The sequence below is a fragment of the Rhizobium sp. BK591 genome, from assembly GCF_014195045.1.
Lineage (GTDB): Bacteria > Pseudomonadota > Alphaproteobacteria > Rhizobiales > Rhizobiaceae > Rhizobium > Rhizobium anhuiense.
In genome coordinates, this window is record NZ_JACIAZ010000004.1 from 725,864 (window position 1) to 777,163 (window position 51,300).

Here is a 51,300-nt window from a genome sequence, read left to right on the forward strand (position 1 = left end):
CATCAGATCGCGTACACTCGCCGCCTGGGAGCTGGCCTGGGCCAATGGACAGGAGACGCTTCACCGCGGCCATGTGGTGGTTGTCGACGAAGCCGGCATGGTGTCGTCGCAGCAGATGGCCCGCGTGCTGAAGCTCGTCGAGGAAGCGGGAGCGAAACTCGTGCTGGTCGGCGATGCGATGCAATTGCAGCCGATCCAGGCGGGGGCGGCGTTCCGGGCGATTACCGAGCGGATCGGTTTTGCCGAACTTGGCGGCGTGCGCCGCCAGCGCGAGCCGTGGTCGCGCGAGGCGTCGCGGCATTTTGCGCGTGGCGAGATTGGGAAAGGTCTTGATGCCTATGCGCAGCAGGGTCATCTGGTCGAGGCAGACACGCGGGACGACGTCATCGGCCGCATTGTCAGCGACTGGACGGCGGCGCGCAAACAGGCGGTCCAGGACTCAACAGCTGCCGGCAATGATGGCCGTCTTCGCGGTGATGAGCTTCTCGTGCTCGCCCACACCAATCAGGACGTCAAACGTCTGAACGAGGAACTGCGATCTGTGATGGCAGGCGAGGGGGCGCTGGGTGAGAGCCGCGCATTCCAGACCGAACGCGGCGCGCGGGAATTCGCCACCGGCGACCGCATCATCTTTCTGGCAAATGCCCGCTTCGTCGAAGCGCGCGCAATGCGTCTCGGTCCGCAATACGTCAAGAACGGCATGCTGGGGACGGTCGTATCCACCGGCGAAAAGCGGGGCGAGGTCTTGCTTTCGGTGCGTCTCGACAATGGCTGCGATGTCGTCATCAGCGAGAACAGTTATCGCAATGTCGATCACGGCTACGCCGCGACCATCCACAAATCTCAAGGCTCGACCGTCGACCGGACCTTCGTTCTTGCCACCGGCATGATGGACCAGCACCTGACCTATGTGTCGATGACCCGGCATCGCCATCGTGCCGATCTCTATGCCGCGAAGGAAGATTTTGAAGCAAAGCCCGAATGGGGCCGCAAGCTGCGTGCCGATCATGCTGCCGGTGTCACCGGCGAACTCGTGGAAACCGGACAAGCCAAGTTCCGGCCGAATGACGAGGATGCCGACGATAGCCCCTATGCCGATGTGAAGACGGATGACGGAGCCGTCCATCGTCTTTGGGGCGTGAGCCTGCCGAAGGCGTTGGAGGATGCCGGTGTCTTAGAGGGCGACACGGTGACCCTGCGCAAGGACGGGGTGGAGCGGGTCAAAGTCCAGGTTCCCATCATCGACGAGCAGACCGGGCAGAAGCACTTCGAGGAAAGAGAAGTCGACCGCAACGTCTGGACCGCCAAACGGGTCGAAACCGCCGAAGCGCGCCGGGAGCGTATCGAGCAGGAAAGCCATCGGCCGGAACTGTTCAAACAACTCGTTGAACGCCTGTCGCGCTCCGGCGCCAAGACGACGACGCTCGATTTCGAAAGCGAGGCCGGGTACCGGGCACATGCCGACGATTTTGCCCGCCGCCGCGGCCTCGATCATCTCTCTCTCGTCGCAGCCGGGATGGAGGAGGACGTCTCGCGGCGGCTCGCGTGGATTGCCGATAAGCGCCGGCAGGTGGCAAAGCTCTGGGAAAGGGCGAGCGTTGCGCTGGGATTTGCGATCGAGCGGGAACGACGTGTCTCGTACAATGAGGAGCGCACTGAGACACACACCGTCTCGGAGACAGATGTTGGCCGCGGCCGATATCTGATGCCGCCCGACACTGCTTTTGCCAGAAGCGTGGAGGAGGATGCGCGGCAGGCGCAGCTTTCCTCGCCGGCCTGGAAGGAGCGGGAAGCAATCCTGCGGCCGCTGCTGGAGAAGATCTATCGTGAGCCGGAGGCGGCACTGGTCGCCCTGAACGCCCTGGCATCGGATACGAGCAACGAACCCCGCAGGCTCGCCGACGATCTTGCTATTGCACCGGATCGGATCGGCCGCCTGCGGGGTTCCGACCTTATGATAGACGGTTGCGCCGCACGTGACGAGCGCAGCATTGCGACCGCGGCATTGACGGAACTGCTGCCGCTCGCCCGCGCCCACGCCACAGAGTTCCGCAGAAACGCCGAGCGGTTCGAAAGCCGCGAGCACCAGCGCCGCGCGCATATGTCATTGTCGATCCCAGCGCTCTCCAGAAAGGCGGTGGCACGTCTCGTCGAGATCGAGGCGGTGCGCAAGCAGGGAGGGGACGATGCCTACAAGACGGCCTTTGCATTCGCCGCCGAAGACCCCTCGATCGTGCAGGAGATCAAGGCCGTCAGCGAGGCGCTCAGCGCCCGCTTCGGTTGGAGCGCCTTCACATCCAAGGCCGATACGGTTGCCGAACGCAACATCGTCGAGCGTATGCCGGAAGACTTCACAGGCACCAGGGGCGAGAAGCTGACCCGGCTGTTCGAGGCCGTGAAGCGTTTTGCCGAGGAGCAGCATCTCGCCGAACGGCGGGATCGTTCGAAGATCGTCGCCAGCGCCAGTGCCGATCCGCAGAAGGAGAATATCCCCATGCTTGCCGCCGTCACCGAGTTCAAGACTCCGATCGAGGAAGAGGCGAGATCGCGTGCTCTGGCCGGCCCTCTCTATCGCCAGCAGCGAGCAGCGCTAGCCGACGTGGCGTCAACGATCTGGCGCGATCCGGCTGGCGCTGTCGAGAAGATCGAAGAGCTGCTTGTCAAAGGTTTTGCCGCCGACCGCATCTCTGCTGCAGTGACCAATGACCCGGCCGCCTATGGTGCGCTGCGTGGCTCCGATCGCCTGATGGATCGGATGCTGGCCGCCGGCCGGGAGCGCAGAGACGCTGCGCAGGCCGTGCCCGAAGCCGCCGCTTGGCTACGATCGCTCGGTGCGGCCTATGCCGGCGCCCTCGATGCCGAGCGCCAGGCGATCGCCGAAGAGCGACGGCGCATGGCGGTTGCCATTCCCGGCCTGTCGAAGGCGGCGGAAGAAGCGCTCATGTGGCTGACTGCCGAGGCGAAGAACGACGGCCGCAAGCGGAATGCATCGGCTGCTGTTCTTGATCCCAGCATTCGCCGAGAGTTCGCTGCCATTAGCGCGGCGCTCGACGAGCGCTTCGGCCGCAATGCCATCGTCCGAGGAGAGAGGGATCTCATCAACCGTGTGCCGCCGACGCAGCGCCACGCCTTCGAGGCGATGCAGGACAGGCTGAAGGTCCTGCAGCAGACCGTTCGCAGGGAGAGCAGCGAGAAGATCATGTCGGAACGCCGCCAGCGGGCTGTCAACCGCGGCCGCGGCGTTGATATGAATGGCTAAACAAAACAACAGAGGCCATTATTCGTTGATCTGATTCCAAGAAGAGATCGGTCTTGGCCGGGATTGTTCCGTTGTATTGCCCTGAGAGGGAAACGGACTACAAAGAAGGCATCGCAAGCCAGGCGAGCAAAACGCACTAATCAGACGCCTAGCAGATGGGGGCGTGCCGGCGAAAGTTTCAAACGACTAGTCCCGATTGGAGCCGGCATGTCGCTGCTGGAAATGAAGGAGACCGTCGCCGACCTGAACAAGCCAAACCCCTCTGGTGAGTTCCGGCCTTGCATTCGTTGAAGGAGATTCCTACGCTCGAAAGTCCCCTTAGTGCCAAACGTAGTTGACCATCAGGCTCCGCGGCGAGCTCGGTGAGACTGGCAATCGCAGGATCTCACCGATGAATTCGGGAGGCGAAACCTAAGCAAGATTCCGTTTTGATGGAACCCACGTCGTCCTGAGCGGTTCTCTAAGTTGACGGGAGAATATGCATGTCGAAAACCCTTCTCTACGGTGCGACCAAGATCGACGAGACCAACAGCGCTTATGCGCCGGCCGAAAGCCTCGCGGCGTTCCAGTGGAAGAACCGCGTTTTCGTTGTTTTCGCCGACAGGGACAATTCCCGCGCCGCCCGCCAGGAGAACCAGTTGTTGGCCGATCGCTCGGCCCTCGATGAGCGTGACCTGGTGGTGCTGAAGATTTCCGGCGTGGGCGTTCGGCCACTCTTCGGTGCCGCCGACGGCCTCGACGGTGAAGCGATCCGCCGCGATCTCCAGGCGCCCGATCTGGGCGAGTTCGCGGCCTTCCTTGTTGGAAAGGACGGCACGGTGAAGCTGAAGGCCAGCGAGCCGATCACCGATGGCGAGCTCTTCGCCATTATCGACAGCATGCCGATGCGCGCTGCCGAATCGCTGAAGCCGGACAGATAGTCCCGAACATCGCGTCAAACCACGATCATGAAAGGGAGGCGGTCATGTCCGTGCCCAACGAACCCATTCCCGACCAGCCGCCGATGCCGGCACCCGGCTGGAAGCCGGTGCCTCCGATCACGGAACCGGAGCCGGACAGGCTGCCCGACGAGGTGCCGGTTCCGAACCCCGACGAGAACGACGAGCCGGCCAAACACGTGCGGGACGTTTAAAGAAAAATATGCCGCTCGGCGCTGACGAGTTCCTGCAGGAAATCGGCAACGCTCCTGACGCGCACGAGATCGCGCGCCGTTTCGTGGTAGGTCGTCCAGTAGGCCCGCCGGATCGAAATTTCAGGCAGGATGCGCTGGAGTTCCGGATACTGCCGGGCGATATAATCGTGCAGAATGCCGATGCCGGCGCCCGATCGCACCGCCTCCGTCTGCCCGATCGCCGTCGATATCTCGAAGCTCGCATCCCAGCTGCGCATCACCTCGCCGGAGAAATTCAGCGAGGCGGTGAAGATCAGGTCTTCGACATAGCCGATGCGCGGATGCGCCTTCAGCGCCTCGATATCGCCGGGCGTGCCCTGGGCGGCGAGGTAGTCGCGTGAGGCATAGAGGCCGAGCGTGTAGTCGGTGAGTTTGGAAGAGACGAGCCGGCCTTGTACCGGCCGCTCCAGCGTGATGGCGATATCGGCCTCGCGCTGCGACAGCGAGAAAGAGCGCGGCACGGGTACGAGCTGGATCTTCAGTTCCGGATGGCGCTCGATCAGTCTGCCTATGCGCGGCGCCAGGAAGGATACACCGAACCCATCGGGCGCGCCGACGCGCACGGTCCCGGCAATAGCCGTATCGGTGTGGCCGAGGCTGGCCTGTACTGCGAGCATTTCGGTTTCCATCCGCTCTGCGGATGCCAGGAACACTTCGCCTTCGGCCGTCAGCTCGCAGCCATTCGTGCGGCGGATGAAAAGCCGTGTCTTCAGCGCCTCTTCCAGCGACGTCAGCCGGCGCGAGAGCGTGGCGTGATTGAGCCCCAGCCGCTTCGAGGCGGCAAGGATCTGCCCGGTGCGGGCGACGGCCAGGAAAATACGAACATCGTCCCAGTTCATGGCTTGGCACGCATGGCGATCGGATCGACCTCGATCAGCGCCAGCGATGTCACCATGCCCGCCGTCTGGTTCTTGTATTTCAGGAAATGCGGTGCCTGCAGATGGGCCTCATATGCCGCCTGGTCGGTGTAGACCTCCAGAATACGGATGCGGTTTGGGTGGTCCCTGATGGAAACGGCGCAGAGGGAAAGGACGCCGTCTTCCAGCGCCACCGATGCCTCGATTTCCTCCGCGAGCAATGCGCTATAGGTTTCCAGCGTCTCCGGAGCGATCTCCAGCTCCGCCATTCTGACGACGGGTTTCCGGCTCAACGGTTTGACCTCCCCTTGGGATTTGACTTGTCGACGTGCCGTGCCAAGTTTGTAAGCAGCAGGCCCGATGCAACGACAGGACTACAATCTACGCACAACAGTTCCTTATATCAGCGCATTGATTTGTGCAAATTGAAGTGCGATTGTCGGTCATCCAAAAACAGGAGGAACACCCATGCATGAGATCGGTCATTTCATCGGCGGCAAGCATGTTGCCGGCACCAGCGGCCGCGTGAGCAACGTCTACAATCCGGCAACCGGCGAGGTGCAGGCGACGGTCGCGCTTGCAAGCGTCGAGGAACTGCGCGCCGCAGTCGAAAACGCCAAGGCCGCGCAGCCGAAATGGGCTGCCACCAATCCGCAGCGCCGCGCCCGCGTCTTCTTCAAGTTCGTCGAACTCCTGAACAAGCACATGGATGAACTTGCCGAATTGATTTCCAAGGAACACGGCAAGACGATCGAGGATGCCAAGGGCGACGTCATCCGCGGCCTCGAAGTCTGCGAATTCGTCTGCGGCATTCCGCATCTCGCCAAGGGTGAATTCACCGAGGGCGCCGGCCCGGCGATCGACATGTATTCGATCCGTCAGCCGGTCGGCATCGGCGCCGGCATCACCCCTTTCAACTTCCCCGGCATGATCCCGATGTGGATGTTTGCGCCGGCGATCGCCTGCGGCAACGCCTTCATCCTGAAGCCTTCCGAGCGTGATCCCTCCCTGCCGATCCGTCTCGCAGAACTGATGATCGAGGCCGGTCTGCCCGCCGGCATTCTCAACGTCGTCAACGGCGACAAGGGTGCCGTCGATGCGATCCTCACCGATCCCGATATCGGCGCCGTCTCTTTCGTCGGCTCGACGCCGATCGCCCGCTACGTCTATGGCACGGCGGCGATGAACGGCAAGCGCGCCCAGTGCTTCGGCGGCGCCAAGAACCACATGATCATCATGCCGGATGCCGATATGGACCAGGCCGTCAACGCGCTGATGGGCGCAGGCTACGGTTCGGCCGGCGAGCGCTGCATGGCGATCTCGGTTGCCGTTCCGGTCGGCGAAGAGACCGCCAACCGCCTCGTCGAGAAGCTGACGCCGAAGATCGAATCGCTGCGCATCGGCCCCTACACCGATGACAAGGCCGACATGGGCCCGCTCGTCACCAAGGATGCCTATAACCGCGTCCGCGGCCTCATCGACCGCGGCATCGAGGAAGGCGCCAAGCTTGTCGTCGACGGCCGCGATTTCAAGCTCCAGGGCTATGAAGACGGCTATTTCGTCGGCGGCTGCCTGTTCGATCATGTCACGCCCGAGATGGACATCTACAAGACCGAGATCTTCGGACCCGTCCTTTCCGTCGTCCGCGCCGCGAACTACGAGGATGCGCTGTCGCTGCCGATGAAGCACGAATATGGCAACGGCGTCGCCATCTACACCCGCGACGGTGATGCCGCCCGCGATTTCGCCTCGCGCATCAATATCGGCATGATCGGCATCAACGTTCCGATCCCGGTTCCGCTCGCCTATCACTCGTTCGGCGGCTGGAAGGCTTCGAGCTTCGGCGACCTCAACCAGCACGGCACGGATTCGATCAAGTTCTGGACGAAGACCAAGACGGTCACCGCCCGCTGGCCCTCGGGCATCAAGAGCGGCGCCGAGTTCGTCATGCCGACGATGAAGTGATCTTCACGACATTCCCATCTGCAATCTGCAATTCGGGGGCCTTAGGGCCCCCGAACTTTTCGATTCTAAGTTGTTGATTTTCGGCGGCGTTGCTTTCAGATGAACTGCCGGTCATGCGATTCCCGTCATGGGGCCGAATTGACGTCGCGGCAAATGGCCTCATAAGCTGAATGGGAATTTCATATTTTGGAATTGTTCAAAACTACCAAACCGCCTATATAGGTCTGAACAGGCACGAGTCAGGAGAATGGCATGCGGTTGACGAAGCAGACCAACTATGCGGTTCGCATGTTGATGTATTGTGCTGCCAACGACGGGCACTTGAGCCGGATTCCGGAAATCGCCAAGGCCTATGGTGTTTCCGAGCTCTTTCTTTTCAAGATTCTCCAGCCGCTCAACAAGGCGGGTCTGGTCGAGACCGTGCGCGGTCGCAACGGCGGCGTGCGCTTGGGCAAGCCGGCGGCCGACATCACCCTCTTCGACGTGGTTCGGGTCACGGAAGACAGTTTCGCCATGGCCGAATGCTTCGAGGATGACGGTGAGGTCGAATGCCCGCTGGTCGACAGCTGCGGCCTGAATTCGGCGCTGCGCAAGGCGCTCAACGCCTTCTTCGCCGTGCTTTCGGAATATTCCATTGACGACCTCGTCAAGGCCCGTCCGCAGATCAATTTCCTTCTCGGAATCACCGGTGAGCAGCAATATCGCAAACCCGCGATCGTTGTCCCCGCCGCCTGAACTATCCCTTGTGCGTCCGAAAGGACGCACGGCGCTCTAAGCGCAGATCATGCTTCTGAACCGCGGTTGCTCCAGCAGCCGCGGTTTTTGTTTTTGCGGCGTCTCCCGGTCTCGGAAATGCGAGGGGATGGCGTCCGCGTGTCGCGATGGCGGCGCTTTTATACCAAATGCGACAAAATTCCGGTCTTTTTTGTCCGAAAATTTCCAAATGCGGCTGATTTTTGACTGAAAATTTCTAAAATTGTCCAGCTGGAAAATTTTTCTCCGTAGCCCGTTGCTTTCAGTAGATAAATATCGTTCCATCAACCGTCGATCGTGATGCCATTCTACGATCTCCAAACATCAAAAAAGAACAACCGGGAAACAATACTATGAAAAAGATCTCTGTCCTCCTGGCAGCGACGGCCCTGATTTCCGTCATGGCGACGTCGGCCTGGTCCAAGACCCTTGTCTATTGCTCCGAGGGCTCGCCGGAAGGCTTCGACCCGAGCCTCTACACGGCAGGCACGACCTTCGACGCGTCGTCGCGCACGGTCTATAGCCGTCTCGTCGAATTCAAGCATGGCGGCACCGAGATCGAGCCGGGCCTGGCCGACAGCTGGAGCGTTTCGGCCGACGGCAAGGAATACACCTTCAAGTTGCATCCTGGCGTCAAGTACCAGACCACCGACTTCTTCACGCCGACGCGTGACTTCAATGCTGACGATGTCATCTTCTCGTTCGAGCGCCAGCTCAAGGCTGACAATCCCTGGAACAAGTATGTCGAGGGCGGCTCTTACGAATATGCTGCCGGCATGGGCTTCCCGGAGCTGATCAAGTCGGTCGAGAAGGTCGATGACCTCACCGTCAAGTTCACGCTCAACCATCCCGAAGCGCCGTTCCTCGCCGACCTCGCCATGGACTTCGCCTCGATCGTCTCCAAGGAATATGCCGACAAACTCGCCGCCGACGGCAAAATGGCGCAGATGAACCAGCAGCCGCTCGGCACCGGCCCGTTCACCTTCGTCGCCTACCAGCCGGATGCCGTCATCCGCTACAAGGCCAACGAGACCTATTTCAAGGGCAAGGAAAAGATCGACGATCTGGTTTTCGCGATTACCTCTGACGCCGCCGTCCGTGCGCAGAAGCTGAAAGCCGGTGAATGCCACCTCATTCCTTATCCGAATGCGGCTGACGTCGCCGAACTCAAGAAGGACGAGAACCTGACCGTGCTCGAGCAGGCCGGCCTGAACGTTTCGTATCTCGCCTACAACACCTTGATTGCTCCGTTCGACAAGGCCGAAGTCCGCAAGGCGCTGAACATGGCGATCAACAAGCAGGCGATCGTCGATGCCGTCTTCCAGGGTGCCGCGGCCGTTGCCAAGAACCCGATCCCGCCGACGATGTGGTCCTATAACGATGCCGTCGTCGACGACAAGTATGATCCCGATGCGTCGAAGAAGATGCTGGCAGATGCCGGCGTCAAGGATCTGAAGATGAAGATCTGGGCAATGCCGGTTTCGCGTCCGTACATGTTGAACGCGCGTCGCGCCGCCGAATTGATGCAGGCCGACCTGGCCAAGGTCGGCGTCGATGCGGAAATCGTCACCCATGAATGGGCCGAATATCTGAAGCTCTCGTCCGACAAGAATCGCGACGGTGCCGTCATCCTCGGCTGGACCGGCGACAACGGTGATCCCGACAACTTCATGGATACGTTGCTTGGCTGCGACGCTGTCGGCGGCAACAACCGCGCGCAGTGGTGCAACAAGGAATTCGACGATCTGATGACGAAGGCCAAGCAGACGGCCGACGTCGCCGAGCGCACCAAGGCTTATGAGCAGGCTCAGCTGATCTTCAAGAAGGAAGCTCCCTGGAATACGCTCGACCACTCGTTGGTCTTCGTTCCGATGAGCAAGAAGGTCTCGGGCTTCTTCATGGATCCGCTCGGCATCCACCGTTTCGACGGCGTGGACATTTCCGAATAATAAAAAATCTGTAAACTACCCGGTCAACGCCGGGTGCGGCCGGCGGTCAGGTTGCCCTGACCGCCGGAAACTATTGGAAAACCTGCTATGTTGCGTTTTTTCATCGGCCGCCTCGCGGTGCTGATCCCGACGTTTCTCGGCGTTTCGCTCATTGCCTTCTCGTTCATCCGCCTGCTTCCGGGCGATCCGGTCATGCTTCTGTCGGGTGAACGTGTCATGGCGCCGGAACGTCACGCCCAGATCATGCACGATCTCGGCTTCGACCGGCCCATATATGTGCAGTATTTCGATTATCTCGTAAAAGTGCTGCACGGCGATCTCGGCACCTCGATCGTCACCAAGCGCCCCGTTCTCGGCGAGTTCCTGACGTTGTTCCCGGCAACAGTCGAGCTTTCCTTCTGCGCCATCATTCTCGCGGTCTGTCTTGGGGTGCCTGCCGGCGTCTTTGCGGCCGTTAAGCGAGGCACGTGGTTCGATCAGAGCGTGATGGGCGTCGCCCTCGTCGGCTATTCCATGCCGATTTTTTGGTGGGGCATCATGCTCATCATCTTCTTTTCGGGGTATCTTAACTGGACGCCGGTTTCCGGCCGCATATCCTTCATGTACTTTTTCAAGCCGGTGACCGGCTTCATGCTCATCGACAGCCTGCTGTCCGGGCAAAAGGGGGCTTTCGCCTCAGCTGCGAGCCACCTCATCCTGCCGACCATCGTGCTAGCGACCATCCCGCTCGCCGTCATCGCGCGTCAGACCCGGTCGGCGATGCTTGAGGTGTTGGGCGAGGACTATGTTCGTACCGCCCGTTCAAAAGGATTGAAGCCGCTGCGCGTCGTCGGCGTGCATGCATTGCGAAACTCGATGATACCGGTCGTCACGACGATCGGTCTGCAGATGGGCGTTTTGCTAGCCGGCGCCATTCTCACAGAATCGATCTTTTCCTGGCCGGGCATCGGCAAGTGGATGATCGACGCGGTGTCGAAGCGCGACTACGCAGTGGTCCAGGGTGGCCTTCTCCTGATCGCAGGCGTCATCATGCTGGTCAATCTGATTGTTGATGTCCTCTATGGCTTCATCAATCCACGTATTCGTCACTAGGAGTGGTCCATGAGCACGGTCACCGTCAATACCGGTCAGCCATCCGCTCTTGCGGAGTTCTGGCACTATTTCTCACGCAACAAGGGTGCCGTTATCGGCCTCGCTGTCTTCGTTTTCATCTTGCTGTTGGCAATTTTCGCGCCGCTGGTTTCACCACATATGCCTGACGAACAAAACCGCCAGTTGTTTCTGGCGCCACCGTTCTGGACGGCGGGCGGCAGCGCAACGTATCCGCTTGGGACCGACGCTGTCGGCCGCGACATTCTCTCGCGCTTGATCTATGGCGCACGCTTCTCGCTGTTCATCGGGGTCATCGTGGTCTCGCTTTCGGTTGTGTCAGGCGTATTGATCGGCCTCGCGGCGGGTTTTTTTCGCGGTCACGTCGACACCGTGGTCATGCGTGTGATGGATATTGTGATGGCCTTTCCGTCGCTGCTGCTTGCTCTCGTGCTAGTGGCCATCCTCGGGCCTGGTCTTACCAACGCAATGATTGCAATTTCGATTGTAAACGTGCCGCATTTCGTGCGGCTGACTCGCGCTTCGGTCATGTCTGAACGTGAAAGAGAATATGTGATCGCCTCGCGTGTCGCGGGCGCGGGCACTTTGCGCCTGATGTTTAAGACGATCCTGCCGAACTGTCTGGGCCCGCTGATTGTCCAGGCGACGCTTGCCTTTTCGGCGGCAATCCTCGATGCCGCCGCCCTCGGATTCCTCGGCCAAGGCGCTCAGCCGCCGACACCCGAATGGGGCACGATGCTCGCTGAAGCCCGAGAGTTTATTTCGCGTGCCTGGTGGGTCGTAACTTTCCCGGGTCTTGCCATTCTCATCACCGTTCTCGCCATCAACCTGATGGGCGACGGCCTGCGCGACGCGCTCGATCCCAAACTGAAGAGGTCGTGATGTCGCTCCTCGAGATTGAAAATCTGACTGTCGAATTCCAGACCTCTTCCGGTCTGTTCCGCGCCGTCGACGGCGTGTCGCTTGCCTGCGACAAGGGCGAAATCCTGTCGGTCGTCGGTGAATCCGGCTCGGGCAAATCCGTTGCCATGCTGGCGCTGATGGGGCTTCTGCCCTGGACAGCGAAGATCACCGCCGACCGTATGCAGTTCGACGGCAAGGATCTGCGCGGCATCTCCGCCCGGCAGCGCCGCAGGATCGTCGGCAAGGATATGGCGATGATCTTCCAGGAGCCGATGTCGAGCCTCAATCCGTGCTTCACGGTCGGCTTCCAGCTCGGTGAGACCCTGCGCTTTCATATGGGCCTCAACCGCAAGGAGCGCCGCCAACGCTCGATCGAGCTCTTGAATCTCGTCGGCATTCCGGCGCCGGAAGACCGCCTGTCGAACTTCCCGCATCAGATGTCCGGCGGCATGAGCCAGCGCGTCATGATCGCCATGGCGCTCGCCTGCAATCCGAAGCTGCTCATCGCCGATGAGCCGACGACCGCGCTCGACGTGACGATCCAGGCCCAGATCCTCGATCTGCTCGTTCGCCTGCAGAGGGAGCAGGGCATGGCGCTGGTGCTGATCACCCACGACATGGGTGTCGTCGCCGAAACCGCCGAGCGCGTGCAGGTGCAATATGCCGGCCAGAAGGTCGAGGAGCAGCCGGTGAGGGCGCTGTTCCGCGATCCGCATCATCCCTATACCGCAGCCCTGCTCGCGGCCCTCCCGGAACGCGCCAAAGTCGGCCAGCGCCTTCCCTCGATCGCCGGTGTCGTGCCCGGTCAGCACGGTCGCCCGACAGGCTGTCTTTTCGCGCCGCGCTGCGGCTTCGCCACGGTCGAATGCGATCGCGGCGTCGTTCGTCAGGGGCCGGAGTTGGGCCTGGCGCTCTGCAACTATCCTTTGAAGGACGGCAAGCCGCTCGGCCATCCGGGCGTGATGGCCGTTGAAACTGCAGGAGACCTCGTATGACGGATGCTGTTCTCGAGGGCAGGGATCTCGCCCGCTTCTACACCGTCAACCGTGGTTTCTTCAAAGCCGACGCCACCGTCAAGGCGCTGAACGGCGTCAGCTTCAGCCTCCATTCCGGCAAGACGCTCGCCGTCGTCGGCGAATCCGGCTGCGGCAAGTCGACGCTCGCCCGCCTGGTCACCATGATCGAGGATCCGACGTCAGGGCAGTTGCTGATCGACGGCAAGCCCGCCAATGTCGGCGACCGCAGCCTGCGCAGCCAGGTGCAGATCGTCTTCCAGAATCCGTACGGCTCGCTCAACCCGCGCCAGAAGGTCGGCTCGATCCTCGAAGAGCCACTGAAGATCAACACCGATCTCAACGCCGCCGCCCGCCGCCGCAAGGTGGAGGAGATGATGGCGCGCGTCGGCCTGCGTTCGGAGCATTATGGCCGTTATCCCCACATGTTCTCAGGCGGCCAGCGTCAGCGCATCGCCATTGCCCGCGCCCTGATGCTGCGGCCGAAGGTGCTGGTGCTCGACGAACCGGTCTCGGCGCTCGATCTGTCGATCCAGGCGCAGGTGCTGAACCTCTTGATGGACCTGCAGAAGGAGATGGGTCTTGCCTATCTCTTCATCTCGCATGGCCTGTCCGTCGTCCATCATATCGCCGACGAGGTGATGGTGATGTATCTCGGCCGCCCGGTCGAAACCGGTCCCGCCGCCGAGGTCTTCGCCAGGCCACGCCATCCCTATACGGCCGCCTTGCTGTCGGCCACGCCGATTGCCGATCCCGACCGCGAGAAGAGCCGCATCCGCCTGCAGGGTGAGCTGCCGTCGCCGTTGAAGCCGCCGTCGGGCTGCCACTTCAATCCGCGCTGCTGGAAGGCGCAGGACCATTGCCGCCAGGTTTCTCCCGAATTAAGGGGAGAGGGCGAACAACAATATGCCTGTCACTTCCCGCTCGATTGAGCGGGAAACATCGATTGGGAGGAATCATGTCGGAGCAGATGAACAAACCCCATGCGATCATCGTCATGGGGGTCAGCGGCTGCGGCAAATCCTCCGTCGGCGAAAAGCTCGCCGAGGCCCTGCACCTGGCCTTCGTCGAAGGCGATGCGCTTCATCCGGCCGCCAATGTCGAAAAGATGTCGAAGGGCATTCCGCTGACGGATGAGGACCGGATGCCCTGGCTCGACCTAATCGGCGAGGACATGCAGGCCTCGCTTGACAAGAGCGAGGGCATCATCGTCTCCTGCTCGGCGCTGAAGCGCGTCTATCGCGACCGGCTGCGGGCGGCTGTCGGCGGCAATCTGTTCTTCGTCTATCTCGAAGGCTCCAAGGCGCTGCTGACGAAGCGGATGGGCGAGCGCAAGGGCCATTTCATGCCGGTCTCGCTGCTCGAAAGCCAGCTGGCGACGCTTGAGGTGCCCACGGGCGAGCCGGGCGTCGTCACCGTCGATATCGACGACACGGTGGACGGCATCGCGGCGACCGCTCTCAAAGGTCTCGCTGCTCTCGGCATCACGGCTTGAAACGCTGCGGCGAATAGGCCGCAATATCGATGAACGGCGTCTCGCCGGTGATGAGTTCGGCAAGCACGCGGCCCGTCACCGGCCCGAGCGTCAGCCCGTGATGGGCATGGCCGAAGGCAAACCACAGGCCCTGATGGCGCGGCGCCTTGCCGATAACCGGCATCATATCGGGCGTGCAGGGGCGAGCACCCATCCAAGGCTCGGGATCGAGCCGCCTGCCGAGCGGGAAGATGGTGCGCGCGACGGCTTCGGCGCGGTCGAGCTGGACCGGCGTCTTCGGCGCGTCGAGCGTTGCAAACTCCGCCCCGGTCGTCAGGCGGATGCCGCGGTTCATCGGCGCCAGCAAGTAGCCGCGTTCGGCATCGAGCATCCAGTTGTTGAGCACGGCATCGCCCTCGGCGGCATAATGCATGTGATAGCCGCGTTTGACCCCGAGTGGGAGGGAATAGCCGAGCCGGCGCGTCGCAACGGCCGCCCAGGGGCCGAGCGCTATGACGGTATCCTCGGCTTCGAGCGGACCCTCTGTCGTCATGATCTTCCAGCCGGAGCCGAACGGACCGAGCGAGGCGGCATCCCCGGTGACGAAACGGCCGCCGAGGCTTTCGAAATAGCGGCGATAGGCCGATGTCAGCGCATGCGGGTCGAGCACCGACCAGGGGTCGCGCCAGCGGATAGCACCGGCGAAATCGCCGGAAAGATCAGGTTCCATGCGGGCGATATCGGCCGGAGCCAGGCTGTCGTACTCCACCCCGAATTCATTCTGCCAAAGTGCTGCCTCCGCAAGAGCCGCGTCGCGCTTGGCCTGCGTGCGGAAAAGCTTGATCCAGCCATCCTTGCGGATCAACGCTTCAGCCTGCGACGCTTCGATCAGGTCCTTGTGTTCGGCAATCGAATTCTCGATCAGCGGCGCATAGGCCCGGGTGATGAGCGCGTGGCGGCGCGCATTGGAGTTCCACCAGTAGCGGGCGAGAAAGGCGATCTGGCTCGGCAGCGTGCGCAGGTGATAATGCGCATCGATGCGGTTATTCAGCGCATAACGCAGCAAAAGCCCGAGCTGCTGGGGAAAGCCGTAAGGCGCGACACCTTCGCGCTGGATCAGGCCGGCATTGCCGAAGGAGGTTTCGTTGCCCGGATCCTTGCGGTCGATCAGCGTCACCTGCCGGCCGCGCCGCTGAAGATGGATGGCCGTGGAAACCCCGACGATGCCGGCGCCGAGCACGATTGCGTTCTTCGTCATTTCCCCTGCATTCCGCTTTGTTTATCGGGGTGAAAATGCCCGTGCCGATGATGCGGCGCAAACGAAAAATCGCATTCATTTCAAAATCATTGCGCTTTTCAGTGCGGCATTTTCAGCCTTCACGCGGACATGGAGGATAAGCGCATTGAGCATGGAAAAGACAGCCGCGTAAAACGGCAGGTCGAAGGCGAGGGGAAGGACGGCGATCTCGCCGACGACGATCGCATAGTTCGGATGGCTGAGGAAGCGATAGGGCCCGGATCGGACGAGCGGTGCGCCGGGCAGGATGATGATGCGCGTCGTCCAGCGGCCCTTCAGCGTCGCCAGCACCCAGAGCCGCAACCCCTGCAGCGCCATGAACACGACAAACCAGAAGAGCTCGACCGGTCTTCCCGGCGCCAGCAGCCAGAGTCCGATGATCCAGGCCGTATGCAGCGCCACCATGACGGGATAGTGCTCTGCTGCCACCTCCCTGGCGCCTCGGGCGAGAAGGGCTGCGGTGTTGCGCTGGGCGAGCACGAGCTCGCCCAGCCGCTGCAGCGTCACGAAGGCCAGAAGCGCGATAGACGGCCACATCATGCCACTCTCCGCAGCGTCACGCAGCTCGCCGAAAATCCCGGCCCCATGGCGATCATCGCGGCACGCTCCGGCAATCCGGCGCGGATCGCCCGCTCCAGCACGAACAGAATGGTCGGCGACGACATGTTGCCATATTCGCCAAGCACGGCGCGCTCGTGATCGAGTGCGCCCGGAACCAGCGACAGTGCGCTTTCCATCGCGGCCAGCACCTTCATGCCCCCGGGATGGCAGATGAAGCGGCCGATATCCTCCGGCCTCAGCCCATTGCGCGCCAGAATGGTCGTCACCGCCGGGCCGAGCTCTCTCTCCGCAAAGGGCGGCAGCGATTGCGCCAGCACGATGCCGAAGCCGCCATCGTCGATCTTCCAGCCCATAATATCGAGCGTGTCGGGAAAGAGATGTTCGCCTGTTGATTCCACTTCCGCCAGCCCGCCTCCTCCCGCACGCAGCACGCAGGCGGCCGCGCCGTCGCCGAAAAGCGCTGTCGCGATGATGTTCGGCCGCGTCAGCTCGTCCAGCCGGAAGGCCAGCGTGCAAAGCTCGATCGAGATGAATAGCACGACGGCGCCCGGTCGGCTTTGCGCCAGCCGCGAGGCGATCGCAAAGCCGGACACCCCGGCTGCACAGCCGAGTCCGAAGACCGGCACGCGCTCGATATCGGCACGGAAACCCATCCTGCGGGCAAGCTGCGCATCGAGGCTCGGCGTCGTAAAGCCGGTGGAAGAGACGGTCACGACACAGTCGACATCCCCGGCCTCAAGCCCTGCCTGACGAAGTGCGCAGCTGGCCGCCTCCACGAAAAGCCCGCCCGCCACCTCTGCATAGGCCTCCATCCGGTCCTGCCAACCATGCGGTTCGTCGAACCAGGAAAGCGGCCGCGCCGCATGACGCTTTTCGATGCCGGCGCTGTCGAAGACGCGGGCAAGATGGCGGAAATCCTCGAAACGGTCGGCAAACAGCCGGGCCGAGGCTTCGAGCGCTTGTTTTTGGAGGATGACATGTTCGGGGGCGGCGACGGCGAGGCTGATGAGTTTCACGGTATCGGTCACGGAATTCTCCTTGTCGTTCCCGGCGGAACGGATGGAAACACGCGAACGCCGAAATTATTCGGATCTGCGGGCTTCACGAAACCGTGATGTAAGAAATGCCAGGCGCAGCCGAATAAAGCCAGGCGCAGCGGTGTTCTCTCCTCGCAACGTCACTTTCGAGGAGTTTCCCCATGACGATCATGTCTGCCCGCATTGCTTCGATCATTCTCGGCGGCTGCCTTGCCGCATCTGTGTTCTCCGGTCCGGTCTTTGCCATCGGCGATAACAGCAGTGCAACGCCAGTCTGTAAGAAGGGCGAGATCTACGACCAGAAGGCCAAGAAATGCGTCAAGCAGCAGAGTGCCAACGTCTCCGACGAGAACCGTGCCGATTATGCCTATTCGCTGGCCAAGGCCGGCCGCTATGAGGAGGCGCTTGCCGTGCTCGACACGGTCAAGGATCAGAACACGGCCGAAGTGCTGAATTATCGCGGTTATGCCACCCGCAAGCTCGGCCGCACCGACGAAGGCATCTCTTATTACCTGCAATCGGTGAAGATGGACCCGCAATATGCCAAGGTCCGCGAATATCTCGGCGAGGCCTATGTCATCAAGGGCCAGTTCGATCTCGCCAAGGAGCAGTTGAAGACGATCAAGGCGATCTGCGGCACCACCTGCGAGGAATATCAGGATCTGAACGCCGCGATCCTTAACCCCTCTAAGATCTGATCGGGAATCCACGGACAGGAAGATGGAAGCACGGAAGGGATATCTCAATGTCGGTCGCGCGCACCCAATTTCCTGCCTATAGTCCCGCGAGAATGGAATCGCCGGTTCATCCGGCGGTTCCGAAAGTTGTTGGATCGGCGGAGGCGGCCATCGCGAGCGAAGCGGATATCAGGAGCGGCTTGACGGAAAATCTGGCAAGGCTCTGGCGTTATGGTCTCGTGCTCTCGCATCAGCGCGATGTTGCCGACGACCTGGTGCAGGCGACCTGCCTTCGCGCGCTGGAGCGCGCCGATCAGTTCATCCCCGGCACCCGGCTCGACCGCTGGCTGTTTTCGATCCTGCATTCGATCTGGCTGAACGAGATCCGCTCCCGCCGGGTGCGCCAGGGCCAGGGTTTCGTCGATGCCGGGGAAACACTGACCTTCGACGGCGCACACGACACTGAAGCGCATGTGATGGCCCATCAGGTGCTCAAGCAGGTGAATGCGCTGCCCGAGGCGCAGCGGACGGTGGTTTTCCTCGCTTATGTGGAAGGACTTTCCTATCGCGAGGTTGCAGGCATATTGGATATCCCGATCGGAACCGTGATGAGCCGGCTGGCGGCTGCCCGCGCCAAGCTCTCCGGCGCCGGATCGGAAGGGGGACGGCAATGAACACCAAACACACCATTCCCTCCGACGAGGACCTGACCGCCTTCATCGACGGCGAACTGACGGCCGAAGAGGCTGCGCGCATCGAAGCCCTCGTCAGCGAAGATGAACACGTCGCCGAACGGCTGGAATTCCTGGCGCGCGCCAGCCTGCCGTTCGAGCAGGTCTTCGCCCCGCTGCTCGCCGAAGCCCCGCGTCAGAAGCTGGAGACGATGCTCGCCGCCATCCCGGCGCAGCAGCGCGCAAAATCCGCTTCTGCGCTGACATTCGCCAGCCGTCGCCGGTTCCTCGGCGCGCTCGCCGCCTCGCTCGTTGCCGGCATCGCGATCGACCGCGCCGTCATCGGCATCGGCGCACGCCTTTCGGCAAAGGACGAAAACAGCGAATGGCGGAGCGTGGTCGCCGACTATATCTCGCTCTATACCCCGGAAACCCTGGCCGGCCCGGTGCCTGTCCGGGAGGCCCAGGCAGCCCAGCTCGGCCCGCTTGACGAGAAACTCGGCCTCTCGCTCTCCCCCGAAGCCGTCGCGCTTCCGGGCATCGATTTCAAGCGCGCGCTGCTCTTGCAATATGACGGCAAACCGCTTGCCCAGATCGCCTATCTCGACCCCGAAACCGGCCCGATGGCGCTGTGCATCGTCATGTCGGATGCCGGACCCAAGACGCCGGATCTCGAAAGCCGCAAGGGGATGAATGTCGTCTACTGGTCGAACGAGACGCATGCCTTCATGCTGATCGGTCGCGTTCCGGCCGACCGCATGAAGGAGTTGGGAGAGGACGTCAGGAGGAGACTTTCAGCCTGACTGCTAAAGAGCGTCGCAATTTTTCAGATTCGCTCTTTAGCTTTTTGTTTTCCGCATCCCGTTATCGCAAGGCCGCCGTGCACTCTCGCACTGTATGCCTATTTCGCCGGACCGCAGCTATTTAATCCATCAGGCCACGCAAATATTGGCCATAATCGCCTTTGCCCGCTTTGGCGGCAATCTGGGCGAAATGCTCCTTGGTGATGAAGCCTTTGGCCAGCGCGATTTCCTCCGGGCAAGCGATCTTGAAGCCCTGGCGTTTTTCAAGGGTGCGGACGAACTCGCCGGCCTCGAGCAGGCTTTCGGGCGTGCCGGTGTCAAGCCAGGCATAACCACGGCCCATCATCGAGACGCGCAGCTTACCCCGCTCCAGATATGTCCTGTTGACGTCGGTAATCTCGTATTCGCCGCGCGCCGAAGGCTTCAGATTGGCTGCGATATCAACGACGTCGGCATCGTAAAAATAAAGGCCGGTGACGGCCCAGTGCGATTTCGGCTTCACCGGCTTTTCTTCAATCGAAATTGCAGTCATGTCGCTGCCGAATTCGACGACACCGTAACGTTCGGGATCGTGCACATGATAGGCAAATACGGTCGCGCCATCACCCTTCGATACACCCTCTTCAAGCAGTTCGGGCAGCCCGTGGCCAAAATAGATATTGTCTCCGAGGATAAGACAGGATGGCCCGCCCGCCACGAAATCTGCGCCGATAATATAGGCTTGGGCCAGTCCATCGGGGCTCGGCTGCACGGCATAGCTCAGAGACATGCCCCAATCGCTGCCATCACCCAGCAACCGCTGGAAAAGCGGCATATCGTGCGGGGTGGAGATGATCAGAACCTCTCTGATGCCGGCCAGCATCAAGGTGGTCAGCGGGTAGTAGATCATCGGCTTGTCATAGATCGGAAGCAACTGCTTCGAGACCGAATGAGTCATCGGGTGCAGGCGAGTACCGCTGCCCCCCGCAAGCACAATACCTTTCATACGGCCTCCTTCGGCTCTTCCAAGAGCTTTGTCACAACAGCTCGCGTCGATACCTGCCACTCCGGCATGCTGACGCCATAAAGGCGCTTCAACTTATCGCAGCACAATCGGGAATTGGCGGGCCGCTTCGCGGCTGTGGGGTAGTCGGCGGTCGCAATGTCCCTGACGATGACACGCCTGCCGGTCTTTTCCTCGAGAATGGACAAAATATATCGAGCAAACTCGGCCCAGTTCGTTTCGCCGCTGCCGGCCAAATGAAAAACGCCCCGCAAGTCCGGGCTAGAGTCGCTTGACAGTCTGGCCGCTATTTTGACGATAGCCTCGGCGATGTCGTTGGCGGAGGTCGGGCAACCCAGTTGGTCGCTCACGACGCTCAGCTCGTCTCGCGTCTCCGCAAGCCTGAGCATGGTTTTCACGAAGTTATGGCCAAATGTCGAATAGACCCAGGCCGTCCGTAGGATCACATGGTTCTCATTGGCTGCGGCAACCGCATATTCGCCTTCGAGCTTCGATCTGCCGTAGACGGATACCGGTCCGACCGGATCGCTCTCGACATAGCGTTCGAGCTTGTCTCCATCGAACACATAATCGGTCGAGAGATGGATGACGGGAACGGACAGCTCGGCAGCTGCGGCAGCGATGGCTCCTGCGCCGTCTCGATTGATGGCGAACGCCGCCGCCTCGTCGCTTTCGGCTTTGTCGACGGCAGTGTAGGCGGCCGACGACACGACGACGTCGGGTTTGAGCTTCGCAATGGTTTCACCCACCATAGAAGGCGCGAGCAAATCCAACTCGGGCCTGCCGATGGCGATGACCTGAATGTCAGGCGCATTCAGCGCTTGCAATGCAGACGTGACCTGGCCGCTCTTGCCTGTTACCGCGATGCGCATCTCACACCTTTTTCAACACGCCAAGGCGTTCACCCGAATACACGCCCTCGCGCAGCGGCTGCCACCACCATGCATTTTCCAGATACCAGTCGACGGTCTTGCGGATGCCGCTGTCGAAATTCTCCAGTGCTTTCCAGCCGAGTTCGGTCTCGAGCTTGGTCGCGTCGATAGCGTAGCGGGCATCGTGGCCCGGCCGATCGGTAACGTAGCTTATAAGATCGCTATGCGGCGCGCGTCCTGGCCGGACTTCATCCATGATCGCGCAGACACGCTGGACAACGTCGATGTTCCGCCGCTCGTTGCGCCCGCCGACATTGTATTTTTCGCCGAGACGGCCCCGTTGCACGATCAGCCACAGCGCTCGTGCGTGATCGTCGACATAGAGCCAGTCGCGAATGTTCGAGCCGCTTCCGTAGACGGGCAATGGCTTCCGTTCCAGCGCATTCAATATGATGAGGGGAATGAGCTTTTCCGGGAAATGAAAAGGACCGTAATTGTTCGAACAGTTGGAAATGATCACGGGCAGGCCGTAAGTCCGCTCCCACGCCGTTGCCAAGTGATCGCTGGCCGCCTTGGATGCGGAGTAGGGAGAGGACGGATCGTAAGGCGTCGTCTCGGCAAACAGCCCGTCTTCACCCAGCGAACCGTAGACTTCGTCGGTGGACACGTGCAGCATCCTGAATGCCGCCTTTTCGTCCGCCGGAAGGCCTTGCCAATATTGCCGCGCAGCCTCCAGCATGCTGAAGGTGCCATTTATATTCGTTTCGATAAAATCCGCCGCCCCGGTGATCGACCGGTCGACGTGGCTTTCCGCCGCCAGATGCATGACGTAATCGGGACGAAACTCCTCGAAAGCGCTGCTGACCGCGCTTCTGTCGCAAATGTCGGCTTTGAGAAACCTGTAGTTCGGAGCATTCTCGATCGCTTTCAGCGAGGCGAGATTGCCGGCATAGGTCAGCTTGTCGATATTGAGGACGTCGGCGCCGACCTCACTGACGAGATAGCGCACTAATGCCGAACCGATGAAGCCAGCGCCACCTGTTACAAGAACACGCATGAGGCCCTCCGTTTTACGAAAATTGAAAATATGCGGGGAGTTCGGAAAGCAATGGCTGTTTGTTGTCCTTATCAGAAAGAACGTAGGCATCCATCTGCGGCCACTCGATCCCGATCTCGGCATCGTTCCACCGCAGGCCGCGGTCATGCTCGGCGCTGTAGGGAGCCGTGACCTTGTAACTTATGATCGTCTCGGGCTGCAAAGTTATGAACCCATGCGCAAATCCGGCCGGCACCCAAAGCTGTGAGCCATTCTCCGGCGACAGTTCTGCAGAGACCCACTTTCCGTAGGTCGGAGAGCCATGCCTGATATCGACGGCCACATCCAGGAGCGCGCCGCGCAGGCAACGCACGAGCTTGCCTTGGGCGAAGGGAGACAGCTGAAAATGCAATCCCCGAACGGTCCCCGGTTGCGCTGAAAGAGACTCATTGTCCTGCACGAAAGAAACGTCGGCCACGTTAGTGCGGAACCAGGAATCTTTGAAGACTTCGCTGAAATAGCCCCTCGAGTCACCGAATCTGGCGGGAGTGATCCTTTTAACGTCCCCGATCCCCAGTTGTTCTACATTCAATGCATACATCCTTGCATTAGGCTCGATCGCTGAATTGTGACAGCAACCAACGCCGGCAATATAGCCAATCGTGCTGCTGAGCACATACCGCGCCGGGGCCGGGACAGCAAGATGAGAATCCGGTTCTGCCACCCACCTCTACTATCCGAGATCACAAGGGCTTTGCAGTGACATAACGGCTGCAGGCGGTAAGAGAATTCATTCCTCACATCCTTTGAACTCCAGTTGGCGCTTGGCATAGGCGTCAATCATGCGCTATGCGCACGCGGGCATACGGATTTGCCGCACGGAGTTGCGGCATGGGTGAGGAACAATGGATCGACGGGTCGCCAGGTGCCCATTGTACGAGCTGGATCGCGGAGAGGTGACATTTGCTGTTCAATTCTGAAGGTTATGGGATCCTTCTGGCCCTTACATTGTTGGCGTATTGGTCGACAAAGTCTGTCCCCCTCCGGCAGCTAATAGTATTTATTGCCAGCGTGGTTTTTTATATTCAGTGGAGCTTCCTGTTCGTATTTCTGCTGCTTGGCCTCATCATTCTGAATTGGGTGATCACTGTCTGGGTTTTTCCCCGGAACAGCCGTCTGGGTCTATGGCTGGTGGTGTTGGCAAATCTGGGCATATTATTCTCATTCAAATATCTCTCCTTCTTCGTTGATAACGTAGTCGATGGACTTCAGTTGGTCGGGATCGCGGTAGAGAGCCCCAGGATTCCGGCTCTTTTGCCATTGGGTATCTCGTTTTATGTCTTTGAATTGATTTCGTATGCTGTCGATCTTTACAACAAAAAGATAAGCGCGGAACGAAATCCCCTGAAGCTATCGATATTCGTATTGTTCTTCCCGCACTTAATTGCCGGCCCGATTTGCCGCGCACATCAGTTCATGCCGCAAATTGACGCTCTGCAGAAACTCTCAAGCGATCTCATTGTTACGGGAGCGTATCTTTTTGTCACCGGTTTCGCTTTGAAGTGTGGAATCGCCGATGGTATCGCTCCCTACGTCAATACGACATTCGCCAACCCGGGCAATTATGGCGGTCTCGACAATCTGCTGGCCGTGGTCGGATTTGGCGTTCAGATTTTCTGCGACTTCTGGGGCTATTCTCTAATGGCTCTAGGGGCGGCCAAGCTCTTCGGCTATGACTTACCGTCCAATTTCAATTCTCCATACACTGCGCGATCAATTCAACAGTTTTGGCGCAGCTGGCACATAACTCTGTCGAATTGGCTTCGCGACTATTTGTATATTCCGCTGGGTGGATCGAAAGATCTTTCCAACTTCAAAATCACTCGCAATCTAATGATTACGATGTTGCTAGGAGGCTTGTGGCACGGAGCGAGTTATAACTTTGTCATATGGGGAGGAATTCATGGCCTCGCCCTCAGTGTTAACAGGTATTACCACCTCATGAAGCTCCCGTCCGGCGTGAGGGCGATCTTCTCGTGCGCTCCGATATCGTGGCTTCTTACCATGGCGGTGGTTTTCTTTTCCTGGATATTTTTCAGGGCGCCAACCCTTTCTGAGGCGCTAATGGTTGTATCAAATATATTTAATTTCAGTAATGGCTACATGCAGACAAGATTGGATGGAGTTTTCTTCGAGTTGCTGGTGATGTTTGTGGTTTTGTATTTTGTTGCTAATAGAACCACAAACTCGCAATCGATAAGCCAATACTCTATTCGGTCTCAGCTTGTATTTTTCTCGACCATGTTTGTGTTCTCACTGATCTACTATGTAGACGGCGCGCAATTCATCTATTTTCAGTTCTAGGAGAGCAGCGGGTGAGAACGATATTTGCTTACGTTGTCGCGTCTTTATTGGCGTTAGCCGTAGTTGAGGGGGCGGTTCGCGCCTATGAAATGTCGCAAGTTGCAGCGACCGCGGAAGGCGTAGAGGGCTTACTTCAGTCGCTGCCGGAGGCAAAGATATCCGGACGCGAAATCGGCAACCAATTTCTGATACACAATGTCGCGCTATTCAAACGCTTTCCGAATCCAGAGGCCGTGCATACCGCGTTCGTTGGCACTTCTCGCTCAAAGGTTTTGAGACCCGCTCGCTTTGGGCTCGCTGATGCAGTCAATGGATCCGGAAACTCTTACAGTGAAATCTCATACGGGTTGCTCCTGCAGGCGGAAATATTGCGGCTTCAATTCCCCAATTTGAGAAAGGTCTATGTCGAGGCACCAGTTTTGATGAGGCGGCGTGATGGGCTAGTCATGGAAAGAGATCACCAAAAATACTTTCCGTTGCTCCATTCTTTGATGCCTCTCATTGATCAACTGGATCAAGCAAAGCAGACCAAAGCGGAAATTATCAACTATGGAACGTATGGGGGGGCGCCAGATTCCCATTTGCTTCACTTTGTCCGGTACAGATCGGATCTTCGCCTGACGAATTTATACCGCCGGCTGATCGGCGCGGATGGCTCCATCCCAGTTTACGATGATGCCTGGTTCAAGACGGTTCGCACAAATGGTGAGCGGATTGGATTGTCAGCCGCGATGAATGCGAGCCCATCTCCGCCCATTGCGCGCGAACATCCTAAGGTTCAGAGGCTCGACGATATCAGGAGCAATTTTCCCTGGGATGGGCTATTCGACCTTTTCGCAATATGGGGAAAGACACATCATATCCAGATCGTCTTGTATCAGCCGCCGGTGCGATCCGATGTGCTTGAATTCGAGCAAGAGTATGGCCTGGATTTGCATGTTGAGGACTTGAAGAGGGTGTCCAAGAAGTATCAGATTCCATTCATTGATCTGGAACGGGAGGGACTCGGATTTGCTGAGGACTGGGGCCTTTTTTCAGACGAGGATCATATGGAGACGTGCACTGGTTCAATTCTTCTCTTCGAGGCTATCTTGCAAGGGGAGGCTATGTTCGAGCAAGATGGGCAGCTATTTCCAGCCATCTCACGCCGAGCCGCCGAGAGCGCGTCCTCGCAGGAACTGGCGTCGTGTAATGGCAAGTAGGCTCGCTTGCCTACCCACGCTGTCAACAGAAGAGGGGCGCTGTGGCACGCCCCGTGCCAATTTTTAGTGAGCGGAGATATTCAGTTGATAGAGATTCTTTGCGCAACCTTTAATGGAATGCGCCATCTTGCAGAGCAGGTTGCATCCATTGAGGCGCAGACGCTCACCGACTGGCATGTCACGTTTTTCGACGACGGCTCAAGCGATGGTACTGTCGAAATGCTCGAAGCTCTGGTCGCAAAGGATGCTCGCTTCAGCTTGATACGAAATCCCGTTAATCTCGGTTTTTGCGGAAATTTCCTGGACAATCTTTCGAAGCTCAGGAAAGCCGACGTTTATGCGTTCAGCGACCAAGATGACATTTGGTACCCGGACAAACTGGAACGTGCGTTCGACTGGCTGGGGCGGATCGACCCTGGCACACCGGCAGTTTATTTCGCTCGGACCGAAATTGTCGATGAACAACTCAATCATGCAGGAATGTCGCCCGAGTTCAAACTCGAACCAAGTTTTCGCAACGCCCTAGTCCAGAGCATCGGTGGAGGCAACACCATGATGTTCAATCAGGCGGCAAGGGATCTTGTGGTCAACACGTTGCCGAAAACACGTCTCATTTCCCACGACTGGTGGTTCTATATTGTCGTGGCAGGCTGCGGCGGGGTAGTCAGATACGATTCGGAACCAGTGTTGAAATACCGTCAGCACGCCGCCAACTTGATCGGCGCCAACAATAGCATCTCGGGACAAATTGTAAGGTTGTGGATGGCTCTCCAGGGGCAATGGCGTGCGTGGAACAATGTCCACGAACTCGCAATTACGAGCTTCGAGGATCGCCTTACTCCCGAAAATCGTGCCGCGTTCCATTCATTTCAGCGGGCACGCCACGGTGGCTGGCCCTTTGAGAGGTTATCCATGCTTAAGCGAACCGAGATAAAGCGCCAAAGCGCGCTCCAAACCAAATTTCTTCCCATCCTCGCTCTTCTGAACAGGCTTTAGGCGTTGCGCTTGCTATCGGCGGTGTGGAAGGAAGCGCCTCCGCTTGGGAAAAATGCTAGCCTTTGTCGTGGAAGGCGGGTAAACGCAATCTCGCCTTCGGGGTATAAGTCACGGATGATATCGAGGAGTTGTAACCTCTGAGTGGAGCCGTCAAGAGAGCAATCATGAATCGTTATAACCTGTCGGATCAAAAGGCTACGTCGTGGCTCAATCGGGCTGAGATCTGCGTTTCCTTTATTCAGAGAGATATCCAAACTCGGGAAGCGAAACGCGTAGATGTCGCCGATCTTGGCTGCGGGGATGAGAAACTCGAGCGACTCCTCGCTTCTCGTTTGTCCCGAGTTTCCTATCAGGGTTACGACATTCTTCCTCAGAGTCGGCGTGTTATTGCGCTGGATCTCAACAAGGACGATCTACCCAGGCATTATGACTTTATAACAGTCCTCGGTGTCAGCGAATATATCGATGATCTCAAGAGCTTCTTGGTTAAGATGGCTGGATCGGCAGATCGGCTTATCATTTCGCATGTCATATCAGATGCCGGCGTGTATGACAGGGAAGCGCTAACCCGACTTGGCTGGAGAAACCATCTTTCCAAAGATCAACTTCTGTCCCTGCTGGCCGAGTGTGGGTGGGAGATGCTGGATAGTTATCTGGAGCCAATAGAGAAGCGTACGTTTCTTGCAATTGCCCGAAGCCGTGCGGGATAGCTGTTATGGATACTCTGGCATACGGGTAGACGTACAGCGATAAAAATAAGGAAAGGGTGATTTATGAGTCCACAGGTTTTTGCGGTCTTCGAAAATATCGTCAAGAAGCATTTAGCGGATCGCAAAGTTGCAGCGGTTATGGAAGCCGGCGCAAGTGCATATACCCTATTGTCGATGGACGCATTTAATGGGGCTCGAAAAATTGCGCTGAATCTGGGCTTTGAGAAAACGTCGCCAGAGCTGGAACAGTGTGAGATGGTGTTGGGTAATTCGAACGAATTGGATTACCGTGAGAACACATTCGATTGTATTCTGTCTTCATCTTCGCTTGAGCATGACAAATACTTTTGGAAAAGCACCGGTGAGTTTTTGCGGGTGCTGAAGCCCGGCGGGCTCGCCATCATCGGTGTGCCGATTTATATGACCCTTCCCGATGATAGCGACAATACCACACGCACTTTCGCTAGACACGGCATTCGATACAATGCTGACTTCTATAGGTTTTCGCCGCAGTGCCTCGAAGAAGTGTTCTTTGAACACTATAGTGAGGTGGTTGAAAAAGTGATCGTCCGCACTCACCCTAATCCCTATGCGGTTTATGCTGGCCGGAAGTAGGCGCAATTCTTGATGTCGGCAGTTCTTACTCCATTTCTGGTTCCGTCTTCCATTCGTCATCAAAAGAAGGTCAACTATGGTGACGGCTTCATCTTGCGTGCGATTGAGAGGCAGGTTGGCAGGTTCTCTCAGTCGGCGATGTTTTCTCCCAGAGTGCCCCTCGACGATGAGGATTTTGCGCGGTTGCAGTCGCATCGCTATGTAATCCTCGCCGGAGCCAACCAGCTCAAAGATGACTTCGCGCCTATCGCCAAAATGAAGGCAAGCACGCTGCGCAAGTCGAGCTTGGTGTTCATACCGTTCGGTGTCGGTTTGCACGGGGAAGCGGGCTTCAACGAAGGGTTCACAGATAACGCCAGTGAGATCTTGTCGATCATCCACGAACGAATTGAGTACTCAAGTTGGCGCTGTCCCCTTACGAAGGGGCTCCTGGATACGGCGCTGCCGGCACTGCGTGAGCAGACACTGATGACGTGCTGCCCCGTTGTCATGGACCGTCCTTTATTGGACGGCTCTAAGTTCGAGCGCAACCTGGCCACCATTGCGGTAACGATTACGGATCGCGGTGATTTCTGGGACAGAGAAATTCCGATTTTACAAGAGGTGGCCGAGCTATTTCCAGACAAGAGGCGAGTTTTGGTGTTCCACCAGAATTTTGATCCTCCGTCTGTCTTAGAGCCGTTGGTCGATCGGTTGAGGATGCCTTTGGGCAGCCAAAAAGCGAAGACGCCACGCCATCTGCGGCAATTCGCTCGACAGCTTGGGTACGAGATCCTCCTTGCTGATAATGTTGACAGGCTCCTGGCGTTTTACTCGCAAGTGGACTTGCATGTCGGCAGTCGACTCCATGCGCATCTTCATATGTTAAGCCAGAATAAATGGAGCTTCCTCGTCAAGGTCGATGAGCGGTCCCCCGGAATTGCGAGTGCTCTCGGTTTCGAACTCATCGAACCCGGGCAACTCCGCCGTCACCTCGATGCGGATATGGAGACTATCAGAACCTCGGCTCAGGCGTGCTATCTGGTGATGCAACGTTTTATAAATGCGATTCCTGGCCGCCCATAACCCGATGGACCAGTCATCGTTGTGACGTCAGCTGGGGAAACTCTGACCTGCCACTGAACTTTCATCCAGCGGCGGTTAGAGCCTCGGCGGCTTTGAATACGCCAAATGGCGCGGTGTGAGCAACCGGCGGAAACGCGAAGCTTTCATCTTGCGTAGCGTTGGAGCCGGTTGCGGCGATGGTCCCGGCATAGTCTGCCGGGGTCTGATATCCGAGCGATGAGTGCGGCCGGAAATGGTTATACAACACGACGACAGAACACCCACGGGACCGAGGTTCGCGAGCTTATGTATCCGTGGCATCCCTGGTCCGGACGGCTCGTTCACGTGCATGATGCGGTGTCCAAAGGGACGCATATTTTCCGCTGCAGCCTTTCTGGTTCTTCTTCTGGTCGACTTCTTGAGGTCCCGTCGTGGATGTTCGACCGATCAGTGAGTGGTTGTTGGCGCAGCTTGGCGGTCCCGCACGTCGATCTCGCAAGCCTGCATACTTTGGCAAGATTGCTGAAGGACGCTGATGCGTCATCGCAATCTTCGGTAATGGGCGCAGCATTGGTCTCTCACGAAACGAGTCGGAGAGATGTTCATGCCTCGCCAGCCCATGACATGCCAGTTCGATCTGTTCTCGGCCCCGCAGCGGGGGAAGACGGCAGGGACGCCGCAATGGTCGGAGTTGCCGGAGGAGACTCGCCAAGCGTTGACGGTGCTCATCGTGCGGCTGTTCGTCGATCACGCAAAGTGCGGACATGCCTCCCAACAGAAGGAGGCCGGTCATGATGCATGAGAAGATCGGGCCGCATCATCTGGAGCGGAAGGCCATCCTCTATGTTCGGCAGTCCTCGGCTCACCAGGTTCTGCACAATCGAGAGAGCAGCGCCCTCCAGTACGCCATGCGCGACCGTCTGGCAGCGCTTGGATGGTCACAGATAGAGACGGTGGATGACGACCTTGGTCGTTCGGCCGCCGGCGGCGTGACCCGCGCTGGATTTGATCGGATGGTGGCGGAAGTCTGCCTTGGCAAGGTTGGCGCCGTGGCCGCGCGTGAGGTATCGCGGTTCGCCCGGAACAGCCGCGATTGGCAGCAACTCATCGAGATGTGCCGCGTTGTCGATACCGTCCTGGTCGACCAGGAAGCAATTTATGCGCCCCGCCAGGGCAACGACCGCCTGCTCCTGGGTTTGAAGGGCAGCCTCAACGAGTATGAACTCGATCTCTTGCGTCAGCGTTCCCTTTCCGCCCGCTATGAGAAGGCTCGCCGCGGTGAACTCGTCGTCACTGTTCCGGCCGGCTTCGTAAAGGCCGGTGATAGGATCGAGAAGGATCCAGACCGACGCATCCAGGAAGCCATCGCACTCGTCTTCAACAAGGTCACCGAACTCGGGAGTGCCCGGCAGGCCTTGCTATGGTTCCTTGAGCAGGGGTTGGACCTGCCCGTCAGGTGCGCCAACGGTGACGTCATCTGGCGCAGGCCAAATTATGCCACCATCCACCGGATGATTGCGAACCCGATCTACGGCGGCGCTTATGCTTATGGTACGAGTCGTTCCGTACCGGGATACGATGGCCGATCTGGAATTCGCCGCAAGGCGCGTGATGAATGGCTTGCCCTGATCCCGGACGCGCACGAAGGTTACATCAGTTGGGAGCGGGCGGAGGAGATCCGCAAGATGGTCAGCGACAATGTACCGGCCAGTCGCCATCATGGAGCGCCGAAGCATGGCGACGCTCTGCTTGCCGGCCTGTTCCGCTGCAAAAGGTGCGGCCGGAAGCTGACGGTTCGTTACACAGGAGCCAACCATAACATCCCGCGCTATTCCTGTTGGCGTGGTCTACTCGATAGTGGCGAACCACGTTGCATCGCCTTCGGCGGTCTGCGGGTCGATGATGCGATCGAGGAGGCGCTGCTCGGCGTGGTCGAACCGGGAGCCATCGCGGCCGCCGTTGAGGCGGAACGCAATATGGCCAGCCAACGCGATCAGGTTCAGGATGCCCTGCTGCGCGACCTCGAGGCAGCACGCTATGTAGCCGACCGGGCATTCCGGCAATATGACGCGGCCGATCCGGAAAACAGACTTGTAACGTCGGAGCTGGAGGCGCGCTGGAACAAGGCGCTGACTGGCGTCGGCGAGATCGAGGCCAAGATTGCCAAACATCGGACAGTTACGCCGCAGCCGTTCCCTATGTCCGCATCACAGGTAACCGCACTTGCGGGAAACCTTCGCACCGTCTGGACGGCGCCGACAACCGATGCAAGACTGAAGAAGCGCATCGTGCGCACGCTCATCAATGAAGTGGTCGCCGATCTCGATGATGGAACCTCTGAGATCGTCCTCGTCATTCATTGGGTTGGAGGCGTCCACACCGAGCTGCGCCTGCCGAAGCGACGCCGTGGCCAAAGAAACGCGACCCCTGACGACATTGTCGACGCTGTGAGACAGCTCATCTTGATCGCCAATGACGACGTGATTGCCGGTGTCCTCAATCGCAACGGATTGACGACCGGCAATGGCAATCGCTGGACACGGGAGCGGGTCACCGCGCTGAGGTCATATCGCAAGATTCCGGTCTTCCGTCCGCAGATCGACGGGGTCGAGCCATGGCTTAATCTGGGCGGTGCGGCGAAGTTACTCGGGATAACGCCAAAGACGCTGCGTCTGGCGGCCGAGGCTGGCGATATTGAGGGGGTTCATCCGCTACCCGATGGCCCATGGATCTTCAGCCGTTCCAAACTCGCGACCCCACAAGCACGTCAGATCCTCGATCGTGCCCGGAAGAACCCTCGCCACCCCGCGGGATCGCCTCCAGATCAGGAAAGCCTATTCCCTTCAATGACATAGAAAGATGGGTGTTATGAAACAGGATTGTAATCCTCAGCCCATTCAGCGATGGCGCTGCGGGCATGATCGAGGCCGAAGAAGAGGCTCTCGTTGAGCAACTCGTCGCGCATGCGACCGTTGAAACTCTCGACATAGCCGTTCTGCATTGGCTTTCCCGGCGCGATGTAGTGCCACTCGACCTTGTGATCCTTCGACCAGGCAAGAATGGCATTCGAGGTGAATTCGGTGCCGTTGTCGGAGACAATCATGTCAGGCTTGCCGCGTCGTTCGATCAGCGTCGTCAGTTCCCGAGCAACACGGCGACCGGAGATAGACGTGTCCGGGATTGCCGCCAGGCATTCGCGCGTCACATCATCGACAACGTTTAGCACCCGGAAGCGTCTACCGCGCAAACTGGTCATGCACGAAATCCAGCGACCAGCGGGCATTGGCCTTCGCTTCGACCAGGATCGGCGCACGCGTGCCGACAGCACGCCGACGGGGCTTTCGCTTGCGAACGGAAAGCCCTTCCTCGCGATAAAGACGGTATATGCGATTGACCCCGGACGGCTCTCCGTCTCGCCGAAGCAGGATGAATAGCCGCCGGTAGCCGAAACGCCGTCGCTCGTTAGCGAGGTCACGCAGCTTCGCTCGCAGATCGACCTCCGGCGGTCGATTGGACCGATAACGGATCGTCTTGCGGTCGGCGGATACGATCTGGCAGGCCCGCCGTTCCGAAAGACCCATGACGGCCTTCAGATGCGTGACGGCTTCACGCTTGGCGGCAGGCCCTACCATTTTTTTGCAAGAAGCTCGCGGAGCGCGGCTGCATCAAGCATCTGTTCGGCCAGCAGCTTCTTCAGCCTGGTATTCTCGTCCTCAAGCGCCTTCAGCCGCTTCGCCTCGGAGACTTCCATGCCGCCATATTTGGCTTTCCAGTTATAAAACGTCGCTTCTGAAATCCCGTGCTTGCGGCAGAGGTCGGCCGCCTTCGCGCCAGCCTCCTGCTCCTTCAGCACACCGATAATCTGCTCTTCCGTAAATCTCTGCTTCTTCATTCGTCCGTCCCTTAATAGGCCGGACTCTAATCCATTCTGGAGGAAATTCTCAGTGGCAGGTCAACTCCGGTAAGAGCAGGAGTTTTCCCTGACTTGCGTAACAGCAAAACTTTAGGGCAGTTCTGAGGTTCGTGGAAAGCTCAACCACTCCTGAGAGATCTAGCCCCGAACGACGGGCGCAAAGCGCGTGTTGCCGCGATCCACGCAAATAAGTGCGACGAGGTAGGCGAAGATCGGATCCAGAGCCTTCTGATTGAACATGATGCCAAAGCTGCCCGTGATGACGTAGCTGCTGACGAGCAGAAGAGCGAGCGCGATGGAGATGTCCCGGCCCGGCCCCGCTTCCTTTCTCCACGCGCCTATCACGGGCGTCATGAGCATCAGGCAAAGCGCTGCAATGCCGATAACGCCGGCGTCGATTCCCGCGGTCAGAAAGCCGTTGTGGACATGCGAGAAGGGCAGCTGCGGCCTTATGTTATCGGGAAGTTCCGCCAGAACCGAGGCCATCCGGTTTTGCGGACCATAGCCCGTCAACGGGTCCTCGCGGATTGCTGATAGGGCGCCTTTGTACAAAGCGAGCCGCGCGCTGAGCGATGTGATCTCGCCGTCGCTGCGTTCGAGTGTTGTCAGATCTCCCTGGAGCGCCTGGATGCGATCGAGGATTTGGCCGCTTCCCAAGGCGACAATTCCCGCCAACAGCAGGGAGCCGGTAATGGCCAGGCTGCGCAAACTCAGATGGAAGCTGTGTTTGCGAAAATACCAGAGAAAGATGACGATATGGACGGGAATGACCAGCCAGGCTGAGCGCGTTCCCGAAAGCAGCACGCAGCCGAGACCCGCAGCATATCCCAATATCGCAATTCTTTGCTCTACGCTTCTGGGAGATTGAACGTTGAGAAGCGCAATGCCGCCGAAAAGCACGCCTATGACTCCGAGGAGTGCAGCGTTCGAAGTTCCCGCCTCTGCCCTGGACATCAGAAACATGATCTGCAGCAGACTGAAAAGAAAGGTGAGGATCATGCCGATACCGGCGCCGAGGATAAAGAGTGGCACGAGACGGCCATCGGGAGAGAGGCGCATCCGCGGCAAGATCAGCCAGACCGAAAAGAAAGGCAGGAGCCGGAATATCCAGTCCAGTTCCTCGGAGTAAGGTGGATTGATGAATATGCTCGCGATCATCACCAACGGGTAGATCGACATGCCGATGGCAACCAGCCGGTCGGATCTCGACAGGTTCAACGCAAGTCGGCCTGTCGCCAGACAGTAGGCGCCCCACACCATGGACGCGAGGAGGATGAAGGAGTTGAAGTTCGGCGAAAGTCCTGGAAGGATTGCAAAGGCAAAGACCGCAATGCGGTTATTTCGGTCGCGCGAATCTCCCGTCCCATTCTCCGGACCAAGAACCGCTACCTTGAGTTGTCTGAAGTAATTCAATTTTCCGGTCCTGACGGTGCCCATGCTGCCTCGCTAAGGATCGTGATTACCCCTGTCAAGTTGTAGGCGTGGGCGCAATCTATGGCTTTATTCAAAGTGGCATTCCGGCAACAGGTTGTCTGGATGACCATGCTTTTATTCAATGATGGGCGGCAAGTGGATGCGACAATTAGGCCAACTTTGGCAGAAAACTCGTCTGAGGCGAGCTTGATTTGAAAGTTTGATCGTCGAGTAGTACGATCGGTGCCTTCGGGAACCTGCGGATCCGCGGTGTAGATGGGATAGCCGAGGCAGGTCGTCGAGCCTCTAATTGCAGCCAAATAGTGGCCGAGTGTGCGGTGAGAGGAGTCGAGCAGATGACAACATCGGCGACCTCGGAGGATTGGCAGGGGTTCGCTAGCGTTTTCGCTGAACGGCAATGGAGCGCTTAATCATGACCGGCTCAAACTCAGGTGATTGCGCGAGCCACTGATCCACAGCCTTTCGACATCCGGAATAAGACGAATAGTCGTCAAATATAATGTAACCGCCCTTTACGATATGTGGCGCGATGCGATCGATGCAAGTCTTGACCGAATCGTACCAATCTCCGTCGACATGAGCGACCGCAACTGGCTCCGTCAGGGTCATCGTATCCTGGAACAATCCCTTGATGAAATTTATGTTATGCTCGGATGCAAGGAAGCCGAAAGCCTTGAGGTTGTCGGCGACGAGCTGCTTTGTATCGCCCAGGTAACCGTAATATTCATCCTGACCAAGGCCTTGGGACTGCCCGGACTCGATTTGAGCATAACGATCATGTGCATCGACCCCGTCTTCCGGACCCGGAGCAGGGATTTGGTCGTAGACGTCATACAGGTCTAGTGGCCTATCGCGCGATTTATAGTGGCACATGAAGATGGCCGAGCCGCCAAGGGCGACCCCCGCCTCAATGAACCGCCCTTCAAGTTTGTTTCGTTCCACGTCGACAATACAATCGTGAAGGATAGCCAGTTTGTCGTAGCCGCAATATGTCAAGTTGCGAGCTCGCAGCTCGTCCGAAAGTTTCTTGATTTCGATGCGTATTTGCTCGCCTTCTTTAGGAGCGTTTCTCTCCGTCGCTATCGAGCGTGTGTTCTCCGGCTGCTGTTCGCCACGTTGAGACTCAGCATGCCGGATCCGCTCCAGCCGCCAAATCTTAAAGAACGCCCACGGCAGAAACGGATAGGCAAGGAATGAGGAGGGCCTAAAGGGAATGGCACTTGCGACCGTGAAATACGGCTCCATGTAATGCTTGAGATTACCTTTGAAGTGATACAGCCGACATTTCGGTGCCGGCTTGAGGATGTCATGATCGCTCAATTTCGGGGTGAAATTATACTGTTCGCAGTCCAGCAGAAGGACGTGTCCTGCCCGGGTTTCAACCACTTGACGGTTGCGCATTTTGCTGTGATGCAGACCCACAAGATCACGGAGCGCGAGCTGGTCCCCGAACCATGTCTTTTCCTCCTCGCTCATAGACGTGTAGTTATCAATCATCTGAGACATCATACTCAGTACGCGCTTACGTGCTTCGCCACCGCTATTTACGATTAGCAAGCCGCCGTTGATCGGTGAGTTGTGGGACCGTCGAAAGGTCAACGCGAGATCAAAGTTACCGGTCTTCTGTTCAAACAGGTGGCCGAAGCTTCTGAGGCAGAGCATGTCGGAATCGAGCAGGAATACCGGGTGTTTGCTGTCAAGGCGCGTAAGTGCATCGCGTTGCCAGACCATACGCTCATACATTATTCGATCGACATCCATTTCGCGACGCCAAATCGTAGCACCCGGCAATTTGAATCGGCTGTCTGTATCCGTAAGAATGGTGAGGGTCGTGCCCGGATGGTGGCGTCGGAATGACGCCCACATCCGCGCAATCATTTTGTGATAATCTCGCGCGCGGAAGTCTCCATATTTGGTTCGATCGATAACAGCGGCGCCTTTATCGACATGGAACACAACAAGTTGCAGTGACCTGTCATTCAGTACGTGTGGACGCCTCGTCAAAGATCTTCAGCTCCTTCAAAATCCATCTCCTCGGGATCCGGTTCGGTAATAGTCAAGCCCGCGAGGTCGATGTGAAGCGGCGGTATGTATTGAGAACGAATGATCTTTCCCTCGGGTCGCAATACGCGCACACTCTTCTCTTCCATGTGACACAGGATGTCCATCAATGGGCCCTGCGAGACGTTGACTCTGATCGAATAAAGGCCAGGCAAGTAGATGACCGGATCAAATTTCATGCGAACTGTGTGCCTGCCTTTGGTAATTTGTACCCAGCCCAATTCGTCTCGCGTGGAGGCGGGATGGTAGACCACTGGTTCGACGACGGGTTTGAACATGACGTTGAACGCGCATTCATCAAGGTCTTCATCAGCCGTCACGGTGATTTCGACGGTCAAATCCTCGCCAGGGAAAATTTGCTCAATCTCATGGCCGGCCTTGTCAAGGAATCGGACTTGCTCAATGCTCACTTTCTTGGTTGCCGCGCTGGAGGTTGCAGAGGTTGCCACGTTGTTCCGGCTGTTTAACTTTTCTCTTGTTGCTCTGGTTTGATCGGTTTCATAGGCATCGAGAACGGATTTTGAATCTCCCTCCGCCAACACCTGGCCCTTCCGCAAATAGATTGCTCGGTCCGTCAGATATTCTATCGAAAGCCGCGAATGGGAGACGAGAATGAGGGATGCCCCTCCCTTGCGAATGTCGTTGATCTTGTTACGGCATTTTACGCGGAAGCTCGCATCTCCGACGGCCAGTACCTCATCGACGATGAGAAGTTGCGGGTCGGTGTGGACGGCGCACGCAAATCCAAGCCTCATCCTCATGCCTGTCGAATACGTGCCGAGCGGCGCGTCGATGCTTTCGCCGATCTCTGCAAAATCGACGACCTCGTCGTAGCACGCTCGTATCTCCTCAGTCGTCATGCCAAGCAGCGACATATTGAGGTAGACGTTCTGAGAGCCGCTGAGACTGGGTTCAAAGCCTGCGCCGAGAGCCAGCATCGGGGCGATCTTGCCACGGGTCTCGATCGTTCCAGATGTCGGGTTTATGACCCCAGCTATAAGGCGAAGCAGAGTGGTCTTGCCGCTGCCGTTGACGCCTACAAGGCCAAGTGACTCACCCTTGTTAAGCTCCAGATTTATATTTCGAAGCGCCCAAAACTCGCCAGCCTTCAGCCTGCTGGGGTTCTCTTTAAAGGCACCGCCAATCAACGTACGAATGCCGGAGGTAAAAGAACCTTTCAGATCGCGATTAAATTTTTTGTTCAACCCGTTGACGCGAACGACAGTATTTTCTGACACTCATCGCCCTCCCAATAGCATGCGCTCAACGATGAGCGGCTTAGCCTTGATGAAGAAGCGCAACCCGACAACCAGTAGACCCAATACTGTGAGAGCGAACACAGCCGAAAGTGGAATGTCAATTGGCGTACCCGCCATCGCCTTGCGAGCCGGCAAAGCGATCGGGGCAATTGGATGAAAATATAGAACAGTTTCCAGTGTTGTGCCTGGCCGCGGCTGAAAAAACACCGGGCTAACTAAGAGACCGAATGACAAAAATAACTGGAAAATGCGCTTCACGTCCTCCACCAATAGTGCAAAGGGAGCGATAAAGGCGCCGAGCATTACCCCAAAGACGGTACCGAACAGAATAATCCCGCAGCTAGACATGACTCTCAACGGGCCAATTCCAAAGGCAAGCGACATCAGAGCGACAAACAGAATACGGATCAGGCCATCGACCAGGATTGCAAACAACTGGCTGAGCACGATGCTGAGCATTGGAAAGCGGACACGCGCGATGAACGACCGGGAGGCTTCAACTGATCGCACCCCCAGCATAAGAGCCTCCCCAAAATTCAACCACGCGACCACTCCGATCATATAAAATATGAAAAAAGGGAGATCGATGTCTGGCGCGAACATGATTCCAGATTGATGTGCTCCGTGCGCTGCCACAGTCAGCACAACGATAGGGAAAATGATCCAGAAATAGCCAAGGAATGATCGGCTGAATTTGGCCTTAAGCTGCGGTCGGAACAACTGATAGGCAAGCGCGATACTATGCCGGACCTGTTTGACCGGCGAAGGCGTGCCATCGAAATCAACGCTTTTAGTCTGCATGCTGAGAAACAAACATCCTATCTTGGTGGTAAACTGCATGGTCAGCGGGGCACCGATATTCAGCTTTTGGCCGGTGCGCCAGCGAAAACTTCTCCTGCACGCCGTTTTGCGGCGTCTTGCCCCAGCTTCCGAACCGACACTTCGGATGGGGATTGTGTTTGCGATCGCGTTTCTCCTGCTATATCTACAGCAGCAACTCAAGACCTGTACGAGTATTGCTACCGATGAAATGCCGTTAAATGCTGCGCCGTATCGCCCGTATATTCCGCCCCACGCCTCAGGGCCGATCAACCTCGAAGTTTTCTCCGCTCATATTCGATCGTCATTTTTCTGACGCTCGTCATAGGGTGGTGATAATGGCAGATGGCGCCGGCGCAACTCAGCGAATAAGCTTTGACTTGCCGCTGATGTCACGCCGGCGGACTGGGGAGGTTGCGCTCGCATTGTTTGAAGAGTCGGTCATTTCGACCCCTCAAGATATGCGTGCGCTTTTGTCGTCTTTGCAGCCTACGGTATTGGTGGCGAGCCGCTATGGAGGTGTCGGCTCGAAGGAAGTCGTTGCTTACTGTCACGATTCGGGCATTCCGCTCGTGAGCCACTTCGACGACGACTTGTTTGAGGTTCCGATCTCGCTGGGTAAGGCAAAATATGATCGGTACCATGATCCTGTCCGACTCCAGAGCATGCGAGCGCTCTGCGAAGGTGCTAGCCTTATTTACCTGTCCACCGAAGAGCTGAAGAGGCGTTTTGAGCGCTATGAGTTCAAACCCGAAACTATCGCTGGCGAGATATATTGCCCCGCCTCAAATGACATAAAGCGAGAACTGTCAGACAAGCTCCTGTTCGGCTACATGGGGACCGCCGGTCACACGGAGGATCTGGCGCAAGTCCTGCCGTCGATCGAACAGGTGCTCGATCGTCTCCCGGAAGCACGCTTCGAAACCTTCGGATCGATCAAGATGCCGCCTGAAATGATTCGTAAATACGGCAGCAGGGTGCGCGCCGTTCCGCCGACAGCGGACTATAATGGTTTCCTCGGGAGAATGCGTGAGCTTGATTGGAAAGTCGGCTTGGCGCCGCTAGTGCGCAATCCATTCAATGACTGTAAGGCAAATACGAAATTCATAGAGTACGCAAGCTCTGGCGTGCTACCTGTGCTGTCGACAGGCCCGGTCTATGCGCGTATTTGCGATATCACGGGCTTGCCCCAAAATGAGATCTCAACATGGTCGGAGCGCATCACAGAATTGCTTTCGATGCCCCACAGCGAAGCGGCATCTTTATTGCAGAACGTGCAGGATAAGATCGCAGAGTTTTATTCTCTTGCGAGATTGGAGGAGCAAGTTGTAAAGGTCCTGCGATTGCATGTTTGAATGCAAGAGCGGTCCTCGGTGACGCTCTTGCGCAGTATGGATCTTTTCCTGGAAGCCACATGAAAATTGCTTGGGTATCGGCAGACATCAGCCCGAACGTCGCCAGTTTTAGGTATCGCGCGCTCTATCCCAGCTTTGCCCTTGCGGACAATGGATTCCAAAACGCTTATTTCTCGATCCAAGATGCCAAGATCGAACATCTGAAAGACTATGATGTCGTTATATTCGTCAAGACGATAAGCCATGTTCTGACCCCGATCATGCGGGAACTCAGCGAGCGATATGGACGAAAAGTCTTTCTTGACCTATGCGATTATGTCACGCATCCCAGGTACGGTAATAGTTCTGGGGAACTGCGAAGGGTTATTATCCTCTCTCAAGCGCCGTATATCGACGCGATCGTGGTGCCAACCGAGCAACTGAGAAAGGTATTATCCGTTTCGCTTTCAGATTCGATTCCGATCGTTGTTATTCCTGATCAAGCGGAGTCTAGCGCTCTCATTGAGAGCACGCGTGTTTTCAGCGTCAAAAAGATTGATGCCTATAGTCTTGCTGAGCTTCGTCGACTCGTTCGTCCGCGCACCCGCTTGGTCGGCTTGAAATCCAAGATAAGACGGATGCGACAGCAGGCGCAAGAGTCCTTTCTGTCCTTTCGAATGTTGGTGGCAGAACTGTCTCGCGCGCCTCGTAAGTTGCCTGCGAGGCTGCATCATCGACTTCGTGGTTATTGGGCAACTCGCCCTCGCCCAACGAATGCAGGTCGTAATAAGATGCCGGCGGATCAGTCACGGGTCTCGGGTCGCGACGCTGGCAAGAAACTCATCTGGTTCGGGAATGCGGGGTCGGACAGCTTTCAATCGGGCATACAAACCTTAACGCTCATTGCATCCGATCTAATCCGCCTAGCGCAGACGGTTGATTTCGAACTGGTCGTCATGAGTAGCCGCTCTGATGCTTACAAGACCCTGATAGAGCCACTCCCGTTCCGGTCACGGTTCGAGTTTTGGAGCCAAGAGAGCTGTTTTGAGGCCGTGAGGGCGAGTGATGCCTTCCTCATGCCCCAGATCGAGGATGAATTTTCAGCGTGTAAATCGGCCAATCGCGCGCTTCTGGCGCTTAGCTGCGGTACTCCGGTGATTGCTTCACGTCTATTATCTCTCGAGCCGTTGAAGGATTGCATCGTAACCGATGATTGGGAGGGCGGCTTTCGACGGTATCTTCTCGATGAAGCGGCGACAAAGGCGGACCTTGAGAAGGCAAGGTCGATTATTAAGAACGAATTCTCGGCGGAGGCTACTGGTCGGAAATGGCTCGAGCTTATTCGGTTGGAGAAGTCCCGGTCTGCCAAATCCCCGCGTGTTGTCATATTCTTCCATCTCCTACAGGACATTCACGTACTGCTGCCAGTCGTGACGGCTTTGGTTGCAGCCGCTGGCGAAGGCAAGAGTGACAACCGCTATGATGTGGATGTGGTGCTTCTGAAGTCGGTATACCTTCAACAGCCCGATATCGTGCGAGAGATCGTCAGCACCGGTGCGCGTCTTCGTCTTCTTACGGAAGACACGGAGGAGGGCAATCTGCGAGCGCTCGATGTGAAGTCCGCGTCCGTCCTTGTTGTCGGTGCGGAGACTTCCTTGCGCCCTCATCGATTGGTCCACGCGGCTGTGTTGAAAGCCAATGAACTCGGTATTCCAACAATATCCATGCAACATGGATTGGAAGCGCCGGGTTTATCCTACTTTGACGATCGCCATACCAGCGACGTGAAAATTGCGTCGTCATCCATATTCACCTACGGCGATCCGGCGCGGCTGCCGAAGGAAGCATCGTCCGATCTCGTGCGACGCTGTATTCCCGTGGGACGATTTGCGCCAAGCACGACGCGGCACCTTGTTACGCTTCAGAGGAGCCTCGAGGTCACCAACCCTCGTCGCCTACCGGTGATCGCGATTTTTGAGAATCTGCATTGGCATCGGTATGAAGCCGATGGCTATCGTGAACACTTCAGCGCGCATATTGAACGACTGGTAGACGCGTTCAAGGATGTGTTTTTTGTGATAAAACCGCATCCGGCTGGCGTCTGGCTACAAAAGAATCCCCGAATAACAACCCGGGCCAATACGTTTCTATTGCGCCGGGATGATCCCGAGTTCGCCGGTGTCACTGCCGCCGATTTGCTCTCGGCCTCGCAAGCGGCGATCACAACTCCCTCAACAGTTGCAGTGGATGCGACACAGCTTTGCCGGCCGGTTTTGGTCTTTGCCAATACGCTGGATTTGCCTCTGTTTGAACCGCTCGAAATCGGTCGTTCCTATGAGGATATCGAGGGTTTTGTAACCCGTTCTCTTGACGCCAGCGCCAGTACGGATGCAGTCAGCCGCTTCAAATCGTCCGCGTTGGCGCCGGGAAGCGTTGCGTCCAACATGGTGCGTGAGATAGATCGCCTGTTAGGCCCTCGCGCGCCAAAACCGCCACAAAACGAGCACTTCAGCGAGTGATACCTCGCCCGCGGCTCATCATTCTCCGCGGGATCAAAAGCTGTCTATTCCCGCTAATTCCATTTGATCCAAGGGCGGGTAAGAATGTATGAGTGAAACACGCAACTTATCCGATCCAGTAGGAAGGCGATTGACGATGCCGACTTTTATAACCCAGATCAACGACCTCGCTACCCGCAATCTGGATGATGACACCATCCGCGTATTTGTAGGAACGGACAGCTCGCAGATGCTTGCAGTCAACGTTCTGGAATACTCGATCAAGCGTCACACCAATGCAAAGGTTGAGGTCTTTGGAATGCTAGATTTGCCCGTGCCCTCACCGGTTGATCCACGTAATGGTCAGCGCACAGGCTTCTCCTTTTCCCGCTTCACCATTCCTGCGCTGAATGGATATAAGGGAAAGGCGATCTACATGGACGCAGACATGATCGTCATGAAAGATATCAAGGAATTGTGGAATATTCCCTTCGACGGCGCGAAGATCATTGTCCAGCAAGAGGTCAAACACACTGAAGTGACGACGGCGAAGGAGGGAGCTCCTGCCGCCCGCAAGAAACAATGCGCAGTCATGCTGATCGATTGCGCCGCTTGCGACTGGAAGGTCGAAGAGATCGTCCAGGGCATGGATGACGGCAAATATGATTACGATCAGTTGATGAGCCAGTTCTGCATCCTCGATGAAAACGAGGTGAAATATGGCGTTCCATTCGAATGGAACTCGCTTGAGCATTGGGACGCAAACACCTGCCTGCTGCACTATACCGACGTCTATACTCAGCCGTGGACCTATAGTGGCCATCCGCTCGGATATATCTGGTTCAACGAAGTGAACCGAATGGTTGCCGAGGGGCAGTTGAAGATGGATCAGATCAAGAAAGAGGTCGCTAGGGGCTATTTCCGGCCCTCTCTGATCGCTGATCTCAAGTATCTGAACAAAATTCCGGGGTTTGCCCGCAAGTTCTGGTACAGCTATCACAAGGCCAATGATAAACGCCTGGGATACGTCGCGCATAAGGAAGTATACGAGGCTAAGCGTCTCCGTACCAAGGCTATCAAGGAATATGAGGCGAAACTGGCCGCCGAGAAGGCAGCCTGATTCCGACCCGGTTAGATGCCCAAGGAGATTCTTGGTAGTGAAGCAAGACACAGTATTGGTTACCGGTGGCATGGGCTTCATCGGCAGGCGGCTCATTGCGCGTCTGGCGCAGCGGCCAGACATTAAGTCCGTCGTCGCGCTCGACAACTTTCATCCTCAAGTCCACGGCGAAAAACCGGCTAAATCTATCGACGGGGCGATTGTTGAAGAAGGATCGGTATCAAACAGGGCGTTCCTTGAAGGCGTACTCGAACGACACGACCCCGATCTGATTTTCCACCTTGCGGCCGAAACTGGAACTGGTCAGAGTTATCACGAAATTTCCCGATATTGTGATACCAACATCAATGGAACCGCCTATCTGATTGAAGGGTTGCGTAAGCTTCCCGACAAAGCGAGACGGCTCGTTCTGGCCTCTTCGAGGGCAGTCTACGGGGAGGGCGCCTACAAATCTAGCCTAGGCGAAATCTTCACGCCGAAGCCGCGTCCAAGCGAGACGATGTCTAAGGGGATTTTTGATCTCTACGACAGCGCTGGCGAAGCGGCTACTCCTGTCGCCACTCCTGAAGGCATCACGCTGCGTCCGTCAAGCATTTATGCTTCCACAAAGCTAATGCAGGAATACATTTGCGTCCAAGGTCTCGACAACACGCGGATCCAGCCCGTAATCCTCAGATTTCAGAATGTTTACGGGCCTGGTCAAAGTAGCAGGAATCCCTATACCGGCGTGCTCTCAATTTTTGGCCAGCAGATTTTGGACGGCAAGATTCTGAACATCTATGAGGATGGCGAGATCGTCCGCGATTTCGTCTACGTCGATGACATAGTCGAGGCGCTGATGCTGGCTGCCGTCTCCGGCAGTGCTGACAGTGAGCCGATAAATGTGGGAAGCGGCATTAGCACGACAATTCGTTATGCGGCGGAATGCTTGCTTACAGAACTGGGAGCCAGAAAGGAAAACCTTCGCATTTCTGGCGATTTCCGGCCAGGGGATATCCGTTTTGCGCTTGCCGATAATACGCGGGCTCGGACGTTGTTAGGGTACGAACCGAAAGTGAGTCTGGAAACGGGCATCGCGCAGCTTGCCCGCCACATAAGATCAGAACGCAGCCAAAGATAGGCCAACCATATGGCGAACTTGGACCCAATCCAGATATTTATAGGCACCGATGAATACCAGATGATTGGTGCTAAGGTGCTCGCACATAGCATCACTTCGCGTACAAGTGCTCCGGTGAAGATTCACTATCTCAGTGACTATGCCGCTCCTTCGCCTCAAAGCCCGGCGCTCAGGTCCAAGACTGGCTTCAGTTTCACACGTTTCATGATTCCGCAAATTTGCGGTTATGAGGGCCGGGCAATCTATCTGGATGCGGATATGCTGGTCTTTACCGACATCGCCGAATTATGGAATTGGCCGATGCCAGACGGGGTTTCGCTTTTATATGCTGAACAGCCCCCTGAACGCGGTCGTCGACCGCAATACAGTGTCTTCCTGGTCGATTGCGCCAAAGCGCGCTGGGATGCCGAGGGGTTGATGCAAAAGCTCGACGCTGGTGTCTATGACTATCATTCTCTGGTCTACGAATTCTCGCATATGTCTGCCGATGAAAAGGCAATGACTTTGCCATTCCGCTGGAATGCGCTCGAATATTATAACAGAGACGAGACGAGCCTTATCCACTTCACCGACATGAACCGTCAGCCGTGGGTGGAGCCGACCAATCCCAATCGAAGAGTGTTTTATGCGGCAGTGAACGCTGCGCTGGACGCAGGTGCCGTTACACTGGCGGATATCAATCAAGCTATCCACAAAGGATACATCCATCCTGCATTTCTGAAATGGATCGGCCGTTCGAAATCATCAAATTTCTTCCGAGATTTGTTCTGGCCCGCCCCTTACTTGCGCCTGTTGCCTTTTCAACATCGCATTCTTGCCCGTCTTAAGCGATTACCGTCCTTGCTCTGAAATTCTCGTCGTGATTGGGTCCAGGTTAGCAAGATTTGTTGCTTCTTTCGCCCATACGAAGCCCACTTCCTGGCGTGGCAAAAAGTGGAGCGCGGGGCGGCATGAGCGGTCACTCTTAACCGCTTCTGAAGCCGGTCAAAACGGCAGCCTCTTCCCATTCATTCGATAAATGTTGACGGAAAGAGTGCGGGGACGGAAAGAGTGCGGGGTGGACTTGGAAAGTGAAAAGGTCTAACGCAACTTCATGAACAGAAGAGCGATAAACCTCGTTGAAAACAGCGTGCTCGAATCGGCAAAACGCACGATAGAGACCGAAAGACGCGGTCTTGAAGCGCTGGAACGGGCCTTTGACAATGGCTTGGCCGATCCTTTGACACGGGCCGTCGAAGTCATCGGCGACATCTCCGGCCGCGTCATCGTCACCGGCGTCGGCAAGAGCGGCCATATCGGGGCCAAGCTCGCGGCGACATTCGCTTCAACCGGGACACCTGCCTTTTTCGTGCATGCGGCCGAAGCCAATCACGGCGACCTCGGCATGATCGAGCGCGACGATGTCGTGCTGGCGATTTCCAAAGGCGGCGAGAGCGCCGAGCTCAAGAGCATCATCTCCTTCACCCGGCGCTTCTCCATTCCGCTGATCGCAATCACCTGCAGCGACCGTTCCTCGCTGGCGACCGCCGCCGATATCGTCCTTCTGGTGCCGAACGAACAGGAGGCCTGCCCCAATGGGCTGGCGCCGACGACCTCGACGCTGATGCAGCTTGCGCTCGGCGACGCGCTGGCAGTGGCGCTCCTGGAAGCGCGCGGCTTTACCGCCACGGATTTCCATGTCTTCCATCCCGGCGGCAAGTTGGGCGCCAGCCTGATGCATGTCGCCGATATCATGCATACCGGCGAGCGGCTGCCGCTCGTTGCCAAGGGCACGCCGATGCCGGAGGCGATCACGGTGCTGTCGCGCAAGCATTTCGGCTGCGTCGGCGTGCTGGATGAGGATGGCCGGCTTTGCGGCATCGTCACCGAAGGCGATATGGCGCGCAATCTGACCCGCAATCTGGCCGAGCTCGCGGTCGACGATATCATGACCAAGACGCCGAAGACGGTGAAGCCGACGATACTGGCGACCGCGGCGCTGGCGCTGCTCAACCAGCATCATATCGGCGCGCTGATCGTCATCGACGACGACCGCCGGCCGGTCGGACTGGTGCATTTCCACGACCTGCTGCGCATCGGCGTCGCCTGATCAAGCTCGTTCGATCAGGCTCGTTTGATCAGATGGGCTCGACCGTCAGGTCGCGGCCGTTGCCAGCATCATCGCAGTTGGCTGCGCTTTTGAAGCGCTTCCGTCCATAGTCCAAATGTAAGCGCGATTTTCCCCGCACCTTCTGCAATTGAGTGAGCTCTGGCATGAGGTGTCCACCAAAAAAGGTGGACACCAAGTGATGGAAGAAGGTCAAAAACTTGCCGTGCGGCTGGTCGGTCGGAATGGGAGACGCCGTTTCGATCAAAGTTCGAAAGACCGCCTTATTGCGGCCTGCCTTGAACCTGGCGCATCGGTATCGAAACTCGCGCGCGAACACGGGGTCAACGCGAACCTCGTTTGGAAATGGATACGGAAGCACACCCAGCCGCTTGCGTCGCCGCCGTCTTCGACATCGTCTTTTATTCCGGTGCAAATCACCGCGGCCAGCGACGAGTTTGAGTTTGGTGAAGAGCTGCCTCGGAAAGCAGAGAGGAACCGGCCGCTGCCCTCTCCAGCGAAGGTGAGCGCGTCACTGCCGAACGGCGTGAAGCTGACGTTGGAATGCGGTGACGTAGATGCATTGACGGCAATCATCGGAGCGCTGGGTCATGTTCAGACTTGGCGCTGATCTCAAGGTCTACCTGCATCGCGAGCCGATCGACTTTCGGGGTAAGCCTCCGGTGAAGGCCGCAGGTCAGGCTGCTTGAGCGTTGATGTTCGGCGGTGTCCAATTCCAAGGAAGCAGTTGCTCCAGCCTGGTAATCGGTGTGTCCGCGATGCGGGCAAGGACGTTGGCAAGCCAGGCCTGCGGATCGATGTCGTTGAGCTTGGCACTCACGATCAATGTGGCCATGAAGGCTGCACGATCTGCACCGCGGTCTGATCCGGCGAAGAGCCACGATTTTCTGCCGAGTGCGAAGCCTCGCAGGGCTCGCTCTGCCGCATTATTCGTAAGGCAAATTCTGCCATCCCCCAGGAATGACGTGAAGCCATCCCAGCGCTTGAGCATGTAGTCGATCGCCTCTGCGACCGGAGAACTGCGTGAGAGCTTTGCCCGCTCGGTTTGAAGCCAAGCCTGCAGATCATCGACGAGCGGCAGGCTTTCCTTGCGGCGACGTTCCAGGCGTTGATCGGCCGTAAGCCCGTTGATCTCCCGCTCGATATCAAACAGGCCGTCGATCCGTTTGACGGCTTCGAGCGCCATAGGCGAGATCGGCGCGGCGTTCTTTCCACGCTTGGCGTTTGCGGCAATGTCGGCGAGCACGAAGAACTTGCGCCGCGAGTGTGCCCAACAGAACGCCTGCCTTAGCGGATTTGGATCGCGATCAACCTTGAACAGCGGATTATAGCCGCCATAGGCGTCCGCCTGCAGAATGCCGGTGAAGGTCTTCAGGTGGCGCTCCGGATGCTCCTGCCGTCGATCTCGCGAGGCATAGTAAAGGGCCGCCGGCGGGGAGAGGCCTCCGAACGGTCGATCGTCCCGGACATAGGTCCAGATGCGGCCTGTATCGGTCTTTCCTTTGGCCATGATCGGCACGGTCGTGTCGTCGCCGTGCAGACGTTCGGCAGCAAGGACATGCGCCTCGATCAGTGAGTGAATGGGCTTCAATGCCGCGGCACATGCTCCAACCTGATCTGCCAGCGTCGATAAGCTGAGGGCGACGCATTCGCGGGCATAGCGCTCGCTCTGGCGGTTGAGCGGCTGGTGCTGGGCGAACTTCTCGAACAGGATCATCGCCAGCAGGTTCGGTCCGGCAAAACCGCGGGGTGTTACGTGGAATGGTGCGGGTGGCTGCGTGATCTTCTCACACTCGCGGCAGGTAAACCTCTCCCGCACCGTCTGGATGACCTTCCACTGACGCGGGATGACTTCCAGGGTCTCGGTGATATCTTCCCCGAGCTTCGACAGTTTGGCCGATCCGCAGCAGGCGCAATTAGCGGGAGCGGCGATGACGACGCGCTCGCGTGGCAGGTGTTCGGGAAAGGGCTTGCGTGACGGACGCTTGCGCTCGAAGGCTTTGACGGCTGAAGCTTTGGCTGCGATCTCCGCCGCCAGTTCATCCTCACCGGCGTCCGCTTCCAACTCCTCGAGTTGCAGTTCCATCTGCTCCAGAAGCCGCACCTTGCGCTCGGACCGGCTGCCGTAGAGTTCACGGCGAACCTTGTCGATCTCCAGCTTCAGCCGTGCGATCAGCGCCTCGGAATGCGATACGAGTGCCTTTGCGCTGGCGGCTTCTGCCTTGGCGCTCGCCGCTTCTGCTTCGACACGTCGAGCGCGTTCCTGGGCCAGAGCTGCAAGCGCACTGGCAAGGTCCTCCGGAAGCTGTTCGGTGGCATCGCTCATGACAGGATGGAATCATATTCGCCCCCGTCATTCCAGTGCTTTTGCTTATCCGGCCGACGTCGGCCGCCAGGTCTTCTGCGGCATCCGCCAGTCGATACCCTCCAGCAGATAACCGAGCTGCGCGGGCGTGATCACCACTGTGCCATCGGCCGATGATGGCCAGATGAAGCGGCCGCGCTCCAGCTTCTTCGTAAAAAGGCAGGCTCCCTGGCCGTCATGCCAGATCACCTTGATCAGGCCACCGCCTCGGCCGCGGAATACGAACAGGTGACCACACATCGGGTCACGCTTCAGCGCCTCCTGCACCATCAACGACAGACCGGGAAAGCCTTTGCGCATATCGGTATGGCCTGTCGCCAGCCAGACCTTCACGCCACTCGGAACCGGGATCATCGCAGCCCCAGCACGCAATCGAGAATCCGGCCAAGCGCTTCCGTGTCGATGTCGCTATCCACGCGGACCCGACGGCCACGGCCGAGCTCGATCGTTACATCGCTGCGCTTCCGACGAGGATGGGATGTGGTGGGCGGTTCCGGTTGAACGGGAGAGACTGACGAAGCGGTCTCGGACACGATTACCGGCACCAAAGTTGCCGTGTCCGACTTTGGCACCTCGATCCGGCAAAGCTCCTTTCGCCAGCGAAAGAGTTGACTGACATGAATGCCGGCTGCGCGGGCAATCTCGGAGATCACCGCGTCTGGCTCAAAGCAGGCAGCGACGAGGCGCTCTTTATCTTCGCGTGACCAGCGCCGACGGCGCTCTACGGACGTGATCACCTCAATTGGATGCTTCGTCATATGACTACTCCTAGTGTTACCACTAGGACTGGCAGTCAGCAGCCCGTCATCGCAAGACGGCCTTCACCGTGGGCTTACCTTTCGGGCCGGCATCAACAGCCTTGCTGTCCTGGTCCAGGAGACGATGGCGCTGGATCCCTTTGCTCCTGCGGTTTTTGCCTTTTGCAATCGCCGTCGTGACCGGGTGAAGCTTTTGTTCTTCGACCGGTCCGGCTTTGTGCTGATCCTGAAGCTGTTGACCGAGGACAAGTTCAGATGGCCCCGCCGCGAGGTGCCGGTCGTTGTGCTGACGACAGAACAGCTCCACTGGATTCTCGACGGCATCGATATCGATGCGATGATCCGCCATCCTGTGCGGCAGTATCAGGTCGCCGGCTGAGGATGGCGAATAGCGATTGACGCGCAGGGGCGGTTCAGATTCAAGAATCTGATGACTCGCACCGGCGAACCGAGCATTGCAGAACTGATGGCGCAATTGGCAGCCAATGCTGCCGAAATCGCTGCACTCAAAGCCGAGAAGGAAGCGCTCTCGCAGCGTGTCGTAAAGCTTGAGGAGGAGCTGGCGCTTGCAAAGCTGCATCGCTTTGCACCCCGCAGCGAAAAGCACGTTGATCGCCTCTTCAACGAAGCCGAAGAGGCTGCCGACGAAGATGACAGCGGCGACGGTGATGACGTTGTCGATCTCCCGGACACGGGCCTGCCGGCGGTCGCGAGCGCCGTGGGAAAAAAGCGCGGCCGCAGACCTCTGCCGGAAGACCTGCCGCGTGAGCGTGTCGAATATGACCTTCCCGACGATCAGAAGGCTTGCCCGTGCTGCGATAGTCAAATGCATCGCATGGGCGAGGCCGTTACCGAGCAGCTTCATATCGAAGTCAAGGCAAAGGTCCTGCAGAACGTCCGGTTCAAATATGCCTGCCGCCATTGCGACCGCACCGGCATCAACACACCCGTCGTGATCGCACCGATGCCGACGCAGCCCCTGCCGGGCAGCATCGCTACCGCTTCGACGCTAGCCTTCGCGCTCGTCCACAAATACGTCGATGGCACACCGCTCTACCGCGTGGCGCAGACATTCGAGCGGGCCGGCGTGCCGATCAGCCGCGGCGCTCTCGCTCACTGGGTCATCGGTTCAAGCGAGAAGCATCTGCATCGCATCTATGACGCTCTGAA

Annotated in this window: 48 protein-coding genes and 2 pseudogenes (1 of these 50 running past the window's edge); 31 read left to right on the forward strand and 19 right to left on the reverse strand. The window is 57.8% G+C overall.

The window, feature by feature from the left end:
- From traA to FHX10_RS21695, 3 genes are all read left to right on the forward strand, one after another.
- Positions 1 to 3,259 carry the 3' portion of a Ti-type conjugative transfer relaxase TraA gene (gene traA, locus FHX10_RS21685; RefSeq protein ID WP_184390192.1) on the forward strand. Its footprint begins 1,364 nt before the window's first position, so 3,259 of the gene's 4,623 nt are visible here — the last part of the coding sequence; its start codon lies off the left edge, out of view; the stop codon is at positions 3,257 to 3,259.
- A 482-nt stretch (positions 3,260 to 3,741) separates the two neighbouring features.
- The gene (locus tag FHX10_RS21690; protein ID WP_132575705.1) at positions 3,742 to 4,179 is read left to right on the forward strand and encodes a DUF4174 domain-containing protein; all 438 of its coding nucleotides are present in this window, start codon (positions 3,742 to 3,744) and stop codon (positions 4,177 to 4,179) included.
- A 44-nt stretch (positions 4,180 to 4,223) separates the two neighbouring features.
- Positions 4,224 to 4,391 (forward strand): hypothetical protein, encoded by a 168-nt coding sequence (locus FHX10_RS21695; RefSeq protein ID WP_097545269.1) that lies wholly within the window; start codon positions 4,224 to 4,226, stop codon positions 4,389 to 4,391.
- On the opposite strand, the gene FHX10_RS21700 is transcribed toward FHX10_RS21695, so the two are convergent.
- Both FHX10_RS21700 and FHX10_RS21705 read right to left on the reverse strand, forming a co-directional pair.
- The gene (locus tag FHX10_RS21700; protein ID WP_127431253.1) at positions 4,388 to 5,269 is read right to left on the reverse strand and encodes a LysR family transcriptional regulator; all 882 of its coding nucleotides are present in this window, start codon (positions 5,267 to 5,269) and stop codon (positions 4,388 to 4,390) included. The genes FHX10_RS21695 and FHX10_RS21700 overlap by 4 nt on opposite strands.
- Positions 5,266 to 5,580 carry a putative quinol monooxygenase gene (locus tag FHX10_RS21705; protein ID WP_028758282.1) on the reverse strand — a complete coding sequence of 105 codons (315 nt, stop codon included), beginning with the start codon at positions 5,578 to 5,580 and terminating at the stop codon, positions 5,266 to 5,268. The genes FHX10_RS21700 and FHX10_RS21705 overlap by 4 nt, the downstream gene beginning before the upstream one ends.
- A 175-nt stretch (positions 5,581 to 5,755) precedes the next feature.
- Between FHX10_RS21705 and FHX10_RS21710 the strand changes: the two genes are divergently transcribed.
- The 8 genes from FHX10_RS21710 (at position 5,756) to FHX10_RS21745 (ending at position 14,475) form a co-directional block, all read left to right on the forward strand.
- A complete protein-coding gene (locus FHX10_RS21710) occupies positions 5,756 to 7,252 on the forward strand; it encodes a CoA-acylating methylmalonate-semialdehyde dehydrogenase (RefSeq protein ID WP_127431254.1) in 1,497 nt (498 codons plus the stop codon).
- Positions 7,253 to 7,504: 252 nt separating this feature from the next.
- Complete coding sequence (gene rirA / locus FHX10_RS21715; RefSeq protein WP_028758280.1) at positions 7,505 to 7,987, forward strand: iron-responsive transcriptional regulator RirA; 483 nt, start codon at positions 7,505 to 7,507, stop codon at positions 7,985 to 7,987.
- 371 nt (positions 7,988 to 8,358) lie between these two features.
- Entirely contained in the window at positions 8,359 to 9,954 is a 1,596-nt protein-coding gene (locus tag FHX10_RS21720) for an ABC transporter substrate-binding protein (RefSeq protein WP_018244874.1), read from the forward strand.
- Between the two features lie 87 nt (positions 9,955 to 10,041).
- On the forward strand, positions 10,042 to 11,046 hold the full coding sequence (locus FHX10_RS21725; RefSeq protein ID WP_028758278.1) for an ABC transporter permease subunit: 1,005 nt from the start codon (positions 10,042 to 10,044) through the stop codon (positions 11,044 to 11,046).
- Between the two features lie 9 nt (positions 11,047 to 11,055).
- Positions 11,056 to 11,946 (forward strand): ABC transporter permease subunit, encoded by an 891-nt coding sequence (locus FHX10_RS21730; RefSeq protein ID WP_028758277.1) that lies wholly within the window; start codon positions 11,056 to 11,058, stop codon positions 11,944 to 11,946.
- Positions 11,946 to 12,962 carry an ABC transporter ATP-binding protein gene (locus FHX10_RS21735; protein ID WP_132575699.1) on the forward strand — a complete coding sequence of 339 codons (1,017 nt, stop codon included), beginning with the start codon at positions 11,946 to 11,948 and terminating at the stop codon, positions 12,960 to 12,962. The genes FHX10_RS21730 and FHX10_RS21735 overlap by 1 nt, the downstream gene beginning before the upstream one ends.
- Complete coding sequence (locus FHX10_RS21740) at positions 12,959 to 13,912, forward strand: peptide ABC transporter ATP-binding protein (RefSeq protein WP_047613667.1); 954 nt, start codon at positions 12,959 to 12,961, stop codon at positions 13,910 to 13,912. The genes FHX10_RS21735 and FHX10_RS21740 overlap by 4 nt, the downstream gene beginning before the upstream one ends.
- Positions 13,913 to 13,938: 26 nt before the next feature.
- The gene (locus tag FHX10_RS21745) at positions 13,939 to 14,475 is read left to right on the forward strand and encodes a gluconokinase (protein WP_047613669.1); all 537 of its coding nucleotides are present in this window, start codon (positions 13,939 to 13,941) and stop codon (positions 14,473 to 14,475) included.
- Here the strand turns inward: FHX10_RS21745 and FHX10_RS21750 are convergent.
- From FHX10_RS21750 to FHX10_RS21760, 3 genes are all read right to left on the reverse strand, one after another.
- Positions 14,465 to 15,712 carry an NAD(P)/FAD-dependent oxidoreductase gene (locus FHX10_RS21750; RefSeq protein ID WP_047613671.1) on the reverse strand — a complete coding sequence of 416 codons (1,248 nt, stop codon included), beginning with the start codon at positions 15,710 to 15,712 and terminating at the stop codon, positions 14,465 to 14,467. The two genes, FHX10_RS21745 and FHX10_RS21750, sit on opposite strands and share 11 nt — an antisense overlap.
- A 75-nt stretch (positions 15,713 to 15,787) precedes the next feature.
- A complete protein-coding gene (locus FHX10_RS21755) occupies positions 15,788 to 16,291 on the reverse strand; it encodes an isoprenylcysteine carboxyl methyltransferase family protein (RefSeq protein WP_028758272.1) in 504 nt (167 codons plus the stop codon).
- Entirely contained in the window at positions 16,288 to 17,340 is a 1,053-nt protein-coding gene (locus FHX10_RS21760) for a type III polyketide synthase (protein WP_132575697.1), read from the reverse strand. Before FHX10_RS21760 ends, FHX10_RS21755 begins: the two co-directional genes overlap by 4 nt.
- Positions 17,341 to 17,510: 170 nt before the next feature.
- Here FHX10_RS21760 and FHX10_RS21765 point away from each other — a divergent pair, with 170 nt between their 5' ends.
- Genes FHX10_RS21765 through FHX10_RS21775 form a run of 3 tightly spaced genes read left to right on the forward strand, consistent with a single transcriptional unit; the run spans position 17,511 to position 19,500 of the window.
- Positions 17,511 to 18,047 carry a tetratricopeptide repeat protein gene (locus tag FHX10_RS21765; RefSeq protein ID WP_132575695.1) on the forward strand — a complete coding sequence of 179 codons (537 nt, stop codon included), beginning with the start codon at positions 17,511 to 17,513 and terminating at the stop codon, positions 18,045 to 18,047.
- Between the two features lie 47 nt (positions 18,048 to 18,094).
- Entirely contained in the window at positions 18,095 to 18,700 is a 606-nt protein-coding gene (locus FHX10_RS21770) for an RNA polymerase sigma factor (RefSeq protein WP_184390195.1), read from the forward strand.
- On the forward strand, positions 18,697 to 19,500 hold the full coding sequence (locus FHX10_RS21775) for an anti-sigma factor (protein ID WP_184390198.1): 804 nt from the start codon (positions 18,697 to 18,699) through the stop codon (positions 19,498 to 19,500). The genes FHX10_RS21770 and FHX10_RS21775 overlap by 4 nt, the downstream gene beginning before the upstream one ends.
- 121 nt (positions 19,501 to 19,621) lie before the next feature.
- Here FHX10_RS21775 and rfbA read toward each other — a convergent pair whose 3' ends face one another.
- From rfbA to rfbC, 4 genes are read right to left on the reverse strand one after another with little or no spacing between them, the layout of a single operon-like run.
- Positions 19,622 to 20,485, reverse strand: coding sequence for a glucose-1-phosphate thymidylyltransferase RfbA (gene rfbA / locus FHX10_RS21780; protein WP_028758267.1), 864 nt, complete (start codon positions 20,483 to 20,485; stop codon positions 19,622 to 19,624).
- Complete coding sequence (gene rfbD, locus FHX10_RS21785; RefSeq protein ID WP_184390200.1) at positions 20,482 to 21,375, reverse strand: dTDP-4-dehydrorhamnose reductase; 894 nt, start codon at positions 21,373 to 21,375, stop codon at positions 20,482 to 20,484. The genes rfbA and rfbD overlap by 4 nt, the downstream gene beginning before the upstream one ends.
- 1 nt (position 21,376) lies before the next feature.
- On the reverse strand, positions 21,377 to 22,432 hold the full coding sequence (gene rfbB / locus FHX10_RS21790) for a dTDP-glucose 4,6-dehydratase (protein WP_097622976.1): 1,056 nt from the start codon (positions 22,430 to 22,432) through the stop codon (positions 21,377 to 21,379).
- A 13-nt stretch (positions 22,433 to 22,445) separates the two neighbouring features.
- Positions 22,446 to 23,012, reverse strand: coding sequence for a dTDP-4-dehydrorhamnose 3,5-epimerase (gene rfbC / locus FHX10_RS21795; RefSeq protein ID WP_132575781.1), 567 nt, complete (start codon positions 23,010 to 23,012; stop codon positions 22,446 to 22,448).
- A gap of 362 nt (positions 23,013 to 23,374) precedes the next feature.
- Between rfbC and FHX10_RS21800 the strand changes: the two genes are divergently transcribed.
- The 6 genes from FHX10_RS21800 to FHX10_RS21825 all read left to right on the forward strand — a co-directional run bounded on the left by FHX10_RS21800 (position 23,375) and on the right by FHX10_RS21825 (position 29,363).
- On the forward strand, positions 23,375 to 24,775 hold the full coding sequence (locus FHX10_RS21800; protein ID WP_028758263.1) for an MBOAT family O-acyltransferase: 1,401 nt from the start codon (positions 23,375 to 23,377) through the stop codon (positions 24,773 to 24,775).
- 11 nt (positions 24,776 to 24,786) lie between these two features.
- Positions 24,787 to 25,977, forward strand: coding sequence for a hypothetical protein (locus tag FHX10_RS21805; protein ID WP_132575689.1), 1,191 nt, complete (start codon positions 24,787 to 24,789; stop codon positions 25,975 to 25,977).
- 84 nt (positions 25,978 to 26,061) lie between these two features.
- Positions 26,062 to 26,973 (forward strand): glycosyltransferase family 2 protein, encoded by a 912-nt coding sequence (locus FHX10_RS21810; protein ID WP_132575687.1) that lies wholly within the window; start codon positions 26,062 to 26,064, stop codon positions 26,971 to 26,973.
- Positions 26,974 to 27,137: 164 nt separating this feature from the next.
- Complete coding sequence (locus FHX10_RS21815) at positions 27,138 to 27,683, forward strand: methyltransferase domain-containing protein (protein ID WP_132575685.1); 546 nt, start codon at positions 27,138 to 27,140, stop codon at positions 27,681 to 27,683.
- A 63-nt stretch (positions 27,684 to 27,746) separates the two neighbouring features.
- Positions 27,747 to 28,298: a class I SAM-dependent methyltransferase gene (locus FHX10_RS21820; protein WP_028758830.1), complete on the forward strand. Its 552-nt coding sequence runs from the start codon at positions 27,747 to 27,749 to the stop codon at positions 28,296 to 28,298.
- Between the two features lie 12 nt (positions 28,299 to 28,310).
- Entirely contained in the window at positions 28,311 to 29,363 is a 1,053-nt protein-coding gene (locus FHX10_RS21825) for a polysaccharide pyruvyl transferase family protein (RefSeq protein ID WP_028758829.1), read from the forward strand.
- A 61-nt stretch (positions 29,364 to 29,424) separates the two neighbouring features.
- Here FHX10_RS21825 and FHX10_RS21830 read toward each other — a convergent pair.
- A pseudogene (locus FHX10_RS21830) lies at positions 29,425 to 29,604 on the reverse strand (IS3 family transposase); the annotation flags it as partial.
- Between the two features lie 342 nt (positions 29,605 to 29,946).
- Here FHX10_RS21830 and FHX10_RS21835 point away from each other — a divergent pair.
- Complete coding sequence (locus FHX10_RS21835; RefSeq protein WP_065283532.1) at positions 29,947 to 30,144, forward strand: hypothetical protein; 198 nt, start codon at positions 29,947 to 29,949, stop codon at positions 30,142 to 30,144.
- A complete protein-coding gene (locus FHX10_RS21840) occupies positions 30,134 to 32,197 on the forward strand; it encodes a recombinase family protein (RefSeq protein ID WP_184390203.1) in 2,064 nt (687 codons plus the stop codon). The genes FHX10_RS21835 and FHX10_RS21840 overlap by 11 nt, the downstream gene beginning before the upstream one ends.
- A 23-nt stretch (positions 32,198 to 32,220) precedes the next feature.
- On the opposite strand, the pseudogene FHX10_RS21845 reads toward FHX10_RS21840, so the two are convergent.
- The 5 genes and pseudogenes from FHX10_RS21845 to FHX10_RS21865 all read right to left on the reverse strand — a co-directional run.
- Positions 32,221 to 33,234 (reverse strand): annotated as a pseudogene (locus tag FHX10_RS21845) (IS3 family transposase); the annotation flags it as partial.
- Positions 33,235 to 33,393: 159 nt separating this feature from the next.
- On the reverse strand, positions 33,394 to 34,692 hold the full coding sequence (locus FHX10_RS21850) for an O-antigen ligase (RefSeq protein WP_132576236.1): 1,299 nt from the start codon (positions 34,690 to 34,692) through the stop codon (positions 33,394 to 33,396).
- Between the two features lie 372 nt (positions 34,693 to 35,064).
- A complete protein-coding gene (locus tag FHX10_RS35610; protein WP_132576238.1) occupies positions 35,065 to 36,645 on the reverse strand; it encodes a TylF/MycF/NovP-related O-methyltransferase in 1,581 nt (526 codons plus the stop codon).
- Between the two features lie 44 nt (positions 36,646 to 36,689).
- Complete coding sequence (locus tag FHX10_RS21860; protein WP_132576240.1) at positions 36,690 to 37,988, reverse strand: ABC transporter ATP-binding protein; 1,299 nt, start codon at positions 37,986 to 37,988, stop codon at positions 36,690 to 36,692.
- A complete protein-coding gene (locus FHX10_RS21865; RefSeq protein WP_184390206.1) occupies positions 37,989 to 38,810 on the reverse strand; it encodes an ABC transporter permease in 822 nt (273 codons plus the stop codon). It lies immediately after the preceding gene.
- A gap of 356 nt (positions 38,811 to 39,166) precedes the next feature.
- On the opposite strand from FHX10_RS21865, the gene FHX10_RS21870 reads away from it, so the two are divergent.
- The 6 genes from FHX10_RS21870 to FHX10_RS21895 all read left to right on the forward strand — a co-directional run bounded on the left by FHX10_RS21870 (position 39,167) and on the right by FHX10_RS21895 (position 46,989).
- A complete protein-coding gene (locus FHX10_RS21870) occupies positions 39,167 to 40,183 on the forward strand; it encodes a hypothetical protein (RefSeq protein WP_028828125.1) in 1,017 nt (338 codons plus the stop codon).
- 59 nt (positions 40,184 to 40,242) lie between these two features.
- Positions 40,243 to 42,681 (forward strand): hypothetical protein, encoded by a 2,439-nt coding sequence (locus FHX10_RS21875; protein ID WP_132576242.1) that lies wholly within the window; start codon positions 40,243 to 40,245, stop codon positions 42,679 to 42,681.
- A 136-nt stretch (positions 42,682 to 42,817) separates the two neighbouring features.
- Positions 42,818 to 43,780, forward strand: coding sequence for a glycosyltransferase (locus tag FHX10_RS21880; protein ID WP_049812680.1), 963 nt, complete (start codon positions 42,818 to 42,820; stop codon positions 43,778 to 43,780).
- Between the two features lie 37 nt (positions 43,781 to 43,817).
- Positions 43,818 to 44,900 (forward strand): NAD-dependent epimerase/dehydratase family protein, encoded by a 1,083-nt coding sequence (locus tag FHX10_RS21885; protein ID WP_207910848.1) that lies wholly within the window; start codon positions 43,818 to 43,820, stop codon positions 44,898 to 44,900.
- Between the two features lie 9 nt (positions 44,901 to 44,909).
- Positions 44,910 to 45,749, forward strand: a complete 840-nt coding sequence (locus tag FHX10_RS21890) for a glycosyltransferase (RefSeq protein ID WP_132576246.1) — start codon at positions 44,910 to 44,912, stop codon at positions 45,747 to 45,749.
- Between the two features lie 244 nt (positions 45,750 to 45,993).
- Positions 45,994 to 46,989: an SIS domain-containing protein gene (locus FHX10_RS21895; protein ID WP_168332537.1), complete on the forward strand. Its 996-nt coding sequence runs from the start codon at positions 45,994 to 45,996 to the stop codon at positions 46,987 to 46,989.
- 28 nt (positions 46,990 to 47,017) lie between these two features.
- Here FHX10_RS21895 and FHX10_RS21900 read toward each other — a convergent pair whose 3' ends face one another.
- On the reverse strand, positions 47,018 to 47,155 hold the full coding sequence (locus FHX10_RS21900; RefSeq protein ID WP_184390208.1) for a hypothetical protein: 138 nt from the start codon (positions 47,153 to 47,155) through the stop codon (positions 47,018 to 47,020).
- Between the two features lie 30 nt (positions 47,156 to 47,185).
- On the opposite strand from FHX10_RS21900, the gene tnpA (FHX10_RS21905) reads away from it, so the two are divergent.
- Positions 47,186 to 47,617 (forward strand): IS66-like element accessory protein TnpA, encoded by a 432-nt coding sequence (tnpA, locus tag FHX10_RS21905; RefSeq protein ID WP_104827070.1) that lies wholly within the window; start codon positions 47,186 to 47,188, stop codon positions 47,615 to 47,617.
- Between the two features lie 66 nt (positions 47,618 to 47,683).
- Here tnpA (FHX10_RS21905) and tnpC read toward each other — a convergent pair whose 3' ends face one another.
- The 3 genes from tnpC to tnpA (FHX10_RS21920) are packed head-to-tail and all read right to left on the reverse strand — an operon-like array spanning position 47,684 to position 50,130.
- Positions 47,684 to 49,333 carry an IS66 family transposase gene (tnpC, locus tag FHX10_RS21910; protein ID WP_184390211.1) on the reverse strand — a complete coding sequence of 550 codons (1,650 nt, stop codon included), beginning with the start codon at positions 49,331 to 49,333 and terminating at the stop codon, positions 47,684 to 47,686.
- A 45-nt stretch (positions 49,334 to 49,378) separates the two neighbouring features.
- The gene (gene tnpB, locus FHX10_RS21915; protein ID WP_184390214.1) at positions 49,379 to 49,726 is read right to left on the reverse strand and encodes an IS66 family insertion sequence element accessory protein TnpB; all 348 of its coding nucleotides are present in this window, start codon (positions 49,724 to 49,726) and stop codon (positions 49,379 to 49,381) included.
- Positions 49,723 to 50,130 (reverse strand): IS66-like element accessory protein TnpA, encoded by a 408-nt coding sequence (tnpA, locus tag FHX10_RS21920; protein ID WP_184390216.1) that lies wholly within the window; start codon positions 50,128 to 50,130, stop codon positions 49,723 to 49,725. The genes tnpB (FHX10_RS21915) and tnpA (FHX10_RS21920) overlap by 4 nt, the downstream gene beginning before the upstream one ends.
- Before the next feature lie 124 nt (positions 50,131 to 50,254).
- Here tnpA (FHX10_RS21920) and tnpB (FHX10_RS21925) point away from each other — a divergent pair, with 124 nt between their 5' ends.
- Together tnpB (FHX10_RS21925) and FHX10_RS21930 are read left to right on the forward strand one after the other, a co-directional pair.
- Entirely contained in the window at positions 50,255 to 50,509 is a 255-nt protein-coding gene (gene tnpB, locus FHX10_RS21925) for an IS66 family insertion sequence element accessory protein TnpB (protein ID WP_246781247.1), read from the forward strand.
- A gap of 51 nt (positions 50,510 to 50,560) precedes the next feature.
- A partial coding sequence (locus FHX10_RS21930) for an IS66 family transposase zinc-finger binding domain-containing protein (RefSeq protein WP_184390223.1) occupies positions 50,561 to 51,300 on the forward strand: 740 nt, incomplete at its 3' end.

Bases quoted from the DNA above. Each gene is read 5' to 3' on its own strand.
- FHX10_RS21690 (WP_132575705.1), top strand. From the start codon at position 3,742: ATGTCGAAAACCCTTCTCTACGGTGCGACCAAGATCGACGAGACCAAC.
- FHX10_RS21695 (WP_097545269.1), top strand. From the start codon at position 4,224: ATGTCCGTGCCCAACGAACCCATTCCCGACCAGCCGCCGATGCCGGCA.
- FHX10_RS21700 (WP_127431253.1), bottom strand. From the start codon at position 5,269: ATGAACTGGGACGATGTTCGTATTTTCCTGGCCGTCGCCCGCACCGGG.
- FHX10_RS21710 (WP_127431254.1), top strand. From the start codon at position 5,756: ATGCATGAGATCGGTCATTTCATCGGCGGCAAGCATGTTGCCGGCACC.
- rirA (WP_028758280.1), top strand. From the start codon at position 7,505: ATGCGGTTGACGAAGCAGACCAACTATGCGGTTCGCATGTTGATGTAT.
- FHX10_RS21720 (WP_018244874.1), top strand. From the start codon at position 8,359: ATGAAAAAGATCTCTGTCCTCCTGGCAGCGACGGCCCTGATTTCCGTC.
- FHX10_RS21725 (WP_028758278.1), top strand. From the start codon at position 10,042: ATGTTGCGTTTTTTCATCGGCCGCCTCGCGGTGCTGATCCCGACGTTT.
- FHX10_RS21730 (WP_028758277.1), top strand. From the start codon at position 11,056: ATGAGCACGGTCACCGTCAATACCGGTCAGCCATCCGCTCTTGCGGAG.
- FHX10_RS21735 (WP_132575699.1), top strand. From the start codon at position 11,946: ATGTCGCTCCTCGAGATTGAAAATCTGACTGTCGAATTCCAGACCTCT.
- FHX10_RS21740 (WP_047613667.1), top strand. From the start codon at position 12,959: ATGACGGATGCTGTTCTCGAGGGCAGGGATCTCGCCCGCTTCTACACC.
- FHX10_RS21745 (WP_047613669.1), top strand. From the start codon at position 13,939: ATGTCGGAGCAGATGAACAAACCCCATGCGATCATCGTCATGGGGGTC.
- FHX10_RS21750 (WP_047613671.1), bottom strand. From the start codon at position 15,712: ATGACGAAGAACGCAATCGTGCTCGGCGCCGGCATCGTCGGGGTTTCC.
- FHX10_RS21755 (WP_028758272.1), bottom strand. From the start codon at position 16,291: ATGATGTGGCCGTCTATCGCGCTTCTGGCCTTCGTGACGCTGCAGCGG.
- FHX10_RS21765 (WP_132575695.1), top strand. From the start codon at position 17,511: ATGACGATCATGTCTGCCCGCATTGCTTCGATCATTCTCGGCGGCTGC.
- FHX10_RS21770 (WP_184390195.1), top strand. From the start codon at position 18,095: ATGTCGGTCGCGCGCACCCAATTTCCTGCCTATAGTCCCGCGAGAATG.
- FHX10_RS21775 (WP_184390198.1), top strand. From the start codon at position 18,697: ATGAACACCAAACACACCATTCCCTCCGACGAGGACCTGACCGCCTTC.
- rfbA (WP_028758267.1), bottom strand. From the start codon at position 20,485: ATGAAAGGTATTGTGCTTGCGGGGGGCAGCGGTACTCGCCTGCACCCG.
- rfbD (WP_184390200.1), bottom strand. From the start codon at position 21,375: ATGCGCATCGCGGTAACAGGCAAGAGCGGCCAGGTCACGTCTGCATTG.
- rfbB (WP_097622976.1), bottom strand. From the start codon at position 22,432: ATGCGTGTTCTTGTAACAGGTGGCGCTGGCTTCATCGGTTCGGCATTA.
- rfbC (WP_132575781.1), bottom strand. From the start codon at position 23,012: ATGTATGCATTGAATGTAGAACAACTGGGGATCGGGGACGTTAAAAGG.
- FHX10_RS21815 (WP_132575685.1), top strand. From the start codon at position 27,138: ATGAATCGTTATAACCTGTCGGATCAAAAGGCTACGTCGTGGCTCAAT.
- FHX10_RS21820 (WP_028758830.1), top strand. From the start codon at position 27,747: ATGAGTCCACAGGTTTTTGCGGTCTTCGAAAATATCGTCAAGAAGCAT.
- FHX10_RS21825 (WP_028758829.1), top strand. From the start codon at position 28,311: ATGTCGGCAGTTCTTACTCCATTTCTGGTTCCGTCTTCCATTCGTCAT.
- FHX10_RS21835 (WP_065283532.1), top strand. From the start codon at position 29,947: ATGCCTCGCCAGCCCATGACATGCCAGTTCGATCTGTTCTCGGCCCCG.
- FHX10_RS21840 (WP_184390203.1), top strand. From the start codon at position 30,134: ATGATGCATGAGAAGATCGGGCCGCATCATCTGGAGCGGAAGGCCATC.
- FHX10_RS21850 (WP_132576236.1), bottom strand. From the start codon at position 34,692: ATGGGCACCGTCAGGACCGGAAAATTGAATTACTTCAGACAACTCAAG.
- FHX10_RS21865 (WP_184390206.1), bottom strand. From the start codon at position 38,810: ATGCAGACTAAAAGCGTTGATTTCGATGGCACGCCTTCGCCGGTCAAA.
- FHX10_RS21870 (WP_028828125.1), top strand. From the start codon at position 39,167: ATGGCAGATGGCGCCGGCGCAACTCAGCGAATAAGCTTTGACTTGCCG.
- FHX10_RS21875 (WP_132576242.1), top strand. From the start codon at position 40,243: ATGAAAATTGCTTGGGTATCGGCAGACATCAGCCCGAACGTCGCCAGT.
- FHX10_RS21880 (WP_049812680.1), top strand. From the start codon at position 42,818: ATGCCGACTTTTATAACCCAGATCAACGACCTCGCTACCCGCAATCTG.
- FHX10_RS21890 (WP_132576246.1), top strand. From the start codon at position 44,910: ATGGCGAACTTGGACCCAATCCAGATATTTATAGGCACCGATGAATAC.
- FHX10_RS21895 (WP_168332537.1), top strand. From the start codon at position 45,994: ATGAACAGAAGAGCGATAAACCTCGTTGAAAACAGCGTGCTCGAATCG.
- FHX10_RS21900 (WP_184390208.1), bottom strand. From the start codon at position 47,155: ATGCCAGAGCTCACTCAATTGCAGAAGGTGCGGGGAAAATCGCGCTTA.
- tnpC (WP_184390211.1), bottom strand. From the start codon at position 49,333: ATGAGCGATGCCACCGAACAGCTTCCGGAGGACCTTGCCAGTGCGCTT.
- tnpB (WP_184390214.1), bottom strand. From the start codon at position 49,726: ATGATCCCGGTTCCGAGTGGCGTGAAGGTCTGGCTGGCGACAGGCCAT.
- tnpA (WP_184390216.1), bottom strand. From the start codon at position 50,130: ATGACGAAGCATCCAATTGAGGTGATCACGTCCGTAGAGCGCCGTCGG.
- tnpB (WP_246781247.1), top strand. From the start codon at position 50,255: ATGGCGCTGGATCCCTTTGCTCCTGCGGTTTTTGCCTTTTGCAATCGC.